Raw genomic sequence first — 57671 nt, forward strand, 5'->3', positions numbered from 1 at the left:
GGTCGCCAGAAACGGCGACCGGCCACCGGCATCGGCTCAGCCGTTGATGAAGGCGAGCAGGTCGGGATTGATCACGTCGGCATGGGTGGTCAGCATGCCGTGCGGAAAGCCCGCATAGATCTTCAACGTGCCATTCTTCAGCAGTTTGACCTGCAGGAGGCTGGCGTCGGTGTAAGGCACGACCTGATCGTCATCACCCTGGGTGACCAAGGTGGGGACGGTGATCGCCTTGAGATCTTCGGTTTGGTCGGTTTCGGAGAACGCCTTGATGCCTTCGTAATGGGCTTTGGCGCTGCCGATCATGCCTTGGCGCCACCAATTGTCGATCACGCCCTGCGAGACCTTCGCGCCGGGGCGGTTGAAGCCGTAGAACGGGCCGGCGGCGACGTCGATATAGAACTGGGCGCGGTTGGCTGCGAGCGCAGAGCGGAAGCCGTCGAACACCTCGATGGGCGTTCCGCCCGGGTTGCCCTCGGTCTTGAGCATCAGCGGGGGAACGGAGCTGACCAGCACCGCCTTGGCGACACGGCCCTGCGGCTGGCCATATTTGGCCACATAGCGCGCGACCTCGCCCCCGCCCGTGGAGTGGCCGATATGGACCGCATTCTGCAGGTCCAGATGCTCGACCACGGCCGCGGCGTCGGCCGCATAATGATCCATGTCGTGGCCCTCGCTCACCTGGCTCGAACGCCCGTGGCCACGCCGATCACTTGCGACGACGCGGAAGCCCTTTCCAAGGAAATAGAGCATCTGGGCATCCCAGTCGTCGGAGCTCAACGGCCAGCCGTGATGGAAGACGATGGGTTGAGCATCCTTCGGACCCCAGTCCTTGTAGAAGATTTCGACACCATCTTTGGTCTTTACGAAAGCCATGACTTGATCCTTTTGCTGGGTCATCACGCGAGTGCAGCGTGGAGATGTGATGCGAACCACTGGAAGAGCCGAGGGAAGCCTCGAAGTATGAGACCTCGCCGCTCAGGCCGATCGGAGTGTGATCCAGACCGACAACAGCGCCCCCGGTTCTTGCGATCAGAGTCCGAGGCCCGCCTCTGCTCGTTAAATATTACCTCAACAGTGATGAAGTCATTCATCTTCAATTGAGGACAATAATCGTCGAACTTGCCGCGCCTCACGCCCGCTCATCGCTCATCACATTTGATAGTGACGTCGAACAACACATCCAATTAGCCGATCGTTTTGCGAGCGACTACCAACGTATTCGAAACTCATATCAACGTATGAGGCGCTCGACCTCTGGCGACGCCCCCATCCACGACCACCCGAGCAGCGCGTACGCCGGCTCAACCGCGCGCATTCCGATCCGGCGAACACGGATCAGGATCACGGGCGCGGGATGCCCTTGCCACTGGAAGATCTCGCGCGGACGGGCGATGCATTCCCAATGGAGATGCCGCGACATCGACCCGTTCATCCGACCCGGATCAAGCGGCGCCCATACATACGCAGGTATGATCCCGCTAGCCATTCAGCTGGTTGCCCCCTCCGGCGCAGCACCATAGGCTGGTCGCCACTGGAGATGTTTCAAGATCGAAACCCACGCGCGACACACGCATCAACCGCTCCCGGTTTGGGAGCGCTGGGCAAGACGACCGATCCCATGAGTGGTATCGCTCGATATGTGCGGCTCGCCGCCTTTGCAAAGGAGCGCCACGAAAAAGCAAAGACGCTCGAAACCCACCCTTACGCCGCCCCCATTGCCGTCGCGCCAAAATGAGGGAAGCCTGGGTCGACGCGATGGCCAAGGACCGTGCGAATGCGGAAGACATCGCTCGGCACCCGCGGCATTCCAAAGCGAGAGTCGCCTGCCCCGCCCCAGAGCGTTTTCCAGCGAAATGGCTACCGGTTTGCGTGAAGGAACCCGATTAAAACAGATTGAGAGAGAATTTCTTCGATTCAAAGAAGCGGGGAAATACTCCAGCTCCGTGGCACGCGGTTTCCAAGTCCGCCGGTGCGTCATGTGCGACGCCCGCGGGTGCGACGCCAGCGAGCGGGAGGGGGACGCGCAAGGGGCGCCGACCCAGGAGATCGGGCATTTCAGACCTTTGCCTCAGTCAGGCCTTTGCCTCATGCGGACGATCCCGAGTGCGTCCATGGCTTTCCGTTGGGATTGCGGTCCGGTCCGGCTCAATGAGCGGCCTGGATTGGGCGCCGGACCTGCTCGGCTTTGTGCGACCCTGCCCCATTTGCCACGCGCCCATCTGTCACCTTTGCCCACGTCGAGGGGCCGACCGCGGTTGGACGGGTCACTGCATTGTTCATGTGAACCGCTAACTATCTTGCATGGACGGCGCCTTTTTCCTTCCCTTGAGAGTGCGACATAAAAGAAACAGCGACCGGGATAGCGAGTGCGTGATCGAAAATGATGGAATTAATGGGAAATGCTCCTGCGAACACCGGGACTTTACGCTTGGATATCGATTGGTTCAATCGATGCACTCGGGAGCTTCTTCACGCCGAGCATGACATTTCGCATCACCGTTTAGTCGACCCCTCCACGTCGAAGACATGGCTGGCGGCGAGCGCTCGCTGGAAGTCCGTCGATGCCTGCCGGCGACTTGAAAATGAGCACACGCTGGGGCAGGAGCTGGACGCCAGTTGGGCGCACACGCCAGTCGCCATGATCCGCGGCAACACCGATCTCATTCTGATTTTCGAGGACAGGGGCGGCGTTTCACTCCAGTCGGCCGCAAGCGCCGCGCCCATGGACATCGCCCGCTTCATGTCGGTCGCGGTGGAAGCCACAGCCGCACTCGCCCGGACGCATGCCTGTAAGGTCCTTCATCGTTACATCCGAGCCGCGAGCCTCCTGGACGACGGTAACGGACGCGTGCGCCTGGCGTCCTTTGGATATGGCGTCCTGACGGGAGGAGACGCCATATGGTCGGACCTGCCGCTAGATCCGGATGCTCTGGCCCACATGGCGCCGGAGCAGGCCCGTCGGGATCTTCCCTATGGGGACGAGAGAAGCGACCTCTACTCCCTGGGCGTGACCTTCTATGAGCTTCTGACGGGCCAATATCCGCTGAAAGCCGACTCGCCGGCGGGCTGGCTGCATGCCCACGTCGCCGTGCAGCCGGCGCGCCCGAGCATCCTGCGCGAAGAGATACCCGAGACCCTCGGCGCGATCATCCTCAAGCTGATCGCGAAGGACCCGGCCCACCGCTACCAAAGTGCCACCGCGCTGCAAGCGGACCTCGTGCGCTGCCAGATGGACTGGCGCGCCATGGGGCGCATTGAGCCCTTCGATCTGGGAAGCGCGGAGCCCCAGACCTTGTTTCGGGGATTGCAAAACCTGTTCGGCCGCGCGGCCGAGACCCAGACACTCGCCGATGCCTTTCGCCGGGTTGTCGACAGCGGGCAAAGCGAGATTGCCTTCCTGTCCGGCGCTGCGGGCGCGGGCAAATCCAAGCTCGTGGAGGGTGTGGCTCGAATTATCGGTTCAGCCGAGGCCCAGTTTGCCGCCGGGAAAAGCGATCAGATGCAACGGGACATTCCCTATGCACCGATTGCACAGGCCATCAGATCCCTTGCCGCGCGGCTGCTTGCCGGCGACCCGGCAGAACTGAACGCGGCGCGCGAGGGCATGCTCGCCCGGCTTGCCGGCCAAGGCGAGATGATTGCGGAGCTCGTGCCTGAGATGGAGCTCATCATCGGCCGCTCGGCGCCGCTCGCCGACGGGCCCATGCAGCAGGCGCAGACGCGCGTCCATCGGGCGATCCAGCAGACCATCTCCGCTTTCGTGGATGAAGGCACGCCGCTGATCCTGTTCCTCGACGACCTGCAGTGGGCCGACGATTCTACGATCGCGTTCCTGAAGACCTTCGCCGCTGATCCCCCCCGCAATGTCCTGCTGGTGGCGGCCTATCGTGACCAGGAAGCCGGACACCTCGTCGGGCCAGGAGGGGTACTGCCCGCGCTTCGGCGCAGCGCCCTGGACGTGACGGACATTGAGGTGGGCGCCCTCTCCGTGAGTGATGTCGCGCAGATGATCGCACGCGGCATGAATGACGAGGAAGCGAACGTCGCGCCGCTGGCGCGCGCGGTTTATGAGAAGACGGCGGGCAATCCGTTCTTCGTCAATCAGCTGCTGCGCACACTGGTGGATGACAATGTCATCCTCTATGCGGCGGACCGTCGGAGCTGGACCTGGGACGGGGCCGAGGTTGCCCGCTACGATCATGCGGACAACGTCATCGACCTCATGGTCCGCCGTCTCGAGCGGCTGCCCGAGGACGGCCGCGACATCCTGCGCCATTTGGCCTGCATCGGCCCCCGCTGTGATGAGGCGCTGCTGTCACTGGTGACCGGTATCGGCCCGGACCAGATCCGCCGCAAGGCGCAGCCCCTGTTCGAGGCCGGACTGTTGCTGCGCGATGGCGCGGGCTACATCTTCTCACATGACCGGATCCTGGAAGCTGCCTATGCGTTGACCGCTCCGGCCGAGCGCCCCCATGCCCACGCCCGCATCGCCCGGATCATGGCCGACATCTGGCAGGATCAGGTTTACGACTTTGCATTTGAGATCGCCAACCAGATCGAGCGTGCCGCCAAGACCGAGTTGACGCCCAGCGTGCGCGTGTCCTTCGTCATGGCCCTGATCACCGCCGCGCGGCGGGCCAAGAACTCGGCTGCGATCGATCAGGCGTCGAACTATCTGGTGATCGCCCGCGGCCTGTCGGATGAAAGCTGGTGGTCCGATCATTACGCGGTGGCCTATGCGCTCAAGAAGCTCCAGTGCGAATGTCTGATCGCGCAAGCGCAACTGGGCGATGCCAGCCGAGAGACCGATCTCCTGCTCACCCATGCCACGTCCAATATCGACAAGGCCGCAGCCTACCGACTAAAGGCCACGCTGCACACGCTGCGTTCGGACTATGAAGGCGCCATCATCGCCGCGCTCGCGGGTCTCGATCTCCTTGGCATTCACCTCGGCAGAGAGCCTTCGCGCGCCCAGTTGGACCAGGCCTACGAGGCCGTGAGAGCCGCCCTTGCCGGCCGGACCATTTCGGAGCTGGGGCAACTGGCGACCACCGACAATACCGAGGCCGAAGCGGCGATGGCGCTGTTGAGCACGCTGATCGCCTCGTTTTTCCTCAATGACGGGCTGAGCTTCCTGCATCTGGCCAAGATCGTCGAGCTCACGCTGCAGCATGGGTCCACGCCTGCCTCTGCCTACGGCCTGGCATGGTTCGGCGTTTTCATCGCCAGCCTGTACAGCGCCTATGAGGACGGGTTTGCCTATGGACAGGCGGCGCTGAAACTGGTCGAGCGGCATCGGTATCAGGCGGAGCGCACCGCCGCACTTGTGGCCATGGACCAGGTCAGTCCATGGACGCAGCCTTTGTCCTACGCGCTCACCCATGCGCGCGAGGCGGTGGCCGCGGGCTATGTGATGGGCGACCTCGGGATGGCCTGCTACGCCTGCAACCATATCGTGTCCGATCTCCTCGTGATGGGCGTGCCTCTCGGCCTTGTGGAACAGGAGATCGAGCACGGATTGGCGCTAACCCGGCAGATTCAATATAAAGATATTGAAATCATTATCGACTCTCAAAAGCAACATGTTCGAAGCCTGATCGAAGCCTATACGAAACATGATTATCGCCGAAACTACCACAGGGTAACGAAGGATAATCAAATCCATGTTGAGAGCGATTCATCGCCGACCATATTTTGGACCCATCTCTACGCGGGCATGACGGCAACTTTCTATCGGGACTTTGACGATGCCTCACTCCGTCTGATGACCGCATATGAGCTGTCGTGGTCGACGCCGGCGCACATCAATGTCTGCGATTGCTACTTGTTCTCTGTCCTGGCCTCGGCTCACGATTCCGACGCCTCGACCAATGCCCTTGGCGCCATCGACAAGATTTCCGCCAGGCGGGAGAAAATCGCGGAGTGGTCGGCGCTCAATCCCGCAACCTTTCGCAACAAGCTGTTGTTTGTGGATGCCGAACTGGCGCGCTTGCGGGGCAACGGCTTGCTCGCACTGAAATGCTACGAGCAGTCCGCGAGTGCGGCCGCAACGGGTGGTTTCATCCACGAACAGGCCCTGGCGCACGAGTTCGCCGGCATGCTGTGCGAGGCCAATGGCCTTCAACTGTCGGGACAGCAGCATTTCCGATCCGCGCACGATTGCTACCGGCGGTGGGGGGCCACCGGAAAGGTCCGCCATCTGGAGGCACTGCACCCCTTCCTGACCAGCGAACCCGTTCAGGACACCGCCACGTCCGCCAACGGGGGACAGATCGCGCTCGATATGGAAATCGGGATGAAGACGGCCCAGGCGCTCTCGGAGGAGACCACCCTGGACCGCCTCCTGGAAACCTTGATGAGCAACATGATTGTTCATGCCGGCGCCCAATACGGGCTCCTGCTGCTGATGCGGGAGGGCAAGCCGGTCATCGAAGCCGTTGGCCGGATTGTCGGGTCCGACGTGATCGTGGACATTGCCCAATCCGCCCCCACTGCCCGCTCCATTCCCATCTCGGTTTTGAACAGTGTCGTGAAATCCAAACAGCCTCTGTCGCTGGCGGATGCGCAAACCGATGCGCCGGAGATCCACAGGGCAGGACTGGCCGAACGCTCGGTGCGCTCGCTGCTCTGCCTGCCGCTCATGCGCCATGGGGTCTTGATCGGGATCCTCTATCTGGAGAACAATCTGGCACCGGGCGTGTTCAGCGCCAGCCGGATCTCGATGATCGAGATCCTCGCGCCGCAAGCGGCGATTTCGATCGAGACCGCGCGGCTCTATTCCGAGCTGGTGGCGGAGAATGCGCGCCGGGCACAGACGGAGACCGCTCTTCGCAACGCGCGCGCGGATCTCGCTCGGACCTCGAACTTGACGATCATGGGCACGTTAGCGGCGTCGATCGCCCATGAGATCAATCAGCCGCTCGCCAGCATGGTGTCCCACGCCGGGGCCGGATTGCGATGGCTCAAGCGGGAGACGCCGGACATCTCCGAGGCGATCCAGGGACTGGAGAGCATCCAGAAGGTCGGGCTCGGCGCCGCGGAGATCGTCCGGGCGCTTCGCGCGCTGGCCAAACAGGCGCCGGCGGAACTCCAACCAACGTTGATGGACAAACTGATCAGCAATGTTCTTCGCCTCACCGAGGCGGAGATCCTGGAGCACGAAGTGCGGGTCACCACGGACCTGGCGGTCGATCCGACGCCGGTGTTTGCCGATCCGGTTCAACTGCAACAGGTCATCCTGAACCTCGTGACGAATGCCGTCGACGCCATGACCCTCGTACCGGTGGAGCGGCGGGAGTTGACGATCACATCGCGTCTTGAAGACATGAACATCGTCGTCTCCGTCCGAGACAACGGCAGCGGGATCACGCCGGATGCGCAGAAGCGGATCTTCGAGGCCTTCTATACGACGAAGTCGAAGGGCATGGGCATGGGTCTGGCGATCTGCCGCTCGATCATGCAAGCCCATAGCGGCTCGCTGGACGTGTCCTCGGCAGAGGGTGGCGGGACCACATTCGTCTTCAAGCTGCCCATTGACGCCGGAGAGTAGGCCCTGGGCGACCGCGCCAGGACGCGCACCGGAGGGCAAATGGACGGTCGGAGTCCCCGGCCGTCCATTTTGATCAGATGCTCACTCAACGTCGGGATCGAATGCCGGACCCCAATGCGGATCCGCGGGGGCGATCAGCGCGCCCTGGTCGGCATTGTGATTCTGGCGCAGCTGCGCGGGCTGCGTCTGGGGTTGACCGAACAGGAACGGGGTATCCTGGGCCGAGACCGCGTATTCCTGGGCGTTCTCGGGGCCGATGGAGGGGCCGGCAAACGCCGCGGTGGCGCTGCCCATGATGAAGAAAGCGGCTCCAAGGACGATGATGTTACGCTTGATGTTCATGTCGCTCACTCCGTTTTGAGTGAGTGAAAGCTAACAAGTTCGCGCGCCGGTGCGTATTCTACGGTGGTGTGCGATGCTAATACTGCAGCCTACCCCGTCGAAACATTCGTATGGCCGCTCGCTCCGGGGGGCCGCCTTTCGGCGGACGTGCGGAGATCGGTGAGCACCTGAGCTCCACCGGCCAAGGCGCTGTCCCATGCCCGCGCACTGGCGTGGCCTGGACGGCGCGTCGCCCTTAGCAAATCCGCGGGTGTGACGGGCGTGCGGCGCCCCCCTGGATGTCCGCCCGTTGAGCGTGCGTATCGCGCCAACCGACGTGTCTTGGGGAAATACAGGCGTGCAATGCTGGTCCAGCATGCGCATGGGTGGGCGTTGGCGTGGCTCGGAAATGAATGACATCGACGTTGTCTTGGTGATGCTGCTCGGCGTGGTTGCCAGCCATTGGCTGGCGCGGGCCCTTGGCGATCGCATCGCCATGCCCTTGGTCCAGATTGCCACCGGCGCGGCGATTGGCTTGGCCACGGGAGTCGGCCGCCAATTGCATCCAGACCTGTTCTTCCTCCTGTTTCTACCACCCCTGCTGTTCCTCGACGGATGGCGGGTGTCCCGGGAGGACCTGCGCGAGAACATGACCACCATCCTGTCGCTCGCGGTGGGACTGGTGTTCTTCACCGTTCTCGGGGTCGGGCTGCTGCTTCATGCGATGATCCCGAGCCTGCCGCTGTCGGTCTCGTTCGCCCTTGCGGCGGTGCTCTCGCCGACGGACGTGGTCGCCGCGACCGCGATGATGCAGAATGTGGCCATTCCCACGCGCCTGCTCCGCATCCTTCAGGGCGAGGCCTTGTTCAACGATGCCTCGGGGCTCGTGTGCCTGCGGTTCGCCGTATCCGCCACCCTCACCGGAGCATTCTCTCTCTGGGACTCCATCGCGGCCTTTGCGTGGATCGCCGTCGCGGGTATCGCCATCGGCCTTGCCACCACCTGGGTGGTCACCACGCTGAAGATCAAGGTGGCGGACCGCTGGGGCGAGAACACCTCGTCGCAGATCCTCATCAGCCTCCTGACGCCCTTTGGCGCCTATCTCCTGGCGGAGCACCTCGGCTGTTCCGGCGTGCTGTCCGCGGTCGCGGCCGGAATGATGATGAGCGAGATGGAGATCAATGGGCGGACGCTCGCCATCACGCGGGTCCGCCGCAGTACCATCTGGGACACGGTGCAGTTCACCTTGAATGGCGTGATCTTTCTCCTGCTTGGGGCGCAAGTGCCGCACATCGTCACGAAGGCGTTTTCGGGAACTGTGGAGAGCGGCCATGTCCAGCCCTGGTGGCTGGCCGTTTACACGCTGGTGATCACCGTCGCCCTGTTTGCCCTTCGCTTCGTGTGGGTGTGGATCACCGTGACGCTGCCGCTGGTCCTCAGGCGCGTGCCTGGGCATGCCCTTCAGCGGCCGAGCTGGCGGCTGGTGGCGGCCATGTCGGCCGCCGGCGTGCGCGGCACCATTACGCTCGCCGGCGCCCTCAGCCTGCCTTTGACCTTGGGGGACGGATCGCCCTTCCCCGCCCGCGATCTCGTGATTTTTCTGGCTGGCAGCGCGATCATCGCATCGCTGTTGCTTTCCAACCTGTTGCTGCCCGTCCTGTTGCGAAATGTTCGCTTGCCCGCCGAACCCAATGACGACGCAGCCGAGGGCCGGGCGCGCAAAGCTGCAGCAGACGCGGCGCTTGCGGCCATCACCGCAACCAATGCCCAGGGCCAGCCCGCTGAAAATGCCATTGAAGCTGCGGCATGCGTTGCGGACTTCTATCAGCGCCGCCTGCGGCGCCTTCGGCCCACCGTGCCGAGCGCACCGGCGCGCGGCCAGGACCGGCGGGCCGAGGGGCATTTGCATGTGGCCGCCCTCAAGGCTGAACGACAAGTCATCGTGCAGATGGTTCATAATCACGAGATCCGCAGCGATCTCGCACAGAAACTGTTGCGCGAACTCGATCTGCGCGAAGCGCAATACGAGGTCTGACCGCGCTTTGGAGCGTGCAGCACCTCCCGCGCGAAGCAGAATTCAGCGGATGGCGCACTTTGCGATCACGGCCACCAGCGCGAGCAATAAGAGCGCAAGCAGCAGCGCGTCGCGCAGGCTGACCGAGGTGATGACCAACGCGCCGCCGACGACGCCCGCCACGAAAGCAAGCCAGCATGCCAACTGCACGATGGCCGCCGCCGCACGACCTTTTCGACACACGTAATGGGCAAGGGCCTGACCAATGCCAAACAAGGTCCCGGTCAGGAAACTCTTGCCCAGGTCCGCGCCGGAGACCGTATGGTGCAGCACATTCTGCAGACCCATGGCCGCAGCCACCGGCAGCAGAGCGGCAAAGCCGACCTGCGCCTGCGTCAATAGCAAGGCGATCGCGACCAGGCCAAATTCGGCGGCAAGGATCGGCGCCGGCGACGGCCGATCGAATTGGCTGGCGATGACAGTGCCGGCAAATGCCCCGAGAACGAAGACGGCGATCACGCATCCGCTTTGGAAAACAACCGCCATATTTCCCTGCGCCAGGTCCACGCCGAGACGGGTGCTGTTGCCGCTCATGAATGACACATAGAGGCCGGACAGCTGCATATAGCCGATGGCGTCGAGGAAGCCGGCAAACGCCGTCGTCGTCACCGCAAACAGAAACGGCATGTCTGGAAAGCGTGACGCGGCCTGCTGCGCTTCTTCCGTCTGATCCAGCATTTCGGTTTCCTTGAAGCCCGAGCACGCCGCCGCGCGCGGAGGAGCGCGCCATGTGGGGCTTGCCACAGTCTCGGACCCGCCGTCGTCGCGTCTATCGCGTTCCTGGGCCTGATTTCCCGTTCGCACGGGCCGGCCCGGCCGTCGGCCCACAGTGATGCGCCATGGGCCGAGGGCGGCGACCGCCACGCGCAGCGATTCCAGATTCGCACGATTATCCGGCCGTCGCCGGCTTCCAGTGATGCGCCGCTCACCTATAACTGTGGCTTACCTGCGCCATCCTGGCTTCGGCAGGCGGAAACTTCCGTTGCGTCATAACGGAGACTGTAGTGACGAAGCCTGACGCCAGCGACCTGAAGATGCAGTTTGACCAATTCGGGTTTTCGTTGATCGGCACGCGCGACTTTGCCCTATATCGCGGCATGGCGGACGGCACTCCCGTTCTGCTCAAGGTCTCCGCCCGCTCCGACCAGGCGGCCGACCATGCCGCGCAACTTGCACGAGAATCACAGATCGCATCGCAGGTGCACGGCGACTGGGCTGTCGCCCCCTTGGAGTTGACCTACGCCCAGGGGCGCACGGCTCTGCTGCTGAAAGACCCGGGCGGCGTTCCGCTCTATGCAATCGATGCCACTGCCTTCAGTCTGGCCGATCGCCTCCGTCTCGCGCTCGGCATCGCACAAGCGGTGCGGGGAATGCATGCGGAGAATATCCTCCATCGGGAGATCCGGCCGGAGAACATCCTGGCGGATATGGTCAGCGGCCGAGCCTGGCTGATGGGGATCAGCCAGGCTCGGCCGGTCTCCTTGCCGCCCCAAGCCGAGTCCGGCGAGTGGCCCGCCGGCCTTGCCTACGTGGCTCCCGAGCAGACCGGGCGCACGGCCGCCGTGCCTGACGCCCGATCGGACCTGTATGCGGTCGGAATGGTCCTTTACGAACTGCTCTCGGGCCGGCTGCCGTTCCAGGCGCGTACGCCCATGGAGTGGATCCACTGCCATCTGGCACGAGAGCCGCGGCTGCTGCACGAGCAGGACCCTGCCATCCCGGTACAAGTCGGCCTGATCGTATCGAAGCTGTTGCGCAAATCTCCGGACGAACGCTACCAATCCGCGAAGGGCCTGGAAGCGGATCTGCTGCGTTGCGTGAGCGCTGGGCAAAGCGGAACAGGCGAGATCTTTCCCCTGGGACGGTTCGACCCCGCATCCATGCTGCGCCATAGCGGCTCCGTCATCGGCCGAAATCCCCAATTGGATGCACTTTTCGAGGCTTTCGAGGTGGTCGCCTCCACGGGACGCTCGGCCGCCGTGCTGGTCTCCGGGGATGCCGGCGTTGGCAAGACCGCGCTGGTGGAACAGCTTCGGCGCCTCCTGGAGCCCGCGCGCGTTGTCTTCGCAACGGGTAAGTCCGATCCGGTCAACACCGACGTGCCGTACTCGGCGCTCCGGAGCGCGCTCCGTGCGCTCATCGTCCGGCTTCTCGGCGAAGATCATGCCAGTCACGAGGTGACGAAAGCCCACCTGCGGCGGGTGCTGGGAGACAATGGCGCGCTGTTGGCATCGCTGGTGCCGGAGGTCGAGACCATCATTGGGAAGACCCAGCCGGAGGTGGTCTCTCAGGAGCATGCAAGCCGGCGTATCATCGCGGCGATCCGGCAGTTGCTGACTTACTTCACGTCCAATGGGCGGGTGCTGGTTCTGTTCATGGACGACCTGCAGTGGGCCGACGCCGGCACCATCGAGCTGCTGTGTCATCTCACCGAACGGAGCGACAGCGATCGCATCGTCGTCATCGGCGCTCTGCGTCCCGCCACGGCCGAGACGGCAGTGAATGCGCCACGGGAACGGCAGCTCTCGCGCCTTGGCCAGACCGCGCGGCACATCCGCCTGGCGCCGCTCGAGCCATGCGCCGTGCAGGAACTCGTCGCCAACCTCATCCAGGTTGATGCGGATCATGTCAGCGCGCTTGCGGCCCTGGTGGGGGCGAAGACCGGCGGCAATCCGTTTTCGATCGGCCAATTCCTTTTCAGCCTCGCCGATGATGGGCTTCTGACCTACGACTCCGCTCTGGCGCGATGGACCTGGGACGAGCCGGAGATCGCCAAGCGGACCCTGACTGATGACGTCGCGCTCCTTCTGTTGACCACCCTGAGGAAGCTCTCGCCCGCGGGGCTCAGAGCCCTTGAATGGTTGTCCTGCCTCGGCTCCGACGTGCGCGATACGCTCGTTGACGGCGCCGCGCCCGCCGATGCGCCGGCCCTGCGCGCGGCCTTGATGGAGGCGATCCAGTCCGGCTTCCTTCTCCGGCACGAGAATGGCTATCGCTTCCCGCACGACCGCATCCGGGACGAAGCCTATGGGCAAATGGCCCCGCGGGTCCGCGCCGCCCATCATGCCCGGATCGCAGCGGCGCTCCTGGAGCAGTTCAACGACGGCGCCGCTGACATCTCGATTTATGACGTCGCCGCGCATTTCAATCTGGCTCACCCCATCGCCCCCGCGCTGGTTGATCCCGTTCTGGGTGCGTCGTTGAACCTGGTCGCCGCGCGGCAAGCCAAGGCATCCAATAATTACCCATCGGCCCTGAGCTATTGCCGGCACGGCACCCGCATGCTGCCGGGAGCCCCATCGTCCGCTGCCCCCAAGCTGATGCTTGGGCTCAACATGCTGGCGGCGGAATGCGAAATCCTCACGGGCGAACGCGAGGCGGCGGATGCACGCCTGTCGGCGATGGCCGATCAGACCGCCGACCTGCTGGAGCTCGGTGCCATCACGCGGCTGCGCGTGTCTCTGTTCACGGCAATGGATCGCTCCGACGAAGCGGTGAGCATCGGCCTTGCCTATCTTGAGCGCCTCGGCCCCACGTGGTCGCCGCAGCGGGGAACGCCAATCGGCGCTGAGTATGCCGACCTCATGGCGCGGCTCGGCGGACGTCCCATCGAAAGTCTGGTGGATTGCCCACGAATGTCCGACCCGGTGTTCGAGGAGGCGGTCGACGTGCTCGCGGAAGTGATGTCGCCGGCCTCCTTCATCGATCGCGACCTCCACGGTCTGATCCCGCTGCGAATGGCCAACCTCAGCCTTGAGCATGGCCTGGCGGAAGCCTCCTGCTTCGCCTTCGTGCATCTGGCCATGGTGATCGGCCCCGCCTTTGGCGATTACGAGGTCGCCTTCCGCTTCGGGCAGCTTGGGCTTGAGCTGACGTCCCGCTCCGGGTTCGCGCGCTTCAAGCCGAAAGTGCTGATGTGTTTCGGCAATCTGGTCCTGCCCTGGAGCCGACCGGCGCGGGAGGGGCGGCCGCTGATCCGTGCGGCGTTCGATATGGCGAAGACCAGCGGCGACGTGAATTTCGCCGCCTATAGCTGCAACAATCTCGTTTCCAACATGCTTCTGGCCGGGGATCCGCTGCCCCATGTGGAGGCGGAGATCCAATGGGGCCTTGCCTATGCCGAGAAGGTCGGGCTGGGACGCGTGAGCCTCATATTGAAGTCCCACAGGATGCTGGTGCGGGCGCTGCGCGACGGCGCTGCAACGCCGGTGACAGCCGCCATGGAGGAAGCGGAGGTGGAAGCATCATTCGCCGGCGATCCGCGCCTTGCGGTGGCCGAATATTGCTATTGGGTTCGCACGCTTCAGGCACGTGTGCTGGACGGACGATATGAACAGGCGCAGGACGCCGCGACCCGCGCGCATGCGCTCATGTGGACCTCTCCCTACTTTCTGGAGACGGCGGGGTTTCATCTTTACGCCGGGCTTGCCCTCACGCTCCCGGAACGGGGCGCGGCGCCGTCATCGGCGGCCACGTTGCAGAAGGTCACCTTTCACCGCGATCAGGCCGCGGTGTGGAACCGCTCGTGCCAGGCGAATTTCGGGACACCCTTCTTCCTGCTCGACGCGGAACTGGCCCGTATTGAGGGTCGTCGCGCCGATGCGGCCGACCTCTACGAACAGGCGATCGCGTGTGCCCGTCGCTTTGAGCAACCCCATCTCGAGGCGCTCGCCAGCGAATGCGCCGGCGCCTTCTGCCATCAGTTCAATCTCGCCATCGCCGCCGAAGGCTATATGCGGAATGCCGCCGAGAGATATGACAAATGGGGTGCCACCCGGAAGGCGCGGCAGGTGTGGCCGCAGGGCGTGCCCGATCGCGCGCCCATGGCGGAGCGGGTCTTCGGATCGCTCGGGGACAGCTTCGACATCGGGACGGTCCTGCGCTGCTCCCAGGCCCTGTCCGAGGAGATCGTCCTCGAGCAGCTGATCAAGAGGCTGCTGCAGCTGGCGCTGGAGAATGCCGGCGCCGACCGGGGTGCCCTCTTGCTGCTGAAGGAGCAGCACCTGCAGGTCATCGGCACTGCGGAAGCGCGCGACACCAGCGTGGTCATTCATGTACCGGCCCTCCCCTCGGCCGCGCAGGCGCTACCGACCGCACTGATCAACCGAGTGGCGCGCACCCGGCGCAGCGTCATCCTCGACACGGCCCGGAATCCGTCGGAACCGGACGGCGACCAATCGCCGACTGGCGCGGCCCGCTCCATTCTTTGTGTGCCGCTGCTGAAGCGCGGGGACCTGATCGGCGTCCTCTATATGGAGAACCAGCTATCCCCCAACGTCTTCTCCACGGAGCGCCTCAGCATCCTCGAAATGGTCGGCATTCAGGCGGCCATCTCCATCGAGAATGCACGGCTCTATGAGGAGCTGCAGCAGGATGTCGCCCGGCGAATTGAGGTCGAGGAGGACCTGCGGCGCAATCGGGCCTTCCTGGCCGCTGCCCAGCAGGTGAGCGGTGTGGGAAGCTGGTATTGGGACGAGAGCGCCCACACCGTCGTGTGGTCCGACGAACTGTTCCGGCTGCTCGGCTTTGATCCGGCGGTGAGCGCGGCTTCGTTCGAGCATCTCTGGACACGCATTCATCCCGATGATCTCGACGGCGCCCGCAAGACCATAGATGCGGGCTTGCAGGCCCAGAGCCGATGCGCTGCGACCTTCCGCGTCGTGCTCCAGGACGGCACCGTGCGCCACATCGAGAGCATCTGCACACCCGTTCCGCGGCCGACGCAACGACGCTTCGACTTTGTCGGCACCTTGATGGATGTGACCGAGCGTCGGCAGGCGGAGGAGAGCTTGCAGATTGCGGAGGCGGAACTGGCGCGCGTGTCCCGCCTGACCACCATGGGGCAGCTCATGGCCTCCATTGCCCATGAGGTCAACCAGCCGTTGGCGGCCATCGTCACCAATGCGAGCGCGGGCGTGCGTTGGCTCGACCGCACCCCACCCGAGGTGGACGAGGCGAAGGCACTCCTGGCCCGGATCGCGGAACAGGGAAAGCGCGCCGGCGACATCATCCGCGGCTTGCGGGGGCTTGCCAACAAGTCGAGCACTGAGATGGCGGTGTTCCAGCTCAAGGACGCGCTGGACGAGGTACTCGCCCTGACCGGAGCGGAGATCCGCCGGCACCGCGTTACCCCGGTGGTGAACCTCACGCCGCCACATCCCCTCGTCTACGGAGACCGGGTCCAGATCCAGCAGGTGCTGATCAATCTGGTGATGAATGCGGTGGAGGCGATGATGTCCAGCGCGAGGCCCCGCGTGCTGTCCATCACATCGGAACCGATGGAAAATGAGCGCCTGCGCATCGAGATCACCGACACGGGCATGGGACTGAGCTCGGGAGATGCCGAGCGCATCTTCGAGGCCTTCTACACCACGAAAGCAACGGGCATGGGCATGGGCCTTTCCATCTGCCGATCCATCGTGGAGGCGCACGGCGGGCGCCTCACCGCGGCGCGCCGAAAGGCTGGGACGGTGTTCTGCTTCTCCCTGGCAACCCGCGCCGGCGAAGCCGAGTGATCAGATGCCGGGAGACACCGGGCGGTGTTGACGCGTCCGTTTCCAGCCCTGCGGCGTGAGGATGTGGGAAATATCCCCCGGCCGACCGCGCCGTCGCTTTGTGGGCTCGTGCGGGCAGTGCCGAAGGGAGCTGCGATACGCGATCGTGCACACCGCAGCCAATGGAAGGGGGGCGCATCTGAGGGGGACATCGCGCGTGGGGCGCCTCGCGATCGGCTCGTGGGAGGCGTTGAGAGCTGGATGATCCAAGCCGCGCGGCACTTCAGGCGATCCGGCGGCGTCTCCATGCCCGTCGCAATGGACGGCCAGATTGCTCGGCCGTCCATTCTTGCGATCTCGCCCTCACTCGACGTCGGGATCGAAGGCCGGACCCCAATGCGGATCGGCCGCACCGATCAGCGAACCGATGCCGTTCTGCGCGCTCACCTTGGGCGCGGCGTAGCTCTGCTTCGCCACCTTCACCTGCGGCATGAAGAACAGCGGGCGCAGGGTCTCCTGGGCCGAAACGGCGTACTGCTGGCGATTGATGGGGCCGAAATTGTCGGCGAAGGCCGTCGTGGACAGACCCATGAGTGCAATGGCAGCGCCAGCGGCGAGAATTTTCCGGTTGATGTTCATGTCTCTCACTCCATTTGTGTGACTACAAACTAGCGATCGAGCAGACGTTCTGGAATTCTACGTCGGTTTGACGAAAACACATGACAGGATGTCTCGTTCATACGATCGTATAGCCTATCCTCCAGTTTTGACCTCGACTGTCTCACCGCGTCGTGCGCCATGGACACGCATCGACAGAAAGCAAAGAGTTGCTGACCTCCGGTGCATGTATCGGATTGGATTGCGATCGCCATCGACGGCATGAATGCCTCGGGCCCGTCTGAGTGCCGGGAGAAGCAATGGGGGCACCCACAGGCCATCCAGGGCGATAGCGATGTCTGGAGCAGCCCTCAGGCGAACCGTATCAGCCCGGCACCTTGCCTGACGGACGATCCCAGGCGGACGTGGCTACCTGTGCGGTGGCATCCAGGGGCGGGAAGCGAGCCGGACATGGCCCCACGGCAAGCCGGGCGCGCAACGCATTTCGCCGCGTCTTCAAACCGTGCAACTTCTAAATCTTGTTCTATCGCGCTTTCTGCACCGAAGCCGGTATCCACTCTGCGCGAAAGCGCTAGTGAGCCAGCGCCGATTGCTGCAGGGCGACATCCAAGTGCTCGATGATCGCCTGGCCGTCAAACGGTTTGCCGAGGAAGCCCACCGCGCCTGCTGCCTTCGCCCGTCGTCGCACCGCGTCCTCGGGAAAGGCGGTGATGAAGATCACCGGTATGCCCGCATCGCGATCGAGCAAGACCTTCTGAAGGTCAAGGCCGCTCATGCCGGGCATTTGAATATCCGAGATCACGCAAGCTGTTTCCTGCAACATGGACGACGCGAGAAACGCCTCCGCCGATGCAAACGTCAATGCCCGCAATCCCAGTGAGCGCACGAGGCTGCTGATGGCCACACGCACGGATTCGTCGTCATCGACAATGGAGATGATAGGGGGAATCGACAAAGACACATCCTCGGACGCGGAGCGCCCATACGATAGTTTCGGCGCGACCCGAACACGACAATGCCCGAGTGGAGCGCTATTAAAAATTATACGGAAGTTTGTCGCGTTTAGCGCTTCGGTCTGTCCTCGCAAAGCAACTCGGCAAAACGCAGCAGATCGGCGAGTGAACGCGACGGCATCTTCTGCATCACGTCACCACGATGAATTTTGACGGTGATCTCGCTGAGCCCAAGTTCGGCTGCACTCTGCTTAATCATCGGCCCTGATGTCACCAGAGCCATGACCTCATGCTTCCTCAGGGTGAGGGAGGCGCTCAGGGCCTGGAGTGCCACCATGGCCTCCGCGCCATCGCGCGCCGTGCGGCCCCGGTCGATGGCGAGCAGGACCGCGTCCGGCATATCCTGAACGCGGAATGGCGTGATCACGAAGTCGACCGCACCCGCCTTCATCGCGGGGACGGACAGGGGGATGCTGGCTTGGCCGGTCATGGAGATGAGGACATGGGCCGATCCGCACGCCCCGCGGTGAGCCGGTGGGTCTGACCGAGCAGGAGCTCTGCTCAAGAGCGCAATGATGGGCCGCTGGGGAGTGGGCAGATCTAAGCAGACGGCAAGTCATCACCCCGCCGCACGCCGTCCGCGCCATACCTAGGTATGACGCTCCGTGCCGAAGTGATGATCGTGCATGACCAGCGTTCAATATTCGGCGATAACGCAGAGGCGTAGTCTTCAGTCAACAAATGGAGTGAAGACCATGCTCACGCTGACCAAATTGATCATCCTTGGCATCGCGATCTCCATCGCGACCCCTTTCACCCACGCCTTCGCCGCGCCCTTGATAGATACGCAGGATCCGCACCCCTATGCGGTCTGCGTGATCGACGACGAAGTGCCCCAGCCCTCCGCGCTGATGGCTGCGACGGCCACCTGCTATTCCGGCTCCAGTACCGCCGCGGCGCAGAAGGCCGGCCTCCTCAATCCGCCGCCACGGGCAGACCATCGGCGGGGATGAACTTGGCGAAGCTGGCGACCACTTCGTCTCACGTTATCTGAGATCGGAAGAGCTGCTCAGCAGGGTCAAGTCCATCGGTGTCCTGCGCAACGATCGTGGATATACGCAAATGACTGCCACCTTGAAAGTCTTCCTCGTCTCCGGCTCGCTGTTGATCCTTGGGATTGGCGGCGTACTCACATCCACTCTGGATGCACCCGCACGCGTTTCCATGAGCGCTCCGGCATTGAGCGTGGGGTGACGCGGGACGCAACCGTCGGAGAAGGATGTGCCAATGGCCCCCGCCCCCATGCCACGCGCCCGAGCCCCGCGGGTTGAGCACCATGTGCAGTTCTGGTCCGCGAGCGTCCTGCTCGTCGCGGCCATGGGGTTGGTTGTGATGCCGCGCCCTGCGCTTGCACAGGCCCGCCCGCCCGTGCCGGTGACCATCTCCGCGCCGGTAGCAGCCGATGTCCCGATCTATCAGAGCGGCATCGGCACGGTGCAGGCCTTCAATACGGTGAAGATACAGTCCCAGGTGGATGGGCAGTTGCAGAAGATCGCCTTCGTGGAGGGGCAGAAGGTCAAGGCCGGGGATCTGCTGGCGGTGGTTGACCCCAGCCTGTTTCAGGCGGCGCTCGACCAGGCGATCGGCAAGACGCAGCAGGACCAGGCGTCGCTGGCCAATGCGGAGACCATGCTCAATCGCGACCAGCAGCTCGGCGCGCGCGATTTCGCCAGCCAGCAGACCGTCGATACGCAATACAGCACCGTCCAGCAACTCAAAGCACAGATCCTGCAGGACAATGCTGCCGTCAGCAGAGCGCGAAGCCAGCTGGCCTACACCCAAATTACCTCGCCCATCGACGGGCGCACCGGCTTCCGCCTGGTGGACGTGGGCAACATCGTCCATCCCTCGGATGTCTCCGGCATCGTGGTGGTGACGCAGACACAGCCGATCTCGGTCATTTCCACGTTGGCGGAGGAGGCCCTGCCCGCGGTGCGCGCGGCGCAGAAGGCCGGCCCCGTGCCGGTGATCGCCTTGGACAAGGCCGGACAGAAGCTCGCCGATGGCACGCTCGCGCTGGTGGACAATGAGATCTCCGCGCAAAGCGGGACCATCCAGCTGAAATCGACCTTCGCCAATGCCGACGAGGCGCTCTGGCCCGGCCAGTATGTGCAGATCCAGGTGCTCACCGACACCATCCGCACGGCGTTGACCGTCCCCTCCACCGCCCTTCAGCGGGGGCCGGATGGGATGTTCGTCTATGTCATCGACGCGGGAGAGGTGGCTGCGAGCCGCCCGGTCCGGGCGGGCCAGATCTCCGGCGGCACGGCGGTGATCGAAGCGGGCCTTGCGGCCGGCGAGCGGGTCGTGACCTCAGGGCAATATCGCTTGGCGCCGGGGCTCAAGGTCGAGACCACCAGCGCTGCCGCTGGGGGCGGCGGTGCCAGCACGCCTCCGGCGGAGTAGGGCCATGTCCATCTCAGCATGGTTCGTGCGCCACCCCATCGGCACGTCACTCGTCATGGCCGGCATCCTCGCGGTCGGGGCAGCGGCATTCCCGCTCCTGCCCGTGGCGCCCATGCCGCAGATCGACTTTCCCACCATCCAGGTGACGACGCAGTTGCCGGGCGGCAATCCACAGACCATGGCGTCGTCGGTCACGCAGCCGCTGGAACGGCAATTCGGCGAGATTCCCGGTGTGGCCCAGATGACCTCCATCAGCACGCTCGGGGCCAGTTCGATCACCTTGCAGTTCGATCTCAGCCGCAACATCGACGGCGCCGCGCAGGACGTGCAGACCGCGATCAATGCCGCCGCGGCCCAGCTCCCCAGTACGCTCCCGGCGCCGCCCACCTATCGCAAGGTGAATCCCGCCGATCCGCCGATCCTGGTGCTGGCCATGAGTTCGGACACCTTGCCGATCACCCAGGTGGACGACTACGCCGAAAACGTCATGGAGCAGCGCATCAGCCAGGTTTCCGGCGTGGCGCTGGTGACCGTGCTGGGCCAGCAGAAGCCCTCGATCCGCGTGCAGGTGGACCCGGGCAAGATCGCCGCGCTCGGCCTGTCGCTGGAGGACCTGCGCACAACCATGCTGGACACCACCACCAACGAGGCGAAGGGCACCATCCAGGGCGGCGTTCACACCTTCACGCTCTACGACAACGACCAGATCCTCGATGCCGCGCCCTGGAACGAGCAGATCATCGCCTATCGCAACGGCGGCCCGGTACGGGTGCGCGACATTGGCGGGGCGGTGGACGCGCCGGAGAACACGCAACTGGCCGCCTGGGCCAATGGCAAGCCCGCCATTCTGCTCGCCGTGTTCAAGCTGCCGGGGGCGAACGTCATCGACACCGTGAACCAGATCAAGGCCGAGATGCCGCGCCTGCAGGCGGCGGCACCGCCGGCGATCCGGTTCTCGATCCTCAGCGACCGCACCCAGACCATCCGGGCGGCCGTCGGCGACGTGGAGTTCACCCTGGTGCTCACCATCGCTCTGGTGGTGATGGTGATCTTCATCTTCCTGCGCAGCCTCTGGGCCACCGTCATCCCCAGCATCACGGTGCCGCTGGCGCTGGTGGGCACGTTCGCCCTCATGTACCTGCTGGGCTTCAGCCTGGATAACCTGTCCTTGATGGGCCTGAGCATCGCCGTGGGCTTCGTCGTGGACGATGCCATCGTGATGCTGGAGAACATCCACCGCCATCTGGAAATGGGCAAGACGCCGCTCCAGGCCGCTCTCGATGGCGCTGGCGAGATCGGATTCACCATCCTGTCCATCAGCCTGTCCCTCGTGGCGGTATTCATTCCGCTGCTGCTCATGAGCGGCATCGTGGGGCGGTTGCTGCGCGAGTTCGCCATCACCGTCACCATGACCATCGCGGTCTCGGCGTTCGTGTCCCTGACGCTGACCCCCATGATGTGCGCCCTGTTCCTGCGGCCCGAGGCGGGGCAACGCCACGGCCGCCTCTACATGGCCTCGGAACGGGCCTTCGAGGCCCTGCTGGCCGGCTATCGCATCACGCTCGATGGCGCGCTGCGCCATCACCGGGCGACCTTCTGCGTCTTCCTCGGCACTTTGGTCGCCACCGGCTATCTGTTCATCCACATCCCCAAGGGCTTTTTCCCGATCCAGGACACCGGCCTGATCCTCGGCATTTCGGAGGCAGACCAGGGCATCTCCTTTGCCGACATGGCCCGGCACCAGCGCGCATTGGGGGAACTGGTGGCACAGGATCCCGATGTGGCCACCGTGGGCATGAATATCGGCGCCCTGCCGGGCCAGACCATGAACAACGGCAAGATGTTCATCACCCTGAAGCCACGGGATCACCGCGAAGCATCGGCCACCGACATCATCCGGCGGCTGAACGCCCGGCTGGCGGGCGTCGAGGGCGCGGCGCTGTTCATGCAGCCGGCCCAGGATATCAATGTGGGCGGCCGCCTGGCGCGCACCCAATTCCAGTACACGCTGCAGGATGGGAATTTCGACGAACTGAGCCTGTGGGCGCCGAAGATGCTGGCCAAGCTGCGCACGCTCGCGCCCCTCGCCGATGTGGCCACCGACCAGCAGAACGGCGGCCTCACCGAAACCTTGACCATCGACCGCGCCCAGGCAGCACGCTACGGCATCACCCCGAGCCTGATCGACAATACGCTCTACGATGCCTTCGGCCAGCGGCAGGTCACCCAGTATTTCACCCAGTTGAACAGCTATCACGTGATCCTGGAACTGGCCCCGGATGCCCAGCGCTCCCCCGATGCGCTGAACCATCTCCAGATCCGCTCTCCGCTTACGGGCGAGCAGGTGCCGCTGAACCAATTGGTGCAGTTCACCAGCGCGCCGACAGGCTATCTGTCCATCAATCACCAGAGCCAGTTTCCATCGGTGACCCTGTCGTTCAATCTCGCGCCCGGCCATGCGTTGAGCGAGGCGGTGGCAGCGATCCAGACCGCCGAGCGGGACCTTGCCATGCCGGCGACGGTGATCGGCACGTTCCAGGGCAATGCCCAGGCGTTCCAGAATTCGTTGGCGAGCGAGCCCATCCTGGTGGGCGCGGCGCTGGTGGTGATCTACATCATCCTGGGCGTGCTCTATGAGAGCTACGTCCACCCCCTGACCATCCTCTCCACTTTGCCGTCAGCGGGCCTCGGCGCGCTCGCGACGCTGTGGCTGTTCGGTTTCGATTTCAGCGTGATCGCACTGATCGGCGTGATCTTGCTCATCGGCATCGTCAAGAAGAACGGGATCATGATGGTGGACTTCGCCATCGCCGGTGAGCGCGAGCAGGGCCTCACGCCGGAAGCGGCGATCCGGCGGGCCTGCCTGCTGCGCTTCCGCCCGATCATGATGACCACCCTGGCGGCGCTGCTGGGCGGCGTCCCGCTGATGCTCGGGCATGGCACCGGCTCGGAACTGCGCCAGCCGCTGGGATACGCCATCGTCGGCGGACTGATCGTCAGCCAAGCGCTCACCCTCTACACTACGCCGGTCATCTATCTCTATCTCGACCAGGTCAACCGCCGGGTCTCCCGGCGCCGACCGAGTGCAGACCCGCATCTGCCGGCAGCCCCCGCGCCAGCAGAGGCTACGCCCCCATAGGGCCGGCGTCCCATCGACGCGCACCATCCGGCTTACGCAAATCCCTTGAGCTGCAATTCAGACCCAGCAGGCGCTGCAACGCGCACGGATCGCAGCGTTGGACGCCCAGCGGATCGCGTTCGGTGCGGTGGCAACGCAAAGCAGGGAGGAACGGGATCGCCAGCGCTCGCGGGTCCAGGGGAGATCGCAGGCACCACACCTCCAGCAGGCCACCGCCAGTGCCCCGTGTCCCTGCGGGAAGTCACAGATGGAAATGCTCGTGATCGCACCGCTCGCTATGGCACGGCGGCGCGAGCGCGCGGCAGCCGGCAGCAATCCCTAGCGTTCTCTCTGTGCGCAGATATAGCCAACGAAACACGCGGAATTGTCCCTCGTGGCGATCCATTCGGGGCGGAGCATGTTCTCGACGTAGCAGTAACGGGAATCGGAAACATAGCGCTGATACGTGGATGGTGAATCCTCCATCACCACCGCGCCGCGCTGGCTCACCAGCGCTGCGGCCGCTGAGCATGTCAATTTATAGGCCGCAGGTAGCGCATGGGCTTCTGCCGTTGCGGTGAGAATGAGCAGGACTGAGAGTAACGGTATTCTCATATTGCACCTTGCTACAGATCTATTTGGAATGGGATCGAATAACAGTGCTATGCTCGTACATTTCCGGTACTCGTTGAGTACGCACAACGAGCCAAGCATGCGGATTCGGCGCATATGCATGCGGAGATTTTCCGCTGGCGCCCATGTCGGTCGGCGAACGGCGCCCCCCCCCCAACAAATAGCAACACCCTGAAGGGCAGGCCCAAATCTACAGACGATCCGGCCGCGCAATTCTGGGCAGCATTGTCAGCGTCAGGCCTGGGAGAGCCTGATGGGCCTAAAGGGATCTCTCGCCACACATCACGCCGCATAGCGGGCATGGCCGCGGCAGCGACCCTGGGCGTGCTGCGGACACGGCTTTCCCGCCGGCATGGGCGGGAAAGCGCGCGTTGCGGTCCTATGCGTGCGGGTGCGTTTCACACGGGTGAAAGACCACGCACGGGTGGATGCCGATCAGCCCTTCACGAACGCCAGCAGGTCCGGATTGATGACGTCAGCGTGGGTCGTCAACATGCCGTGCGGATAGCCGGGGTAGATCTTGAGCTTGTTGTTCCGGAGCAACTTGGCCTGGAGCAGAGAAGCGTCCTCATATGGGACCACCTGGTCATCGCTGCCCTGCAAGATCAGGGTGGGCACCGTGATGGCCTTCAGGTCGTCGGTCTGGTCGGTTTCCGAGAAGGCCTTGATGCCCTGATATTGCGCCAGCGCCCCACCCATCATTCCCTGGCGCCACCAATTGTCGATGATGCCCTGGGAGATCTTCGCGCCAGGCCGGTTGAAGCCGTAGAACGGACCGGACGCCACATCGAGATAGAACTGGGCGCGGTTGGCTGCGAGCGCGGTGCGAAACCCATTGAACACCTCGATGGGCGTACCACCGGGATTGGCTGCGGTCTTGAGCATGATCGGAGGGACGGAGCTGACCAGCACCGCCTTCGCGACGCGACCCTGCGGCTGGCCATACCGCGCCACGTAGCGGGCGACTTCGCCGCCGCCGGTGGAGTGACCGATATGGACCGCATTCCTCAGGTCGAGATGCTCAACCACGGCCGAGGCATCGGCTGCATAGTGGTCCATATCGTTGCCCTTCGACACCTGCGTCGAGCGACCATGGCCGCGCCGATCATGCGCGACGACGCGATACCCATTTGCGACGAAGAACAGGAGCTGGGCATCCCAGTCGTCGGACGACAGCGGCCAACCATGGTGAAACACGATGGGCTGAGCATCCTTCGGGCCCCAGTCCTTATAGTAGATCTGCGTTCCGTCCCGGGTGGTCAGATACGCACTTCCCTCGTCGCGCTCCCGGCTTGAGCGACCGCTCGCATCCTGAGCCGACGCTGCGCGCGAGAACAGGGGTATTGCCCCCAGCAGAGCGGCTGCGCCGAACATCGCCCGACGGTTCGGCTTGAATGCGGGCGGGGATACTTGCTGGTCCATGTTCAATGCCTCCATTTGTGAAGTAATGGATGAACATTACACATGCGCTTATTTTCAAGACATCCACCATTCGGTCTGTTCTGTAATACATAGGTATGAAATGGATGAATGATGAAGGCGCGCCAAAGGCAGACCGTTCCTGCGTGCGCAGGAGAAATCGCGGCATGGAGGCGCCGGACCCAGGAGGGATCGGCTCCGGATGACGGGCGCGTGCCGGCTCCCTGTCGCCGTGCCCACGGGAGGTGCGAACCGGAGGGGCAGCGCTGGATCCCGGGCTGTCGCGGGTCATTCGCATCGGGGCTGCTCTCATGGCCCCCCTTGCCACCCGGAGCGCGAGGTCTTGGCGATACGGTTCGCGCGCATGACGCGCGCCGCCTCTATACGCCCAGACTCCTCGTTCCCGCGCTGAGAGCGCTCGGCAACATGTAGCCGAGACTGACGGCGAGGAGACAAAGCACGACGGACAGCACGACATTCACCATCGCGCGGCCCGCCTCGCCTGAATGAAGCAATACCAGCGTCTGAAGGCTGAAAGACGAGAATGTGGTGAAGCCGCCGCACAGGCCGACGAGCACAAGTTGGCGATATTCGAGCGGAATCTCCAGCCGCGTATTGCTCGCGAAAAAAGCCGCAAACAGCCCGATCGCAAACGACCCACTTACGTTGATGACAATCGTTCCCCACGGGAATGCATCGCCAAGAAATGATGAGAGCCAGCGATTGAGGCCGAAGCGCATCATGGAGCCGATTGCGCCACCGATGGCGACATATCCGTATGTGAGCATAGTTCCACCTCTCCGCTGACGTCCGCGCGAGTTCGTAGGCGTGCGGCACGGTGCGAAATTCGCACGCGAGGCAGGGGGGTGAAATTCTACGTAGAGCTTTCAGTCTTGAACGAAGGTATGGGGCATATTAGAACATCGATAGCAACGCCGAGAAAAACGCGTCGATGCCCTCCACATCACCAGCGGTCCGGGTGCGGATGGTCCAGAGGTCCGCAGTGCCTCATTCAGCGCGCGCATGGGCAGCGCTTCAACTGTCCGGGCCGGAGGTGGCAGGCTGGCTTGTGCTTCGAGCCGTGATCGTCCGATGTCAGCCGACGGTGCGGATCACATCGCATTGCATCAGCTGCGACCGTCACCGGATGTGGACTGGGAGATGGAGCGGACGCCACCACCAGGGGCGGGAATGGGCTTTCGGCCTGCTCGTGGGGAATGCGCGCGCGAGGGCAATATTGGTGTCCGCAACGGGCGGCGCGCGGCGCTTCGCACTGGCCGATCGCAGGCGTTGCACTCTCGAGGCATGCCGCCTTCGACACGCGATGCCGACGGATCGTCGGCATCGCACCGGTTGGTCCCGACGTGAGACCGACATGGGACCGACAGCCCCGACCGCCCACCGAAATGGGACAGTCGGGGCGATCAGTGGGGATCAGGCCCGATCGAAGCGATCGAGGTTGGTCACCTTGGTCCAGGCGGCGACGAAGTCCTTCACGAACTTCTCGCCTGCGTCGGCGCTGGCATAGACCTCGGCCAGGGCGCGCAGGATCGAGTTCGAGCCGAACACGAGATCCACGCGGGTGCCGGTCCACTTGAGAGCGCCGGTCTTGCGATCCAGGCCCTCATAGATGTCCTTGGCGTCGGAAACCGCCTTCCACTGCGTGTCCATGTCCAGCAGGTTGAGGAAGAAGTCGTTGGTCAGCGCGCCGGGCTTGTCGGTGAGGATACCGTGGGTGGCACCGCCGACATTGATATTGATGGCGCGCAGGCCACCGATCAGGACGGTGGTCTCCGGCGCGGTCAGGGTCAGCAACTGCGCCTTGTCGATCAGGGCCACCTCGGCCGGCACCGCATGGCCGGCCTTCTGGTAGTTGCGGAAGCCGTCCGCGGCCGGTTCCAGCCAGGCGAAGGAGGCGACGTCCGTCTCCGCCTGGGAGGCGTCGGTGCGGCCCGGGGTGAACGGCACCGCCACATCATGGCCGCCGGCCTTGGCCGCCTGCTCCACGCCGGCATTTCCGGCCAGCACGATCAGATCGGCCAGCGAGACCTTCTTGCCGTCGGTGGCGCCAAGATTGAACTCGCCCTGGATACGCTCCAGCGCCTTGAGCACCTTGTCCAGTTGCGCGGGCTGGTTGGCCTCCCAGTCCTTCTGCGGGGCGAGGCGGATGCGGGCGCCATTGGCGCCGCCGCGCTTGTCGCCGCCGCGGAAGGTGGAGGCCGAGGCCCAGGCGGTTCCGACCAGCTCGGAGACGGTCAGGCCCGTGGCCAGGATCTTGGCCTTGAGGGCGGCGGCGTCGGTATCATCGATCAGCGGATGATCGATGGCCGGCACCGGATCCTGCCAGATCAGCACTTCCCGGGGCACTTCCGGCCCCAGATAGCGCGAGCGCGGGCCAAGATCGCGGTGGGTGAGCTTGAACCAGGCGCGGGCGAACGCTTCGGCGAAGGCCTGCGGGTTCTCCAGGAACCGGCGCGAGATCGGCTCATAGATCGGATCAAAGCGCAGCGACAGGTCGGTGGTGAGCATGGTGGGGCGGTGCTTCTTGCCCGGCACATGGGCGTCGGGGATCACGTCGCCGGCGTCCTTGGCCACCCACTGATGCGCGCCGGCCGGAGACTTCTCCAGCTCCCATTCGAACTTGAACAGGTTCTCGAAGAAGAAGTTGCTCCATTGCGCCGGGGTCTGGGTCCAGGTGACCTCGAGGCCGCTGGTGATGGTATCGCCGCCCTTGCCGGTGCCGAAGCTGCTGCGCCAGCCGAGGCCCTGCGCTTCCAGTCCGTCGCCTTCCGGGTCGGCGCCGACATTGTCGGCCGGGCCGGCGCCGTGGGTCTTGCCGAAGGTGTGGCCGCCGGCGATCAAGGCGACCGTCTCCTCGTCATCCATCGCCATGCGGGCGAAGGTGTCGCGGATGTCGAAGGCGGCGAGCAGCGGGTCCGGATTGCCGTCCGGGCCTTCCGGATTGACGTAGATGAGGCCCATCTGCACGGCGGCGAGCGGTTTCTCCAAATTGCGCGAATGCACCTTGCCGTCGGCATCGTCATCGGCCGAGAGCACGGCTTCGCCGGACGGCTTCGTCACGCCCTCGGAGCCGTGGGCATAGCGCAGGTCGCCGCCCAGCCAGGTGGTCTCGCGACCCCAGTAGACGTCCTGATCGGGCTCCCAGGTATCGGCGCGGCCGGCGGCGAAGCCGAAGGTGCGGAAACCCATGGTCTCCAGCGCCACATTGCCGGTGAGGATCATCAGGTCGGCCCAGGAAATCTTCTGGCCGTACTTCTTCTTGATCGGCCACAGCAGGCGGCGGGCCTTGTCGAGGCTGACGTTGTCCGGCCAGCTGTTGAGCGGGGCGAAGCGCTGCTGGCCACGGCCGCCGCCGCCGCGGCCATCGGCCAGGCGATAGGTGCCCGCGCTGTGCCAGGCCATGCGGATGAACAGCGGGCCGTAATGGCCGAAGTCCGCCGGCCACCACTCCTGCGAATCGGTCATCAGATGGCGCAGGTCGTTCTTCAGCGCCTGGTAGTCGAGCTTCTTGAATTCCTCGCGATAGTCGAACGCCGGGTCCAGCGGATCGGACTTCGCCGAATGCTGGTTGAGAAGGTCGACACGGAGCTGGCTGGGCCACCAGTCACGGTTCTGGGTGCCGCCGGTGCCGTGGGCCACCGGGCATTTTCCCGTGCTCACGTCAGTTGTCTCGTTCATGCTTCCCTCCGGTTCAGGCTGCGGAAAGATGGTGACAATCTACCAATCTCGGGCTCCGCCTTCAGGGGTCTTAGCAAATCTCTTTCATTAGATTAATTCCGATTTACTGATCGCGATGATAAGCTGAGGTTATGAAAAATCTCACCCTCCGTCAGCTGCGCTATTTCGAGGCGTTGGCGCGCCATCGGCACTTCCGGCATGCGGCGGAAGCCTGCGGCATCTCCCAGCCGGCCTTGTCCATGCAGATCAAGGAGTTGGAGCAAGAGGTCGGCACCGACCTGTTCGAGCGCAGTGCGCGCCAGGTCCGGCTGACGCAATTCGGCGAGGAATTTTCGCTGCGCATCCGCGACATTCTGCGCGCCATCGACGAACTGGGAGATCTGGCGCGGGCCTCCGGCGACAAGCTGATGGGGCGGCTGCGCATCGGCGTGATCCCCACCGTCGCGCCCTATCTGTTGCCCACCCTGCTCGGCAATCTCGCCCGCCAATACAGCGGTCTCGACATTCACGTGCGCGAGACCCAGACGCCGCGGCTGATTCAGGAATTGCAGGAGGGGCGGCTCGACACCGCCATCGTCGCCTTGCCGGTCTCCGAACCGGCCCTGACCGAGACCCCGCTGTTCACCGAGAGCTTCGTGCTGGTCCGGCCGGCGGCGGATGCGGACAAGCCGGTGCCGGCCGCCGAAGCGCTGCGCGAAATGCGGTTGCTGCTGCTGGAGGAAGGCCACTGCTTTCGCGATCAGGCCCTGTCGTTCTGCAATGTGGACATGCGCGCCACGCCGCTGCGCGACTTTCTGGAGGCCAGTTCCCTCTCCACCCTGGTGCAGATGGTCGATGCCGGCATCGGCGTGACGCTGATCCCGGAAATGGCCCTGGCGGTGGAAACACGCTCGGCCTCCGTCTGTGTGGCGCGTTTCAGCGATCCCCAGCCGTCGCGTACCATCGGCATGGTCTGGCGCAAGACCAGTCCGCTGGCGAAGCAGCTGCTGCAGATGTCGGAGGTCATCCGCCACGCGACCGGCACCCTGCACGGTCAGCACGGCGCGAATCCGCCGGCCGCCCCCGGTCCGACCTGACGCCCCCGAACCGGGGGACGACGGTCGTGGCTTCGGGGCCTCCAGCTCGCCCCGCTGCCGCGCGCGGCGCGGCTGCCGCCGGGGGCGTTTAAACCGAGGCAAGGCTCCCTTAGGGCAAGAGACCTTCCAATTGGCCCGGCCAGCCGAAGTCCGCCGCGTGCCAGGGATCATCCTGGCGGACGAGATTGGTCCACATCCGGCAATCGGTCAGCACCCATCCGCTCGCGGGCGGGACCGAGAATGGCAAGGCGGGGCATCGGCCCGATCGGGCGAAGTGCGCGGCCTGCTGCTCCATCTCCGGGTTCAAGCTGCGCCCGCGCTGCTCCCACCGCTCCCAGCGATACATCCCCAGGCCCTTGCCGAAGAAGAAGCGTTCGAGATGGTCGGCGCTCGGAATCGTGTCGCGGCCGAAATGCTCCGAGACGATGGTGGAAACGCGCACCGTCATGGGCTGGCGCTTGCCGTCGCGCACCGCGAACAGGGGAACTTCGATCGGCTCCAGCCGATAGCGCGTCAAGGATTTCGCAAACCCGGGCGAACATCCCGCGGCCGAACGGGCCATTGCCAGTTCCGCGATCCGTTGCCGCCACGCGCCGGCGGGGACATCTGCGGCGAAGAACAGCCAGCTCTTGAACCGCTCCAGTCCGCCGGCGGGGCCGCGACAGGCCGGACCAATGAACCATTGGTACCCGGCCCCGCCATCCTCGGTCATGATGCCATAAGCGGCGGCGTCGATGATCTGCACCACCTGGCCGCCGTCGCCCTTCCCCGCATCGAACCGGCGGAACTGGCGTGCGGTGTCGCCAAAGTCGGCAATATGGGCGATCAGGGGGTTGGGGCCGGAACTGAGAACCACCGCATCATTGGCCAGATAGCCGATGGGAAACGAGCGCGGGTCATCCTGGCCCGGCCAGTCGAATTTGCGCCAGGACATGGGCTCGGTTGCGGTCAGTTCATGGGCGCGGCAGAGATCGCGGGCCTGGTCGCCAAAGCGCGGCAAGCCGTCCGGCCCCGTCTCGATGCATTGGGCGAGAAACCCGACCATGGCGTCCCGGGACAGCGGCGGCGGGAGGTTGCTCGCGCGCGCCGAACTCCAGCTTGTGGCGAGCGCAACGATCGAAAGCGCCACGCCCAGGGCCAGCAGACGCATCGGGCGAGGACCGAGCGCACGACGCCAAGGATTTGGATGGGTTTGCATTTTCAAATGATCTCTCATCGAGCGGTCCGGCCGCGCACGAAGGCGCGACGGGAAGGATGCTCCCGGAACAGCACATAGCCCCTAACGACCGATCGGCGAAGAAAGACGCAACGCACCCTCGACATTGCCGGGGGACGCCCGCCCATGTCCGCCACGATGCGGCACGGCCTCGAAGGGGCGGGTGCAAATGGCTTGCATGACGCGGACAGTGAAGGAAATCCGATGCCGGGCGCGTGGGCCCCCAGCGCGTTCGGGGCGGGACATCCGCGATCCGCTCTGTCCCTGGGCCGGTTTGGCGGTGGTGATGTTGACGCCACAAGGATTTTTGCCCATATCCCCGGCGAGGGGCATGAAATGCTGACCAAAAAGGGCAAGTATGGCCTGAAGGCTGCGGTACATCTGGCGCGTCTGGCGCCGGGGGAGACCAATCAGGTCGCCGAAATCGCCGACGCCAATCAGATCCCCAAGAAGTTCCTCGACGTGATCCTGGGCGAATTGCGCAATGCCGGCTTCCTCACCTCCAAGAAGGGCAAGAGCGGCGGCTACAAGCTCGCCCGCCCGCCGGAGGAGATCATCGTCGGCGACCTGATCCGGGCGCTCGACGGCCCGCTCGCCCCCCTCCCCTGCGCCAGCCGCAACGCCTTCGTGCCGTGCGAGGACTGCAATCTGGCCGCCTGCGAAGTGCGCCGGCTGATGGTGAAGGTGCGCGATGCCATGGGCACCGTGCTGGACACCTATACCCTCACCCAGATGCGCGACCTGCGGCAGGATCCGCTCGCCGCCTTCGTCGACTATATTTGAGGTCGGGCGCCCTGGGGGACGGGACCGGGGCAAGACGCGGTCACGCGACCGGGACCGATCCGGCTCCCGCTGGGCCGGTGCGACCGCCGGCCGGTGCACGCCACCGGCAGTCGCCGACATCCGGCTTTTTGCCGGCCTTTTGCGGCCGGGCCCGACGGTATCGAGCTGGGGCCACCGGATTTAGGGGCTCCGGTGGCCCCAGCGAACGCGCGCCGTTTTACGCCGCCCCGCCCCCCGGCCCAGCCCCCGCACAGGCAGCACCGGGTGCGCTTCAACGACCGCACGTATTCAAAGCCGTGGCGTTCTTCATCTCGCCAGGAGGGGAAATCGCCCCTCCTGGTGCGTGCCGCGGACCCGGAGGGGATCGTCTCCCGCCGGCCTCTGTGCCCAAGGTGCCGGGCGCTGACAAGCCTTGACGGCGCGGCTGAAACAACCATTTTTGGGTCTGTCTGGGGGCATCACACTGAGACCGCGATCAATACCACCACCGGGTGCAGCCGAGGCGCAGTACCATCACCAGGCCGGCGTCCCATCGCCCCCTGGCATCGCGCCCCCGGAATAAACCCGCTATTGATCGCGTCCCGCCAACCTGCCACCCGCCGCAGCAACCGCACCGGCGATGAAAGTGACCGTGCCGCACCTGTCCCCCACGCCCGCGGAGATTCTTGCCAGCGGCCACCTGCGGGCCGCGCTGCGCACGCTGGCCGCGGGCTTCCTGTCCCTGCACACCGACATGCCACGGCTGTCCTCGATCTTCGCCGCGCAGCAGCGCTACATGATGGGGCAGGTGTTCCTGTCGCTCGCCTTCCAGAGCGCCGACGGCACCGTTCTTTTGAGCGAATTTCTCCATCACATCGGCCGCCACACCATCGCCAGCCGCAACACCGCCGATGCCTTCGTCAAGGAGATGATCCGCTACGACATCGCCGCCGACGGGCCCCCGCGCCAGGATCGCCGCTGCCGGCCCATCGTCCTCTCCGATCTCGCTTATGAGGCGATCGCCCGGTGGTTTGGACTCCATCTTGCGACCTTGGACCATCTGGACGGCGGCCATCGCGCCGAGGCCTTCAACCGCGATCCCACCCTGTTGGCGCGCACCCATCCCCGCATTGTCTCTGCCCTGCTGCAATCCAATTTCTGCGCCCCGCCCTCCGGCACGTTCTCCCTGCTCACCTGGCTGAATGAAGGCGGGCTGTTGATGGATCGGCTGATGGGCACGCTGCCGGATATCCCGCCCGGCGCGACCCAGGTTCCCACCGGCTTCAGCGCCTATGGCGAGCTCCAGTCGACGCTGCGGATCTCGCGCACCCATCTCGTGCGCAACCTGCGGCAGGCCGAGGACATGGGCAGCCTGGGGTGGACCGGCAAGCGCGGCCAGTCGGTGCTGTGGGTGTCGCCGGGCTTTGTCGCCGAATATGACGCCTATCAGGCGGAGAAGCTGGCGGTGATCGGGCACTGCTTCCACGCGGCCTGCGCCGCCCTGCCCTGACATCGGATCGCTGAGGGGGTCACGCGCCGGAACCGGCTTCGGCCCCGAACGAGGCGCGGCGGCGGCAAGATTATTGCCCGCAGGGCATCAATGTGATGCCGTTTCTTGCCATAGAAGCGCAAAGCGCCGCGGCGTATACAGTATGCAAGTCAACCAAATAAGGCCCGAAACCGGGTCGGAGGAAAACGCCATGGCTCGCATGCGTGCTGTCGATGCTGCCGTTCGTGTCCTGGAGAAGGAAGGCATTTCGTGCGCCTTCGGCGTTCCCGGCGCGGCGATCAATCCGTTCTATTCCGCCATGAAGGCGCGCGGCTCCATCCGCCACGTGCTGGCGCGCCATGTGGAAGGCGCTTCCCACATGGCCGAGGGCTACACCCGCGCGGTGGCCGGCAATATCGGTGTGTGCATCGGTACCTCCGGCCCCGCCGGCACCGACATGATCACCGGCCTGTATTCCGCCCAGGCGGATTCGATCCCGATCCTGTGCATCACCGGCCAGGCCCCCCGCGCCCGCCTCTACAAGGAAGATTTCCAGGCGGTGGATATCGAGTCCATCTCCAAGCCGGTCACCAAATGGTCGGTCACCGTGCGCGAGCCCGCGCTGGTGCCGATGGTGTTCCAGCAGGCGTTCCACGTCATGCGCTCGGGCCGTCCCGGCCCGGTGCTGATCGATCTGCCCATCGACGTGCAGATGGCCGAGATCGAGTTCGACGAAGACACCTACCAGCCTTTGCCGGTCTACCAGCCCAAGGCCAGCCGCGCCCAGGCGGAGAAGGCCATCGCCATGCTGGCGGCCACTGAGCGCCCGCTCATCGTCTCCGGTGGCGGCATCATCAATGCGGACGCCGCCGATCTCTTGGTGGAATTCGCCGAACTGACCGGCGTTCCGGTCATCCCCACCCTGATGGGCTGGGGCACCATTCCCGACGACCATCCCTTGATGGCCGGCATGTGCGGGCTCCAGACCTCGCATCGCTATGGCAATGCCACCATGCTGGCGTCCGACTTCGTGCTCGGCATCGGCAACCGCTGGGCCAACCGGCACACCGGCTCGGTGGAGGTCTATACCAAGGGCCGCACATTCGTGCATGTGGACATCGAGCCGACCCAGATCGGCCGGGTGTTCGGGCCGGACTTCGGCATCGTCTCGGACGCCGGCGCGGCGCTGGAATTGTTCATCGCGGTCGCCCGCGAATGGAAGGCCGCCGGCAAGCTGCCGGACTGGTCGAAGTGGGCCGACGAATGCCTCGGGCGCAAGCAGACCATGCAGCGCAAGTCGCATTTCGACAATGTGCCGCTGAAGCCGCAGCGGGTCTATGAGGAGATGAACGAGGCGCTGGGCCGCGACGTCACCTATGTCACCACCATCGGCCTGTCGCAGATCGCCGGCGCCCAGTTCCTGAAGGTCTATGAGCCGCGCAACTGGATCAATTGCGGCCAGGCCGGCCCGCTGGGCTGGACCTTGCCGGCGGCGCTCGGCGTGCGCGCCGCCCGCCCCGATGCCAAGATCGTGGCGCTCTCGGGCGATTACGACTTCCAGTTCATGGTGGAAGAACTGGCGGTGGGCGCCCAGCACAAATTGCCCTACCTCCATGTGGTGGTGAACAATTCCTACCTCGGCCTGATCCGTCAGGCGCAGCGCGGCTTCGAGATGGATTTCGAGGTGTCGCTGGCCTTCGACAACATCAATTCCGACGAGGTCGGCGGCTATGGCGTCGATCATGTGGCGGTGGCCGAGGGCCTGGGCTGCAAGGCGATCCGGGTGCGCACCCCCAACGAGTTCAAGGACGCCTTTGCCCGGGCTGAAAAGCTGATGGCCGAGCATCAGGTGCCGGTGGTGATCGAGTTCATCCTGGAGCGGGTCACCAACATCGCCATGGGCGTGGAAATCGACAAGGTGAACGAGTTCGAGGAGATCCTCGACCTGCCGCCGCAGAAGGTGGTCCAGCTGGAGCCGGCCGAATAGGCGCGCCCCCCAGCGCCTGCGCGGATCCCCCTGCCCGCACCATTCCCGCACGCCCCGGAGCGCTTATGGCGCTACCGGGGCGGCGGACTGATTGCGGCAGACGGCGCGTCCGGCCAAGATGCCGCCCGGCGGACCCGATCCTGGGGACGCCGCGCCGCCATCGCTCCCATCCCCAACACCCCATCACCAGGCCAAAACCAAAGGCCGATACACCACGGCTCAGCCAACGGAGAGGTGAATGCCCAAGTTCGCAGCCAACCTGACCATGCTCTGGAACGAGCATGAGTTTCTCGACCGCTTCGCCAAGGCCGCCGATGCCGGCTTCAAGGGCGTGGAATATCTGTTCCCGTACGACTATCCCAAGGAAGAACTGGCCGAGCGCCTGCACAAGCATGGCCTGACCCAGGTGCTGCACAATCTGCCCGCCGGCAAATGGGCCAATGGCGAGCGCGGCATCGCCACCCTGCCGGACCGGGTTGGCGAGTTCCAGGACAGCGTGGGCACCGCCATCGACTATGCCAAGGCGCTTGGCACCCAGACGCTGAATGTGCTGGTGGGCCTCACCCCCAAGGACGTGCCGGCGGAAAAGGTGCACGAGACCCTGGTGTCGAACCTCAAGTTCGCCGCCGCCGAGATGAAGAAGGCCGGCATTCCGCTGGTGGCCGAAGCCATCAACACCCGCGACATCCCCGGCTTCCACCTCAACACTTCCAAGCAGGCCATGGCGCTGCTGGACGAGGTGGGCGCGGACGATCTGTTCTTCCAGTACGATATCTACCACATGCAGATCATGGAGGGGGATCTGGCGCCCACGCTGCGCGCCCTCATGCCCCGCATCAAGCATATCCAGCTGGCGGACAATCCCGGCCGCGGCGAGCCGGGCACCGGCGAGATCAATTATCCCTTCATCTACAAAGTCATCGACGAGGCCGGCTACCAGGGCTGGATCGGCGCCGAATACAAGCCCAAGGCCGGCACCGACGACGGCATGGGCTGGTTCGCCCCCTACAAGGGCTGACGCCGGCACAACGCCGCCATTGCTGAACCAAATCATCGCTGAAGAACAATTCGGGAGCATCGCGCAATGAATGTGGGTTTCATCGGCCTCGGCATCATGGGCACCCCCATGGCCGGCCATCTCATCGACGCCGGCCATCAGCTGTTCGTCTATGACGTGTTCAAGATCCCTGAGGCGCTGACCGCCAAGGGCGCCACCGCCGTCGCCTCCTCCACCGAGGTGGCCAAGCACGCCGACATCATCATCCTCATGGTGCCCGATACCCCCCATGTGGACGAGGCGCTGTTCGGCGCCGGCGGCGTCGCCGCGGGCCTGACGCCCGGCAAGATCGTGGTGGACATGAGCTCCATCTCGCCGGTGGAGACCAAGAAGTTCGCCGAGAAGATCAATGCGCTCGGCTGCGACTATCTGGATGCCCCGGTGTCCGGCGGCGATGTGGGGGCGAAGGCCGCCTCGCTCACCATCATGGTCGGCGGCCCGGAAGCGGCGTTCGAAAAGGTGAAGCCGCTGTTCGAGAAGATGGGCAAGAACATCACGCTGGTGGGCGGGAACGGTGACGGCCAGACCACCAAGGTCGCCAACCAGATCATCGTCGCCTTGACCATCGAAGCGGTGGGCGAGGCACTGCTGTTCGCCTCCAAGGCCGGGGCCGATCCGGCCAAGGTGCGACAGGCGCTCATGGGCGGCTTTGCCGCCTCGCGCATCCTGGAAGTGCATGGCGAGCGCATGGTGAAGCGCAATTTCGATCCGGGCTTCCGCATCGAGTTGCACCAGAAGGACCTCAACCTGGCGCTGTCGTCCGCCCGCGCGTTGCAGGTGGCCTTGCCCAACACCGCCACCGCCCAGGAATTGTTCAATGCGGTAGCCGCCCGCGGCGGCTCCAAGCTGGACCATTCCGCCATGGTGCAGGCGCTGGAACTGCTGGCCGATCACAAGATCGCCTGAGCGCTCGCTCATTTAAGACCGCCCCGCCAAGGGCGTCTGCGCGCCGGGCTCACCGGCGCGCCATCACCCTGTCATTGCGGGGTGATCTGCTACGGGAGGACGCCGCGCGGTGGTGGTCTTCATCCAGGCCGTCCCGCGCGCGGACACGCCCGCACCGGGCCGATCTGATACAGTCCGCGCAAAATAAGACGCACCGTCCCCATGGCGGTCGCATCGGGAGGGACGCCACATGCCGCAGAAGCGCAACCGCGCCACCAAGATCATCGCCACCGTCGGCCCGGCCTCCAACAGCCCGGAGAAGCTCAAGGAGCTGTTCCTGGCCGGGGTTGATGTGTTCCGGCTCAATTTCAGCCACGGCACCCAGGAAAACCACGGCGAGGTGCTCGCCCGCATTCGCGCCCTGGAGCAGGACGTGGGCCGCCCCATCGGCGTGATCGCCGACCTGCAAGGCCCCAAGCTACGCGTCGGCCGCTTCGCCGACGGCGCCATCACCTTCGGCCCCGGCAAGGTGCTGCGCTTCGATGCGGATGTCGCCACCCCCGGCGACGAGAACCGGGTGCCGATTCCCCATCCCGACATCATCGAAGCATTGGTCATCGGCTCCACCGTGCTGTGCGACGACGGCAAGGTGCGCCTGAAGGTCATCGCCAAAGGGCCGGGCTGGCTGGATGCGCAGGTGGTCAGCGGCACCCGCCTGTCCAACAACAAGGGCTTCAACATCCCCGACGTGGTGCTGCCGCTCTCCCCGCTCACCGACAAGGACCGCTCGGACCTGGATTTCGCGGTCAATCTCGGGGTGGAGTGGATCGCCCTGTCCTTCGTGCAGCGCCCCGAGGACATTCACGAGGCCCGCGCCCTCATCCAGGGCCGCGCCGCCATCATGCTGAAGATGGAAAAGCCCTCCGCCGTGGAGCATCTGGTGGAGCTGGTGGAGCTGTCCGACGCCATCATGGTGGCGCGCGGCGATCTCGGCGTGGAACTGTCGCTGCCCGAGTTGCCGGCGCTGCAGAAGCGGATGATCGACGAATCCCGCCGCCAGGGCCGCCCGGTCATCGTCGCCACCCAGATGCTGGAGAGCATGATCTCCTCCCCCGTGCCCACCCGCGCCGAAGTCTCGGACGTGGCCACCGCCGTCTATGAAGGCGCCGATTGCGTCATGCTGTCGGCGGAAAGCGCTGCCGGGCAGTATCCGGTGGAGGCGGTGGCGTTCATGGACGACATCATCCGCCACGTGGAGCGCGATCCCGGCTATCGCAAGATCCTCGACGCCAGCCAGGCGCAATGGGGCAAGACCATCGGCGATGCGGTGACCAAGGCCACCTATCAGGCGGCGCTGGCCGTGGATGCCGCCGCCATCGTCGCTTACACCTTGTCCGGCACCACCGGCCTGCGCGCCGCCCGCGAGCGCCCGCCGATCCCGATCCTCGGCATCACCACCCGCCTGGAGACCGCCCGGCGCCTGGCCTTGTCCTATGGCGTGCATGCGGTGCATGTGGCGGACGACATCCACTCCTTCGGTGAGATGGTGGACACCGCCGTGCGCATCGCCGTGGAGCAGGGTCTGGGCGGGGCCGGCGACCGGCTGGCGATCACCGCCGGCGTGCCGTTCGCCAAGCCCGGCACCACCAACATGCTGCGCGTGACCACCATCGGCGACACCGATCCGCCCAGCAAGCATGACGGCGAAGCGGTGGAGACGCCGGCCCCGGCATCGGTCATCTGAAGCCAAAGCCCCCATCCTGCCTGTCCCGGCGGCCAGGATGGGGGCTTTCCGCCGCACCTTCCCCTAAGGCATACTGGCGCTGCACCGCGAGATAGGACAAGATCGCTCGCAATCATCAAGCAGAGCGAGCGGCCCCATGGCAGTGGAAGTGGAACGAAAGTTCCTCGTGGCCTCGGACGCATGGCGCCCGGGTGCCACCGGCAGCCGCTTCAGCCAGGGCTATCTGGCCATTGGCGACGACTCAACCGTGCGCATCCGCCTGGCGGGCGACAAGGCCTTCATCACCGTCAAAGGCCCCACCACCGGCATGAGCCGGCCGGAATTCGAATATGCCATTCCGGTGGACGATGCCCGCACCATGCTGCGCGACCTGTGCGTCCAGCCCTTGATCGAGAAGACCCGCTACGATGTGCCGTTCGGCGGCAAATTGTGGAGCGTGGACGAGTTCGACGGCGAGAATGCCGGCCTGGTGGTGGCGGAGGTGGAACTGGCCCATCCCGAGGAACAGGTGCCGCTGCCCCCCTGGGTGGGCGAAGAGGTCACCGACGATCCGCGCTATCGCAATTCCGCTCTGGTCTCCGCCCCCATGCTGAACGGCATCGCCGAAACCTGACCGGGCATTTGCCCCACCCTGCCCCGCCGTACCGCCCCGCAGCCCGGCCCTGCCGCGCCCGCTGACCCGCGGCCGCCCGCACCGCCCCCTGAAAATACCGTCGCCCCGCAGGCAACTTTTGCCCGTGCCCGGTGTTTCAGAACCGGCGCGGCACCGGCGCCGTCTGCGGCGAGGCCCCCATGAAACTGTTTCAGTGCCAGAATTGCGGCAATGCCGTGCATTTCGACAATACCGCCTGCGTCAGCTGCGGCATGCGCCTGGGCTATCTGCCCGAGAGCGGCCAACTCTCCGCGCTGACACCGGACGAAGCCGGCGGCTGGCGCCCGCTGGCGGATCCCGACACACGCTATCTGTCCTGCGACAACGCCGCCTATGACGCCTGCAACTGGCTGGTGCGGGCGGATGACGGGCGCACGGTCTGCGCCGCCTGCCGCCACAACCACATGGTGCCGGACCTGACCGTGCCGCACAATCTGGCCGGCTGGCGCAAGCTGGAAGGGGCCAAGCACCATCTGTTCTATTCGCTGCTGCGCTGGCATTTGCCCGCCCCCGACCGGGCGGAAGATCCGGCCCATGGGCTGGCGTTCGATTTCCTGGCGGACAGCACCGCCCCCACCGGCGGTCCCCAGGCGGTGCTCACCGGCCATGACGAGGGGCTGATCACCATCAATATCGCCGAGGCGGACGATGCCGAGCGCGAGAAGCGGCGCACCGCCATGGGCGAGCCCTACCGCACCCTGCTGGGCCATTTCCGCCATGAGGTGGGGCATTATTATTGGGACGTGCTGGTGCGCGACGGCGGCCGGCTGGAGGCGTTCCGCGCCGTGTTCGGCGACGAAACCGCGGATTATGGCGCCGCCTTGCAGGCCCATTATGAGAACGGCCCCCCGGCCGGCTGGCAGGAGGCCTACATCTCCACTTATGCCACCTCCCACCCCTGGGAGGATTTCGCCGAGACCTGGGCCCATTATCTGCACATGGTGGATGCGCTGGAAACCGCCGGCAGCTTCGGCCTCACGGTGCAGCCGCGCATCGCCAATGGCGGCGAATTGCAGGCGGAGGTGACCTTCCAGCCCTACAAGGCGCCCGATGCCGCGGCGCTGATCACCGCCTTCGTTCCGCTCACCGTGGCGATCAACGCCATCAACCGCTCCATGGGCCAGCCGGATCTCTACCCATTCGTTTTGAGCGCCCCAGTCATGCAGAAGCTGCAATTCATTCATGACATCGTATCTGGTCATTGAATTCGGTGGTTACATGCCGGAAACCACCACAACCCCAGCACCTGTGAATAGTTAAACGCGTCGATCCAGCGCATTCCCCGCTAAAATTGTTACAAACTCTCGAACACGCATGCGTGATGCTGAAGTCACGTTTCCGTAAGGCGACTGCGCACACGTTCGTTACTTGTTTCGCCGACGAACATCCCTAAGTTCCCCCTCAACGAAGCGACGCCGCACAGCCGGCTTCGCTTCGCCACAGAGGCGTTCCTTCCGGTCATTCCCCCGACCGGCCCCGCCTTTCAAGAACAGCCGGCAGCCGCTGACTGCCCTTCCCGCCCCCGCGGGAGGAAACGGGCGCGCGCCGGCAGAGTGAGACCTAGGAGATTTCCAAATGCGTACATTCAATGCTTCGAAGATGCTTGCCGCCTCGCTGGTCGTCGCCGGCCTCGTGGGCGCCACCTCGTCGGCTTTCGCCGATGAGTACATCTCTCAGGCGAACAAGGAGCAGTATGCGGTGTCCGCCGGCGAGAGCACCGCGCAGCGCCTTCTGCCCCGTGAGGCCGCGCCCATGAGCAATGTGCGTGGCGAAACGCTCGCCCCCGTGGCCGCGCCGTCCTACGGCCCGTTCTCGGACCAGGATCCCCATTCTGGCCCGTCCCAGAACGGCTGATCCTGAAGGTCCCCGGCGCCCGCACGCCGGGGGCCTTTCCCCTCGGCGCCCCGAACGGGGACGTCGGTCGGGAAAGGCCACGGCGGGCGCACGGGTGACATGATGAAAGCCTATTTGCCCGGCCTCGGCCGGGCATTTTCGTTTGAGCGCTTAACCCGGTGCCGGCTTCGCGCCGGGCTGTAGCATGGCCTCGATGGCCAGCAGATCCCGCCACGCATAGCGCTTGCCCAGCGGGGTGCGCAGCAGATAGGCGGGATGGAAGGTGGCAATGGCCTTGATGGTGCGGCTGCCGGTGTCATAGGGCAGCACCCGGCCACGCATCTTGGTGATGCCCTCGCTGGCATCCAGCAGCGCCTGCGCGGACGGGCCACCCAGGCACACCAGAATATCGGGATCGGCCAGTTCCACCTGCCGCTTGATGAACGGCAGGCAGATGGCGGTCTCCTGCGGGGTCGGGGTGCGATTGCCCGGCGGGCGCCAGGGAATCACATTGGCGATATAAGCCGAGGTGCGATCCAGGCCGATGGACGCCAGCATCAGATCCAGCAACTTGCCCGAGCGGCCGACGAACGGCAGCCCCTGCACATCCTCATCGCGCCCCGGCGCCTCGCCCACGAACATCACTTTCGCCGCCGGATTGCCATCGGCGAACACCAATTGGGTGGCGGTGCGCTTCAGCGGGCAACCGTCGAACGCCTCCAGCAAGGCGCGCAATTCGTCGAGCGACACGGCGGTGCGGGCAGCATCGCGGGCGGCCATGACCGCCACGTCTGGCGCGTGCGCGGCGACCTGCGGCCCGGATCCGGCCGACACATGCCCCTGCGGCGTATGCACCGCAGGCAGATGCGGCGCCGGCGCGCCCCCGCCCGGCGCGGCCGTGGCGCGGTCCGGTGGCGTCGCACGCGAATCGCCGCGCGCGGCCGCCCGGCGCGCCTGTTCGGCGGCGCTCTCGGCAAAACGGTCCACCGCCACCTCGCCCAGCGCCACGTCCACGCCGGCTTCCAGATGGAAGGCGAGGATGTCGGCCCAGTCGTCGCGTGCGGGGGAATCCATTGTGATCCTATAAGTCAGCGGCTGATCCTATACGAAAGGCGATCCGCGCTGAAGGCGCGGAGCGTCTTTTGCGATACCCGCCATAAGCGCAAAGCGAATTGTCATCGCGCACCAACCGTGGAAGAACTCCAACTTCCGTGCCGGCACAAGTCCGGCGCGTGGTGTCACACCAGAAGAGGGAACGGCCATGAGCGAGGCGGAACTGCCGGAACGGGAAGGCATGGACTACGACGTGGTGGTCGTAGGCGCCGGACCCGCGGGGCTCGCCACGGCCATTCGCCTGAAGCAGATCGCGCAGGAACGCGGCGCCGACATCTCCGTGGTGGTGGTGGAAAAGGGCTCGGAAGCCGGCGCCCACATCCTCTCCGGCGCGGTGGTGGACCCCACCGGCCTCGACGCTTTGCTGCCCGGCTGGAGCGAAGAGAGCGACGCGCCTTTGACCACCAAGGTCACTGACGACCATTTCTATCTGCTTGGCCCCGCCGGCGGCGTGCGCCTGCCCAATTTCGCCATGCCGCCCTTGATGAACAATCACGGCAACTACATCGGCTCGCTGGGCAATCTGGTGCGCTGGCTGGCGCAGAAGGCGGAAGCCATCGGGGTGGAGATCTACCCCGGCTTTGCCGCCGACGAACTGCTCTATGACGACAAGGGCGCCGTGCGCGGCATCGCCACCGGCGACATGGGCGTGGACAAGGACGGCACCCCCAAGGGCGAATTCACCCGCGGCATGGAATTGCGCGGCCGCTACACCGTGTTCGCCGAGGGCGCCCGCGGCCATCTCACCAAGCGCCTGATCGCCAAGTTCGGGCTGGACGCCCACAGCGAGCCGCCGAAATTCGGCATCGGCCTGAAAGAATTGTGGAAGGTCGACCCGGCCAAGCACCGGCCCGGCCTGGTGCAGCACGCCTTCGGCTGGCCGCTCGACCCCAAGACCGGCGGCGGCGCGTTCCTCTATCACATGGAAGACCACCAGGTGATGGTGGGCTTCGTGCTGCATCTGAACTACCAGAATCCCTATATCTCGCCGTTCGAGGAGTTCCAGCGCTTCAAGACCCACCCCATGTTCCGCGACACCTTCGCGGGGGGCAAGCGCATCTCCTATGGCGCCCGCGCCATCACCGAGGGCGGGTTCCAGAGCGTGCCGCGCCTCACCTTCCCCGGTGGCGTGCTGGTGGGCTGCGCCGCCGGCTTCGTGAACGTGCCGCGCATCAAGGGCAGCCACAATGCGGTGCTCTCCGGAATGCAGGCGGCCGAGCATCTGGCCGACGCGCTGGACGCCGGGCGCTCCCATGACGAAGTGGCGAGCTACGAGCAGAGCTGGCGCCGCTCCGCCGTGGGCCGCGACCTGCACAAGGTGCGCAACGTGAAGCCGCTGTGGTCGAGGTTCGGCACCTATGTGGGCATCCCGCTGGGCGCGCTGGACATGTGGACCAATACGCTGGGCTTCTCCTTCTTCGGCACGCTGAAGCATGGCAAGACCGACGCCGCCAGCCTGAAGCCCGCCGCCGGCTTCAAGCCCATCGCCTATCCCAAGCCGGATGGGGTGCTCACCTTCGACAAATTATCCTCGGTGTTCATTTCCAACACCAATCACGAGGAAAACCAGCAGGTCCATCTCAAGGTGCGGGATCTGGAGCTACAGAAGCGCTCCGAGCACGACATCTATGCCGGCCCCTCCAACCGCTATTGCCCGGCGGGGGTCTATGAGTGGGTGGAGGAGACCAGCGGTCCGCGGTTCCAGATCAACGCCCAGAACTGCGTCCACTGCAAAACCTGCGACATCAAGGACCCCAACCAGAATATCGACTGGACCGCGCCCGAAGGCGGCGGCGGGCCGAACTACCCCAATATGTGAGCCCCATCGGGCCTCTCAGACGCAAACGGGCGGCCTTGGGCCGCCCGTTCTGGTTTTGGGGGTGAAACGGCAGCAACTGGGCGAGCGGCCCGCGCCGCGCCAGACCATGCAAGCGACAACGCCCCCTCGCCCGCGCCGCGCCCCGGCGCCCGTCATCCGCTGACCTTAGTGGCCCTCGAACGCCATCAGCGTGCGCACCGGCACGCCCATGGCGCGCAATTTCTCCGCCCCGCCCAGATCCGGCAGATCGACGATGAAGCAGGCGGCGATCACCTCGGCGCCGATCTGGCGCAGCAGCTTCACGGCGCCCTCGGCGGTGCCGCCGGTGGCGATGAGATCGTCCACCAGGATCACCCGCTCGCCGGGCTCCACCGCATCCACATGGATCTCCATCTCGTCCTCGCCGTATTCCAGCGCATAGGCCATGCGCACGGTCTGGTGCGGCAGCTTGCCCTTCTTGCGGATCGGCACGAAGCCGGCGGAGAGCTGGTGCGCCACCGCGCCGCCGACGATGAAGCCGCGCGCCTCGATGCCCGCCACCTTGTCGATCTTGGCCCCCGCCCAGGGCTGCACCAATTCATCCACCGTGCGGCGGAAGGCGCGGGCATTGCCCAGAAGGGTGGTAATGTCGCGAAACATCACCCCGGGCTTGGGATAGTCCGGGATGGAGCGTACAACGGAAGCAAGATCGAGCATAAGCGGCGTCATGGCTGAGGTCTCGGGCCTGGAGTCTCGGGAAGGGGCCGTGCGGCACCGCGGATCTGTCCCAGCCGCCTCGGGAACCGACGTCCCGGGATCCGGGAACCGCATGTCGGGACGTCGGCTCCCAAAGCCTTGATCTGGTAGACGAATTTGTCACGGCATCTGGGAGCCAGATGCCAGGGTTCATCCACTAGCATCGTTTCGGCTGGCGCACAAAGGGCGCCGTGCAACCGTCACCCAAGCCTCTTATGATCGGTTGAGTGATACCCCTCATTGCGGGGTGCTGCGCCATGCCAATTCGGTTCGTAAAACGGACGTTTGCGATGCCATTTCTCACTCGTCGCCGCTTCGTGGCCCTGTCCCTCGGTACGGCTGCCGCCGCCGCCACGCGCCCGGCCCACGCCGCGACCATCGAGCCCTACACCGCGGTGGCATTCGAGGCCGCCAACAAGCTGGATGCCCCGGTCTATCTCCACGTCTATGCGCCGTGGTGCCTGCAGTGCTTCACCCAGGACACGATCCTGCAGAAGCTGCTGGCCGAGCCCAAGTTCGCCGCCGCCACCTTCCTGCGCGTCTCCTATGACGACCAGGAGAACGTGGTGGCCGCCCTCAATGTGCCCCGCGCCACGCTGATCGCCTATCGCCGCGGCCGGGAAACCGGGCGCCTGTCCTGGAGCGTGGCCCCGGACGAGATCCAGAAGGTGCTGCTGTCTGCGCTCCCAGTGGTCCCGCAACGCCCGGGCTGATGCCGGGAGCGTGCGCGGTGGGAGATGATCCGGCGCGATCCGGCGGGCGTAAGGATGTTCGATCCTTGAGGGCGCCGCCGTGGCGCCCGGTTTTGCAATGGTGCGCCATGCTCCTGACCCGCCGACACGTCGCGCTGCTTGCGCTGTCTCTGCCGCTGGCCGCCGCCGCCGCCCCCGCCAGCGCCGCCGTCTTCCAGCCCTATACGTCCGCCGCCTTTGCCGCCGCGGTGAAGGCGGGCGGTCCGGTCTATGTGCATGTCTATGCGCCCTGGTGCCTGCAATGCCGGGCGCAAGAGGGCATTCTGAATGGCATTTTGACCGCGCCGGCCTATGCGAACGCCACCTTCCTGCGGGTGACCTATGACGCGCAGAAGGACGTGGTGGCCGAGCTGGGCGTGCCGCGCTCCACCCTCATCGCCTATCGCGGCGGCAAGGAGACCGGGCGCATGTCCTGGGGCGTGACCCAGGATGCGGTGGAAAAAGTCCTGAACTCGGCCCGGTGAAAGGAACTGCCCCGGCCCCGCGGCCGCGCGGCGGACACATGTCATGATCTATGCGCTGAGCTTCCTCGCCGGCCTTCTGACCATCCTCAATCCCTGCGTCCTGCCCTTGGTGCCGGTGGTGGTGGCGGGTGCCGCCGCCTCCGGTCGCCTCGGGCCGCTGGCCCTGGCGCTGGGGCTGGCCACCAGTTTTGCGGTCAGCGGGGCGATCCTCGCCTCGCTGGGGATCGAGTTCGGCGAATCCCGCGGCTTGCGGGTGGCGGCGGCGCTGCTGCTGCTGCTGGCCGGCCTCGCGCTGCTGCTGCCGGCGCTGGGCGCGCGCCTCGGGGCCGGACTGGCGCCGCTCTCCGCTCTAGCGGGGCGGCTGGCGGGGGGCGTGTCGTCCGGGCTGGTGGGGAATTTCGCCACCGGCGCGCTGCTGGGCTTGGCCTGGGCGCCGTGCGTGGGGCCGACCTTGGGTGCCGCCTTCGCTCTGGCGGCATCCGGCGGTTCCAAGCTGGAGGCCGCGAGCGCCATGGCGGTGTTCGCTTTGGGGGCAGCGCTGTCGCTGCTGCTGGCCGGCACCGGCATCGGCTATCTGGCTAGCCGCGCCCGCGGGCGCCTCGCCGGGGCGGCGGCGCTCAGCCGCCGGATCTTCGGCGGGGCGCTGATGGTGGTGGCGGTGCTGATCCTCACCGGCCTGGACAAGGCCCTGGAAGGCATCGTGGTGCAGGCGCTGCCGGACTGGTTCGTGACCCTCGCCACCCGGTTCTGAGCCGTCGGCTTAGATCGTCCTGCCCGGGACTGCCGAGCGGGTGCCCGGCGCCGCCGGGTGCCTGCCGCCTTCCGCGGATCGCCCGGTCAGCCATACGGCACCGCGGCACGGCCCGATGCCATCCCCCAAAACAAAACGGGCGCCCGAGGGCGCCCGCTTGATCGATGCCTGCGCACCGGACCTTCGAAAGTCCATCGCCTCAGTGGGCGACGTTCTTCCACACCTTCTTCTTGGTGAAGTAGAGCAGGCCGGCCAGCACGAACAGGAACACGAACACCTGGAAGCCCATGCGCTTGCGGGCGTCCAGATGCGGCTCGGCGGCCCACATCAGGAAGGCCGAGACGTCGCGGGAATACTGGTCCACGGTGGCCGGGCTGCCGTCGGTATATTCCACCTGGCCATCGCTCAAAGGCTTGGGCATGGCGATCTGCTTGCCGGGGAAATACTTGTTGTAGTGCAGGCCGGACTGCACCTTCACGCCTTCCGGCGGATCCACATATCCGTTCAGCAGCGCATGGATATAGTCCACGCCGCCTTCCTGATACTGGGTGAAGGCATCGGTGATGAAGCCGGGGAAGCCCACGTGGGAGCCACGGGCCTTGGCGATCACCGACAGATCCGGCGGCAGCGCGCCGCCATTGGCCACGCGGGCGGCGGGATCATTGGGGAACGGCGAGGGCCACGGGTCCGACAGGCGGCCGGGGCGTTGGAACATCTCGCCCTGGTCGTTGGGTCCATCGGTGATCTGGTATTCCGACGCCACCGCCTTGGCCTGGCCTTCGCTGAAGCCCGGGCCACCCTCTTGGGCGAGGTTGCGGAAATACAGGAAATGGGCCGAGTGACAGGAGGCGCAGACCTCCCTGAACACCTTGAACCCGCGCTGCAACTGCGCGGGGTCGTAGGTGCCGAAGGGGCCGGCGAACGACCAGGATTCCCGGTGGGGAATGTCGTCATGGCCGCCTTCAGCCGCCCGCGCCGGGGCGCTGAACACGAGTGCCGCCGCGACGGCACCGAAGAGAATGGTCTTTTTCATCATCTTTCTCTCCACCTGCCCGCTCAGCCCTTGGTCTGCGGGGCGGATGCCCCGGCAATGACCGTCGCGCCACCTTTGGCCAAAACCGCGTCGGCGATCGAGGCCGGGAGGGGCTTCGGGCGCTCGATCAGGCCGAGCACCGGCAGGATGATGATGAAGTGGGCAAAGTAATAGACCGTCAGGATGCGGGAGGCGATCACATAGCCGCCTTCAGCCGGCTGGGAACCGAGGTAGCCCAGGCCCACCGCCACCACCGCGAAGATCCAGAAGAACTGGCGGTACAGGGGACGATAGCGGGCCGAGCGGACCTTGGAGGTGTCCAGCCAGGGCAGGAAGGCGAGCACCACGATGGCGCCGAACATGCAGATCACGCCGCCGAGCTTGTCCGGAATGGAGCGCAAGATGGCGTAGAACGGCAGGAAGTACCATTCGGGCACGATGTGCGCCGGGGTCGAGAGCGGGTTGGCCGGAATGTAGTTGTCCGGATGGCCCATATAGTTCGGCGTGTAGAAGATGAACCACGCGAAGAACAGCAGGAACACCACCATGGCGAAGGTGTCCTTGATGGTGGCGTAGGGCGTGAAGGGCACGGTGTCCTTCGCGATATTCTTCACGTCGATGCCGTCGGGATTGTTCTGGCCCACATGGTGCAGCGCCCAGATATGGAGCCCGACCACGCCGGCAATCATGAACGGCAGCAGATAATGCAGCGAGAAGAAGCGGTTCAGCGTGGGGTCACCCACCGAATAGCCGCCCCACAGCCACTGGACGACCACTTCGCCAATGCCCGGGATCGCCGAGAACAGATTGGTGATGACGGTGGCGCCCCAATAGGACATCTGGCCCCAGGGCAGCACGTAGCCCATGAAGGCGGTGGCCATCATCAGCACATAGATGATCACGCCGAGGATCCACAGCACTTCGCGGGGCGCCTTGTAGGAGCCGTAATAGAGGCCGCGGAAGATGTGGATATAGACGGCGATGAAGAACATCGAGGCGCCGTTGGCGTGGATGTAGCGGATCATCCAGCCGTAATCCACGTCGCGCATGATGTGCTCGACGCGGGCGAACGCGATCGGCGCATAGGCCGCATAGTGCATCGCCAGCACCACACCGGACAGGATCTGCACCACCAGCATCATGGTGAGGATCGCGCCGAAGGTCCAAAAGTAGTTCAGATTCTTGGGGACCGGATAGGCGATGGCGCTGGAATGCACCAGACCCACAAGCGGCAACCGGCTCTCGAACCAGCGCGCCAGCTTGTTCTTGGGCTGGTAGGTGGAGTGTCCTTCCATGGGGCCAACCTTTTATTGAACTGGCGACGCGCGCGTCAGCCGATCGTGATCTTGCTGTCGGAAACGAAGGTGTAAGGCGGCACCGCCAGATTAAGCGGTGCCGGGCCGACGCGGACGCGGCCCGAAGAATCATATTGCGAGCCGTGGCAGGGGCAGAACCAGCCGTCGTAATTGCCCTGATGGCCGATGGGCACGCAGCCGAGATGGGTGCAGATGCCGATGACCACGAGCCAGTTGTCATGGCCCTTCTTGACCCGGTCCTGGTCGGCCTGAGGATCGATCAGGCTGTTCAGCGGCACCGCGCGGGCCAGTTCCACGTCCTTGGGGGCGCGGTTGAATACGAAGATCGGCTTGCCACGCCACTGCGTGGTGATGATCTGGCCTTCCTGGATCGGCGACAAATCCACCTCGGTGGTGGACAAAGCGAGCACCGACTTGTCCGGCTGGAGCTGGGCGACGAAGGGCCAGACCATCCCGGCGACGCCAACGGCGCCAACGGCACCGGTCGCGATGTACAGGAAGTCCCGGCGGGTCGTCTGGGTCGTCTCCGTATGTGCCACGGCGCTTTTCCTCAATCGTCAGTCCGGTCAGACCGTCGCGGCGCGCAGTTTCTGCGGGAAGGGCCCGCGCGGGTTGCCCCGTTGTCCGCGCGCGGCGCGAGGTCGAATGTGGCAGGCCTCCCCAGAAATGGAGAAGATGCACCTTCGAGCGCCTCTAATTGCACCCTCTCAAGCCCTTGTCCAGATCGCCGCCATGCGGCACGCGGTCCTGCCATCGCCATATTTACGCCCGATCTGCGCCCAAACCGGAAACCGGCCCCATGATCCTTGCTTTGTACTGCCCCGACATCGCCCAGAATGCCGGCACCTGCCTGCGCACCGGGGCCTGTCTGGGGGTGCCCGTCCACCTCATCGAGCCCGCCGGTTTTCCGGTCAGCGGGGCCGCTTTTCGCCGGGCCGGCATGGATTATCTCGATGCCGCCGACTGGCATCGCCATGCCTCCTTCGCCGCGTTCGAGGCCTGGCGCACGGCCGCCGGGCACCGCCTCGTTCTGTTCACCACCAAGGGGGCGGCGCCCCTGCACAGCTTTTCATTCCAAAGTGACGATGTGCTGCTGTTTGGCCGCGAGAGCGCCGGCGTGCCGCAGGAGGTGCACGAGCGCGCCGATGCCCGCCTGCTGATCCCGCTGCGCCCCGGCATGCGCTCCTTGAATGTGGCGGTGTCCGCCGCCATGGCGCTGGGCGAGGCCCTGCGCCAGACCGACGGCTTTCCGGCGATGGCCTGATCCGGCACGGCGCCGACGACGCTGCGCGATTCGCGCCAGCCGCCGTTTCGGCCCTGCCCTTCCGCCTGGGGCGGGCTCGGGCTAGAACGCCCCTCCCCATTGCAGCGGAGCCCCGCCATGATCGCAGCCCATATCGAGGCCCATAAAAGCGAAGCCCGGGCCTGGTTCGAGGCCCTGCAAGGGCGCATCATCGAGGCCTTCGAGACGCTGGAGGACGAAGCCTCCGAGGCGCTCTATCCCGGCGCGCCGGGCCGGTTCGAGCGCTCGCCCTGGAACCGCACCGACCATAGCGGCGCCCCGGGCGGCGGCGGCGCCATGGCCTTGATGCGCGGGCGGCTGTTCGAAAAGGTGGGGGTGCACACCTCCACCGTGTTCGGCGAGTTCGCCCCCGAATTCCGCGACCAGATCCCCGGCGCTTCCGAAGACCCGCGCTTCTGGGCCTCGGGCATTTCGCTCATCGCCCATATGCACAGCCCGCATGTGCCGGCGGTGCATATGAACACGCGGTTCGTGGTCACCACCAAGAGCTGGTTCGGCGGCGGCGCCGACCTCACCCCGGTGCTGGACGCCCGCCGCACCCAGGACGATCCCGACACATTGGCCTTCCACGCCGCCATGCAGGGCGCCTGTGCGCCCCACGCCGTGGCGGACTATCCGCGCTTCAAGACCTGGTGCGAGGAGTATTTCTTCCTCAAGCACCGCAATGAGCAGCGGGGCATCGGCGGCATCTTCTATGACTGGCTGAACAGCGGCGATTTCGCCGCCGATTTCGCCTTCACCCGCGATGTGGGCACCGCCTTCCTGGACATCTATCCCCATCTGGTGCGCGCCAACATGGCCAAGCCCTGGACCGAAGCCGAGCGCGAGGAGCAATTGATTCGCCGCGGGCGATACGTGGAATTCAACCTGCTGTATGATCGCGGCACCATCTTCGGCCTGAAGACCGGGGGGAACGTCGCGTCGATCCTCTCCTCCATGCCGCCGGTGGTGAAATGGCCTTAAAGCCGGCAACCGACGTTGTCGTGGCGGCGCCTTGTAATGCCGCTGTCACGCAACACCGCTAGGCCGACGTGCCGTCCATCAGGAGATACGCCATGGCCTTCGCACCGGGTGACATTGTTCAGCTCAAATCCGGCAGCCCCGCCCTCACCGTGATCTCCGAGACCGGAGAGACCGTTGAAGTGGTGTGGTATTCCGACGAAGTCGGTGAATTCCGCACCAACTCTCTCCCCGCCATCACCCTTGAAGCCCTCGAAGTCGTCGACTTCGAAGAGGACGAGGATGAAGAGGAAGAAGACGACGAGGCCTGAGCGCCGCGCCCGGCTTGCGTCGGGCGACTGAGAATTCTTTCGGCCGGCCCGCGCCCACCCGCGCGGCGCCGGCCGTTCGCTTTTTTGGCAGCGGCGTTGGGGGACGCTCGACGTCGCGATTACGCGCTGTCCGGCGGTTCTGAATCCTGGAGTGTGCGCGCGCGGGATGGTGCGTTGGGCGGTGGACAGCCAGCCACCCGGCCCTGAGCGTTTCACCCCCCGCCCTGCCCTCCCCCGCACGGGGGGAGGGTTCACCGATCGCAGGCGGCCGCATCCGCCAGCGCTGCGATCTGCGCCGCATCGGTGGGAAAATCCGCGGCGATCCAGGCCGCTTTGGCCTGCGCCAGCGCGGCGCCCAGCGCCGGCCCCGGCCGCAGGCCGCGCGCCATGAAGTCGGTCGCGGTGAAGGGACTGTCCGGCGGCACCCATGCCATCGCCATCTGCGCCAAGGCGGAGGGGTCACCCCCGCGCCGGGCGCAGGCGATCAGCAGCCGATCGAGAAACGCCGGCGCACCGATCCCATAGATCAGCGCCCGCGCCACCCGCGCATCGAGATCGGCGCGCACGGCGGGCGCCCCGCTGAGCGCCTCCAGCCGGGCAAATTCCGCATTGGACAGGCGCAGGCGCGCCCGCAGCCGCTCGGCATCCTCGCCGATGCGCACCGCGAGCACGCCGAGGCGCCGCATGGGGTCGGGCGTGAGATCGAGGGCCTGCTCCAGCTCCACCAGCCGGGCAAAGCCGCGCCCGTCGGCCACCCCGCCCAGGATGCGGCCCAGCAGCCCGGCCTCGCTCATGGTCACCAGGGTCGCCGCCGCGCCGGGCGCCACCAGCAGCTTCACCAGTTCCGCCCGGATCCGCTCCCGCGACAGACGGTCGAGCCCGGCCCGCAGCCGGATGGCGGCGGCCAGCGCGGGCGGGTCCAGCGGGCCGGAGCCGTAGGCGGCGTGAAAGCGGAACAGCCGCAGGATGCGCAGATGATCCTCGCGAATGCGGGTGTCCGGATCGCCGATGAACCGCACCTGGCGCGCCCGCAGATCCGGCAGGCCGCCCACCGGGTCGAACACCTGGCCGTGGGCGTCCGCATAGAGGGCGTTGAAGGTGAAGTCGCGCCGGGCGGCATCGCGCGCCCAGTCGGTGCCGAACCGCACCACCGCGTGGCGCCCGTCGGTCTCCACGTCCTCGCGCAAACTGGTGACCTCGAACGGCACCCCGGCGCTGAGCACGGTCACCGTGCCATGGGCGATGCCGGTGGGCACGGTCTTCAGCCCGGCGGCAGCGGCGCGGCGCACCACCTCGTCGGGGACGGCGGTGGTGGCCAGATCAATCTCGCCCACTGGGAGGCCCATCAGGGCATTGCGCACCGCCCCGCCCACCAGCCGGGTCTCGATGCCATCGCCATTGAGCGCTGCCAGCACCGCTTGCAGCGCCGGGGCCTGGAACCAGGGGGCTCCGGCCAGCGACGGCAGGGCGTCGGTGCTCATGTGGGGATGCTCACTTGTAATAGCCGGGCTGGAACACCCCGTCCTTCATCTGCGCCGGCACATAAACGCTGCCGGGGGGCGCGCTGTTTTCCATTTCGAACACATAGAGGCCGACGGCCACCAGCAGCACCGCGGCCACGGAACAGGCCACCAGCGCGCGCGGCGACCAGTGCTCGGGCACCATGGAGCCGCGCAGCGCCAGCAGCACCAGGGCGTAGGCGACGAACGGCGACAGGAACAGCGCCGTCTCCACCAGGATGGTGCGGATCATCAGGCATATACTCGCATATAGAGGTTGCGCAGCAATCCGGCGGTGACCCCCCAGATGAAGCGCTCCTCATAGGGTATGGCATAGAAGTAGCGCCGCACCCCGTCCCGTTCGCGCGATTGGCGCTGATGGTTGGCCGGGGTCATCAGGAAGGCCAAGGGCACCTCGAACGCCTCCTGCACCTCGGCGGGATTGAGGGTGAGGGCATAATTGGGCGCCACCAGCCCCACCACCGGCACGATCCAGAAATTGGTGCCGGAGAGATAGCCATCCAGAAACCCCAGCGGCCGCACCAGATGGCTGGCCAGCCCCACCTCCTCGCGCGCCTCGCGCAGAGCGGCATCCACCTCATCCTTGTCGCCCGGATCCACCCGCCCGCCGGGAAAGGCGATCTGGCCGGCATGGGTGGACAGGGTGGTGGCGCGCAAGGTCAGCAGCACGGTGGGTTCCGGCCGCGCCACCACCGCCACCAGCACCGCCGCATGGCGCGGCGCCTGGCTGGGCGGGGGGCGATGGTCGGAAATGGCGTGGTCGCCGTTCACGCTGGCATAGGCGCCGTGATCATAGTCCGGCGGCGGGACCGGCGACAGGCGGGTGCGGGCCCGCGCCAGGAAATCCGCCAAAGGCGAGGCCTCCGGCGCGCTGGGGTCCGGTTCGGCGGGATCAGGGTCGGATTGCAGGGTCACGGGCGGAACAGACCTTCCGGCTTTGGCGGGCACTGAGAGGACACATCAGACGCTGACGAGATCAAGGCCTGCGGCGGGCATCATGGGGTAGAAGGCCGCCCCCGAGGCCACGCCGAACATAGGCACGCCGTCGCAGCTTCGCACCTCGCCCCGCTCCACCAGATCCAGATAGACCGCGCGGGTGAGCCGCGCCTCCAGGCCGAACCGCACATGCACATAGGGCCGCAATTCGCCCGGCTCGGCACCGGGCGCGAAGCGCAGCTCATGGCCCGGCCCGGCGCGCACCAGATCGTCCATATTGGTGCGGAACACCAGCACCGGGCCGGCGTCGGCATCCTCCACCGCCAGGTCCACCGCCAAGAACGGGGCGTCCTCCACCTGGATGCCGATCTTTTCCACCGGCGTTTTCAGCACAAAACGCTCGCCCTCGCGGGTGAGCACCGAGGCGAACAGCTTTGTGAGCGCCACCCGGCCGATGGGCGTGCCGCCATAGAACCAGGTGCCATCGGCGGCGATGCGCATGTCCATGTCGCCGCAATCGGGCGGGTTCCACGTGTCCACCGGCGCGGGGCCGCGGCCGCCAGCGGCCTTCACCGCCGCCATCAGCGCCCCCAGCCGGCCCGAAGCCGCGCCGGCGCTGGCATCGGCCGTCGCGGGCGTGGGAACATCCCGGTCAGTCTGGTCCATGATGGCCTCATACCTCGCGATGACGTGACGGGAGCATCCGCTGCGGCGCAAACGGATGGCTCGACGCGGCGCCAACATATCGTAAGCTGGTCGTTCCGGCAGGTGCGACCGCAGCGGGACAACCCCGCGGACGCCCGGTCGGGTCCGGGTCCGGCCCGAAATGCCGTCATCGTGCGGCTTCGGGCCTGCTCTCGCCGTCTTTCGCGGCGAGGGTACCGGCCAAGCGGAGACTTTAGGCATGTCGGCACCGAGCGAGACCTTCGACCTGGACCAGATGATCATCCGCAATGCGGAAGCCGCCGCCGCCAGCGTGCGCACCGCCCGCAGCGCCATCGCCTCGGTGATCTTCGGCCAGGAGACGGTGATCGACCAGGCGCTGATTACCATATTGGCCGGCGGCCATGCGCTGCTGGTGGGCGTGCCGGGCCTCGCCAAGACCAAATTGGTGGAGACCATGGGCACCGTGCTGGGCCTTGATGCCCGCCGGGTGCAGTTCACGCCGGACCTGATGCCCTCGGACATTCTCGGCTCGGAAGTGCTGGAGGAAAGTGCCGGCGGCAAGCGGGCGTTCCGCTTCATCCGCGGCCCGGTGTTCGCGCAATTGCTGATGGCGGACGAGATCAACCGCGCCTCGCCCCGCACCCAGTCGGCGCTGCTGCAATCCATGCAGGAATATCATGTGACCGTGGCCGGCGAGCGCCATGATCTGCCGAAGCCCTTCCATGTGCTGGCGACCCAGAATCCGCTGGAGCAGGAAGGCACCTATCCGCTGCCCGAAGCCCAGCTCGACCGCTTCCTGATGGAAATCGACGTGGATTATCCCGACCGCGATGCGGAGCGGCGCATCCTGTTCGACACCACCGGCGCCGAAGACACCAAGCCCCGCGCCGCCATGAGCGTGGAAGACCTGATGGCCGCCCAGCGGCTGGTGCGCCGCCTGCCGGTGGGCGAATCGGTGGTGGAAGCGATCCTCACCTTGGTGCGCTCTGCCCGCCCCGGCACCGCCGAGGGCGACGAGCAGCGCCTGATCTCCTGGGGCCCCGGCCCGCGCGCTTCCCAGGCCCTCATGCTGGCGGTGCGCGCCCGCGCCTTGCTGGACGGGCGCTATGCTCCCTCCCTGGATGACGTGGTGGCCTTGGCCGAGCCGGTGCTGAAGCACCGCATGGCGCTCTCCTTCGCCGCCCGCGCGGAAGGGGAAACCGTGCAGCGGGTGATCCGCCGCCTCGCCGCGAAGCTGGGCTGAGCCCCGCGTGGCCGAACGCCCGAACGCCCCGTCCCCGGCCCCCGATGGCGCGCCGGCCATGGCGCGCCTGTCCCATGATGCAGCCCAACTGGCGGCGGCCATGCCGCGTCTGGTGCTGGAGGCGCGGCGCATCGCCGCCTCGGTGCAGCACGGCGTCCATGGCCGGCGCCGCTCCGGCTCGGGCGAGAATTTCTGGCAGTACCGGCGCTTCAGCGACGGCGAGCCGGCCAATCGGGTGGATTGGCGCCGCTCCGCCCGCGACGACCATTTGTATGTGCGCGAGCGCGAATGGGAAGCCGCCCATACGGTGTGGATCTGGCCGGACCTGTCCGCCTCCATGGACTATGCCTCGGCCAAGCTCGCCCCCAAGCGCGAACGGGCGCTGGTGGTGGCGCTGGCGCTCGCCGACCTTTTGGTGAAGGGCGGCGAGCGGGTGGGCATTCCCGACATCATGCGCCCCACCGCCAGCCGGCGGATCATGGAGCGCATGGCGGAAGCCCTGCTGCTGTCCCCGGCTTTGCCCGCCAGCCTGCCGCCGGCCTTTCATCCCTCGCCTCTGTCGGAAGTGGTGCTGCTGGGTGATTTCTGGAGCCCCACCGTGGAAGTGGCCGCCGCCATCGAGCGCCTCGCCCATGGCGGCGCCCATGGGCATGTGATCCAGGTGGTTGACCCCTCCGAGGAAACCTTCCCTTTCACCGGCCGCA

Annotated in this window: 45 protein-coding genes (1 of these 45 running past the window's edge); 26 read left to right on the top strand and 19 right to left on the bottom strand. The window is 65.7% G+C overall.

Going from position 1 to position 57671, the window contains the following annotated elements:
- Positions 1 to 36: 36 nt before the first annotated feature.
- Positions 37 to 873, bottom strand: a complete 837-nt coding sequence (locus AAG816_RS17020; protein ID WP_341990853.1) for an alpha/beta hydrolase — start codon at positions 871 to 873, stop codon at positions 37 to 39.
- Between the two features lie 1555 nt (positions 874 to 2428).
- Here AAG816_RS17020 and AAG816_RS17025 point away from each other — a divergent pair.
- Positions 2429 to 7549, top strand: a complete 5121-nt coding sequence (locus AAG816_RS17025; RefSeq protein WP_341990854.1) for an AAA family ATPase — start codon at positions 2429 to 2431, stop codon at positions 7547 to 7549.
- A gap of 81 nt (positions 7550 to 7630) precedes the next feature.
- On the opposite strand, the gene AAG816_RS17030 is transcribed toward AAG816_RS17025, so the two are convergent.
- Positions 7631 to 7891: a hypothetical protein gene (locus AAG816_RS17030; protein WP_341990855.1), complete on the bottom strand. Its 261-nt coding sequence runs from the start codon at positions 7889 to 7891 to the stop codon at positions 7631 to 7633.
- Positions 7892 to 8279: 388 nt separating this feature from the next.
- Between AAG816_RS17030 and AAG816_RS17035 the strand changes: the two genes are divergently transcribed.
- Positions 8280 to 9905 (top strand): Na+/H+ antiporter, encoded by a 1626-nt coding sequence (locus AAG816_RS17035; RefSeq protein WP_341990856.1) that lies wholly within the window; start codon positions 8280 to 8282, stop codon positions 9903 to 9905.
- Positions 9906 to 9947: 42 nt separating this feature from the next.
- On the opposite strand, the gene AAG816_RS17040 is transcribed toward AAG816_RS17035, so the two are convergent.
- A complete protein-coding gene (locus AAG816_RS17040; RefSeq protein ID WP_341990857.1) occupies positions 9948 to 10622 on the bottom strand; it encodes a YoaK family protein in 675 nt (224 codons plus the stop codon).
- Positions 10623 to 10948: 326 nt separating this feature from the next.
- Between AAG816_RS17040 and AAG816_RS17045 the strand changes: the two genes are divergently transcribed.
- Complete coding sequence (locus AAG816_RS17045) at positions 10949 to 16459, top strand: AAA family ATPase (protein ID WP_341990858.1); 5511 nt, start codon at positions 10949 to 10951, stop codon at positions 16457 to 16459.
- 342 nt (positions 16460 to 16801) lie between these two features.
- Here AAG816_RS17045 and AAG816_RS17050 read toward each other — a convergent pair whose 3' ends face one another.
- The 3 genes from AAG816_RS17050 to AAG816_RS17060 form a co-directional block, all read right to left on the bottom strand.
- On the bottom strand, positions 16802 to 17077 hold the full coding sequence (locus AAG816_RS17050; RefSeq protein ID WP_341990859.1) for a hypothetical protein: 276 nt from the start codon (positions 17075 to 17077) through the stop codon (positions 16802 to 16804).
- Positions 17078 to 17627: 550 nt separating this feature from the next.
- The gene (locus AAG816_RS17055; protein WP_341990860.1) at positions 17628 to 18011 is read right to left on the bottom strand and encodes a response regulator; all 384 of its coding nucleotides are present in this window, start codon (positions 18009 to 18011) and stop codon (positions 17628 to 17630) included.
- Positions 18012 to 18118: 107 nt separating this feature from the next.
- A complete protein-coding gene (locus AAG816_RS17060) occupies positions 18119 to 18499 on the bottom strand; it encodes a LuxR C-terminal-related transcriptional regulator (RefSeq protein WP_341990861.1) in 381 nt (126 codons plus the stop codon).
- A 265-nt stretch (positions 18500 to 18764) separates the two neighbouring features.
- Here AAG816_RS17060 and AAG816_RS17065 point away from each other — a divergent pair, with 265 nt between their 5' ends.
- From AAG816_RS17065 to AAG816_RS17080, 4 genes are all read left to right on the top strand, one after another.
- Complete coding sequence (locus AAG816_RS17065) at positions 18765 to 19022, top strand: hypothetical protein (protein ID WP_341990862.1); 258 nt, start codon at positions 18765 to 18767, stop codon at positions 19020 to 19022.
- A gap of 109 nt (positions 19023 to 19131) precedes the next feature.
- On the top strand, positions 19132 to 19263 hold the full coding sequence (locus AAG816_RS17070; RefSeq protein WP_341990863.1) for a hypothetical protein: 132 nt from the start codon (positions 19132 to 19134) through the stop codon (positions 19261 to 19263).
- Between the two features lie 33 nt (positions 19264 to 19296).
- Positions 19297 to 20475: an efflux RND transporter periplasmic adaptor subunit gene (locus AAG816_RS17075; RefSeq protein WP_341990864.1), complete on the top strand. Its 1179-nt coding sequence runs from the start codon at positions 19297 to 19299 to the stop codon at positions 20473 to 20475.
- A 4-nt stretch (positions 20476 to 20479) separates the two neighbouring features.
- Entirely contained in the window at positions 20480 to 23614 is a 3135-nt protein-coding gene (locus tag AAG816_RS17080) for an efflux RND transporter permease subunit (protein ID WP_341990865.1), read from the top strand.
- A gap of 1047 nt (positions 23615 to 24661) precedes the next feature.
- Here the strand turns inward: AAG816_RS17080 and AAG816_RS17085 are convergent.
- The 3 genes from AAG816_RS17085 to katG form a co-directional block, all read right to left on the bottom strand.
- Positions 24662 to 25648 carry an alpha/beta hydrolase gene (locus AAG816_RS17085; protein WP_341990866.1) on the bottom strand — a complete coding sequence of 329 codons (987 nt, stop codon included), beginning with the start codon at positions 25646 to 25648 and terminating at the stop codon, positions 24662 to 24664.
- Positions 25649 to 26025: 377 nt separating this feature from the next.
- The gene (gene crcB / locus AAG816_RS17090; RefSeq protein ID WP_341990867.1) at positions 26026 to 26433 is read right to left on the bottom strand and encodes a fluoride efflux transporter CrcB; all 408 of its coding nucleotides are present in this window, start codon (positions 26431 to 26433) and stop codon (positions 26026 to 26028) included.
- Between the two features lie 646 nt (positions 26434 to 27079).
- Positions 27080 to 29344 carry a catalase/peroxidase HPI gene (katG, locus tag AAG816_RS17095; protein ID WP_341990868.1) on the bottom strand — a complete coding sequence of 755 codons (2265 nt, stop codon included), beginning with the start codon at positions 29342 to 29344 and terminating at the stop codon, positions 27080 to 27082.
- 131 nt (positions 29345 to 29475) lie between these two features.
- On the opposite strand from katG, the gene AAG816_RS17100 reads away from it, so the two are divergent.
- Positions 29476 to 30420, top strand: coding sequence for a LysR substrate-binding domain-containing protein (locus tag AAG816_RS17100; RefSeq protein ID WP_341990869.1), 945 nt, complete (start codon positions 29476 to 29478; stop codon positions 30418 to 30420).
- A gap of 109 nt (positions 30421 to 30529) precedes the next feature.
- On the opposite strand, the gene AAG816_RS17105 is transcribed toward AAG816_RS17100, so the two are convergent.
- On the bottom strand, positions 30530 to 31570 hold the full coding sequence (locus tag AAG816_RS17105) for a hypothetical protein (RefSeq protein ID WP_341990870.1): 1041 nt from the start codon (positions 31568 to 31570) through the stop codon (positions 30530 to 30532).
- A 402-nt stretch (positions 31571 to 31972) separates the two neighbouring features.
- Here AAG816_RS17105 and AAG816_RS17110 point away from each other — a divergent pair, with 402 nt between their 5' ends.
- The 9 genes from AAG816_RS17110 to AAG816_RS17150 all read left to right on the top strand — a co-directional run bounded on the left by AAG816_RS17110 (position 31973) and on the right by AAG816_RS17150 (position 42066).
- Positions 31973 to 32419 (top strand): Rrf2 family transcriptional regulator, encoded by a 447-nt coding sequence (locus AAG816_RS17110; protein ID WP_341990871.1) that lies wholly within the window; start codon positions 31973 to 31975, stop codon positions 32417 to 32419.
- A gap of 625 nt (positions 32420 to 33044) precedes the next feature.
- On the top strand, positions 33045 to 33908 hold the full coding sequence (locus AAG816_RS17115) for a hypothetical protein (RefSeq protein ID WP_341990872.1): 864 nt from the start codon (positions 33045 to 33047) through the stop codon (positions 33906 to 33908).
- Between the two features lie 190 nt (positions 33909 to 34098).
- Entirely contained in the window at positions 34099 to 35874 is a 1776-nt protein-coding gene (gcl, locus tag AAG816_RS17120) for a glyoxylate carboligase (protein ID WP_341990873.1), read from the top strand.
- Positions 35875 to 36112: 238 nt separating this feature from the next.
- Complete coding sequence (otnI, locus tag AAG816_RS17125; RefSeq protein WP_341990874.1) at positions 36113 to 36892, top strand: 2-oxo-tetronate isomerase; 780 nt, start codon at positions 36113 to 36115, stop codon at positions 36890 to 36892.
- Positions 36893 to 36940: 48 nt separating this feature from the next.
- Positions 36941 to 37837: a 2-hydroxy-3-oxopropionate reductase gene (gene glxR, locus AAG816_RS17130; protein ID WP_341990907.1), complete on the top strand. Its 897-nt coding sequence runs from the start codon at positions 36941 to 36943 to the stop codon at positions 37835 to 37837.
- Between the two features lie 229 nt (positions 37838 to 38066).
- A complete protein-coding gene (pyk, locus tag AAG816_RS17135) occupies positions 38067 to 39560 on the top strand; it encodes a pyruvate kinase (protein WP_341990875.1) in 1494 nt (497 codons plus the stop codon).
- Positions 39561 to 39696: 136 nt separating this feature from the next.
- Entirely contained in the window at positions 39697 to 40173 is a 477-nt protein-coding gene (locus AAG816_RS17140) for a CYTH domain-containing protein (RefSeq protein WP_341990876.1), read from the top strand.
- Positions 40174 to 40352: 179 nt separating this feature from the next.
- Positions 40353 to 41417 carry a putative zinc-binding peptidase gene (locus AAG816_RS17145; protein ID WP_341990877.1) on the top strand — a complete coding sequence of 355 codons (1065 nt, stop codon included), beginning with the start codon at positions 40353 to 40355 and terminating at the stop codon, positions 41415 to 41417.
- Between the two features lie 370 nt (positions 41418 to 41787).
- On the top strand, positions 41788 to 42066 hold the full coding sequence (locus tag AAG816_RS17150) for a hypothetical protein (RefSeq protein WP_341990878.1): 279 nt from the start codon (positions 41788 to 41790) through the stop codon (positions 42064 to 42066).
- A 150-nt stretch (positions 42067 to 42216) separates the two neighbouring features.
- Here the strand turns inward: AAG816_RS17150 and AAG816_RS17155 are convergent, their stop codons facing one another.
- On the bottom strand, positions 42217 to 43119 hold the full coding sequence (locus AAG816_RS17155; RefSeq protein WP_341990879.1) for a uracil-DNA glycosylase: 903 nt from the start codon (positions 43117 to 43119) through the stop codon (positions 42217 to 42219).
- A gap of 187 nt (positions 43120 to 43306) precedes the next feature.
- Between AAG816_RS17155 and AAG816_RS17160 the strand changes: the two genes are divergently transcribed.
- Entirely contained in the window at positions 43307 to 44977 is a 1671-nt protein-coding gene (locus tag AAG816_RS17160) for an electron transfer flavoprotein-ubiquinone oxidoreductase (RefSeq protein ID WP_341990880.1), read from the top strand.
- A gap of 165 nt (positions 44978 to 45142) precedes the next feature.
- Here AAG816_RS17160 and AAG816_RS17165 read toward each other — a convergent pair whose 3' ends face one another.
- Complete coding sequence (locus AAG816_RS17165; protein WP_341990881.1) at positions 45143 to 45685, bottom strand: adenine phosphoribosyltransferase; 543 nt, start codon at positions 45683 to 45685, stop codon at positions 45143 to 45145.
- Between the two features lie 317 nt (positions 45686 to 46002).
- Between AAG816_RS17165 and AAG816_RS17170 the strand changes: the two genes are divergently transcribed.
- The 3 genes from AAG816_RS17170 (at position 46003) to AAG816_RS17180 (ending at position 47679) form a co-directional block, all read left to right on the top strand.
- On the top strand, positions 46003 to 46425 hold the full coding sequence (locus tag AAG816_RS17170) for a thioredoxin family protein (RefSeq protein WP_341990882.1): 423 nt from the start codon (positions 46003 to 46005) through the stop codon (positions 46423 to 46425).
- 107 nt (positions 46426 to 46532) lie between these two features.
- Positions 46533 to 46928: a thioredoxin family protein gene (locus AAG816_RS17175; RefSeq protein ID WP_341990883.1), complete on the top strand. Its 396-nt coding sequence runs from the start codon at positions 46533 to 46535 to the stop codon at positions 46926 to 46928.
- Between the two features lie 43 nt (positions 46929 to 46971).
- Positions 46972 to 47679, top strand: a complete 708-nt coding sequence (locus AAG816_RS17180; RefSeq protein ID WP_341990884.1) for a cytochrome c biogenesis protein CcdA — start codon at positions 46972 to 46974, stop codon at positions 47677 to 47679.
- Between the two features lie 199 nt (positions 47680 to 47878).
- Here the strand turns inward: AAG816_RS17180 and AAG816_RS17185 are convergent, their stop codons facing one another.
- The 3 genes from AAG816_RS17185 to petA are packed head-to-tail and all read right to left on the bottom strand — an operon-like array spanning position 47879 to position 50567.
- Entirely contained in the window at positions 47879 to 48715 is an 837-nt protein-coding gene (locus tag AAG816_RS17185) for a cytochrome c1 (protein ID WP_341990885.1), read from the bottom strand.
- Positions 48716 to 48735: 20 nt separating this feature from the next.
- Complete coding sequence (locus AAG816_RS17190; protein ID WP_341990886.1) at positions 48736 to 50007, bottom strand: cytochrome b N-terminal domain-containing protein; 1272 nt, start codon at positions 50005 to 50007, stop codon at positions 48736 to 48738.
- Between the two features lie 35 nt (positions 50008 to 50042).
- Entirely contained in the window at positions 50043 to 50567 is a 525-nt protein-coding gene (petA, locus tag AAG816_RS17195) for a ubiquinol-cytochrome c reductase iron-sulfur subunit (RefSeq protein ID WP_341990887.1), read from the bottom strand.
- Positions 50568 to 50827: 260 nt separating this feature from the next.
- Between petA and AAG816_RS17200 the strand changes: the two genes are divergently transcribed.
- The 3 genes from AAG816_RS17200 to AAG816_RS17210 all read left to right on the top strand — a co-directional run bounded on the left by AAG816_RS17200 (position 50828) and on the right by AAG816_RS17210 (position 52602).
- Positions 50828 to 51292, top strand: a complete 465-nt coding sequence (locus AAG816_RS17200) for a tRNA (cytidine(34)-2'-O)-methyltransferase (protein ID WP_341990888.1) — start codon at positions 50828 to 50830, stop codon at positions 51290 to 51292.
- A gap of 117 nt (positions 51293 to 51409) precedes the next feature.
- Positions 51410 to 52294, top strand: a complete 885-nt coding sequence (gene hemF / locus AAG816_RS17205) for an oxygen-dependent coproporphyrinogen oxidase (RefSeq protein ID WP_341990889.1) — start codon at positions 51410 to 51412, stop codon at positions 52292 to 52294.
- Positions 52295 to 52386: 92 nt separating this feature from the next.
- Positions 52387 to 52602 carry a DUF2158 domain-containing protein gene (locus AAG816_RS17210; RefSeq protein ID WP_341990890.1) on the top strand — a complete coding sequence of 72 codons (216 nt, stop codon included), beginning with the start codon at positions 52387 to 52389 and terminating at the stop codon, positions 52600 to 52602.
- A gap of 251 nt (positions 52603 to 52853) precedes the next feature.
- On the opposite strand, the gene AAG816_RS17215 is transcribed toward AAG816_RS17210, so the two are convergent.
- The 4 genes from AAG816_RS17215 to AAG816_RS17230 are packed head-to-tail and all read right to left on the bottom strand — an operon-like array spanning position 52854 to position 55724.
- Positions 52854 to 54083 (bottom strand): CCA tRNA nucleotidyltransferase, encoded by a 1230-nt coding sequence (locus tag AAG816_RS17215; RefSeq protein WP_341990891.1) that lies wholly within the window; start codon positions 54081 to 54083, stop codon positions 52854 to 52856.
- Between the two features lie 10 nt (positions 54084 to 54093).
- Positions 54094 to 54354 carry a DUF6111 family protein gene (locus AAG816_RS17220; RefSeq protein WP_341990892.1) on the bottom strand — a complete coding sequence of 87 codons (261 nt, stop codon included), beginning with the start codon at positions 54352 to 54354 and terminating at the stop codon, positions 54094 to 54096.
- Positions 54354 to 55031, bottom strand: a complete 678-nt coding sequence (locus AAG816_RS17225) for a CoA pyrophosphatase (RefSeq protein WP_341990908.1) — start codon at positions 55029 to 55031, stop codon at positions 54354 to 54356. The genes AAG816_RS17220 and AAG816_RS17225 overlap by 1 nt, the downstream gene beginning before the upstream one ends.
- Positions 55032 to 55082: 51 nt before the next feature.
- The gene (locus AAG816_RS17230; RefSeq protein WP_341990893.1) at positions 55083 to 55724 is read right to left on the bottom strand and encodes a DUF1285 domain-containing protein; all 642 of its coding nucleotides are present in this window, start codon (positions 55722 to 55724) and stop codon (positions 55083 to 55085) included.
- A gap of 238 nt (positions 55725 to 55962) precedes the next feature.
- Between AAG816_RS17230 and AAG816_RS17235 the strand changes: the two genes are divergently transcribed.
- Together AAG816_RS17235 and AAG816_RS17240 are read left to right on the top strand one after the other, a co-directional pair.
- Positions 55963 to 56967 (top strand): MoxR family ATPase, encoded by a 1005-nt coding sequence (locus tag AAG816_RS17235; protein ID WP_341990894.1) that lies wholly within the window; start codon positions 55963 to 55965, stop codon positions 56965 to 56967.
- A gap of 58 nt (positions 56968 to 57025) precedes the next feature.
- Positions 57026 to 57671, top strand: partial view of a DUF58 domain-containing protein gene (locus AAG816_RS17240; RefSeq protein WP_341990909.1) — the 5' portion only. 275 nt of this gene lie beyond the right edge of the window; 646 of the gene's 921 nt are visible here — the first part of the coding sequence; the start codon lies at positions 57026 to 57028; its stop codon lies off the right edge, out of view.

It is taken from the genome of Azorhizobium sp. AG788 (genome assembly GCF_943371865.1).
GTDB lineage: Bacteria > Pseudomonadota > Alphaproteobacteria > Rhizobiales > Xanthobacteraceae > Azorhizobium.

Bases quoted from the DNA above. Each gene is read 5' to 3' on its own strand.
- AAG816_RS17020 (WP_341990853.1), bottom strand. From the start codon at position 873: ATGGCTTTCGTAAAGACCAAAGATGGTGTCGAAATCTTCTACAAGGAC.
- AAG816_RS17030 (WP_341990855.1), bottom strand. From the start codon at position 7,891: ATGAACATCAAGCGTAACATCATCGTCCTTGGAGCCGCTTTCTTCATC.
- AAG816_RS17035 (WP_341990856.1), top strand. From the start codon at position 8,280: ATGAATGACATCGACGTTGTCTTGGTGATGCTGCTCGGCGTGGTTGCC.
- AAG816_RS17040 (WP_341990857.1), bottom strand. From the start codon at position 10,622: ATGCTGGATCAGACGGAAGAAGCGCAGCAGGCCGCGTCACGCTTTCCA.
- AAG816_RS17050 (WP_341990859.1), bottom strand. From the start codon at position 17,077: ATGAACATCAACCGGAAAATTCTCGCCGCTGGCGCTGCCATTGCACTC.
- AAG816_RS17060 (WP_341990861.1), bottom strand. From the start codon at position 18,499: ATGACCGGCCAAGCCAGCATCCCCCTGTCCGTCCCCGCGATGAAGGCG.
- AAG816_RS17065 (WP_341990862.1), top strand. From the start codon at position 18,765: ATGCTCACGCTGACCAAATTGATCATCCTTGGCATCGCGATCTCCATC.
- AAG816_RS17070 (WP_341990863.1), top strand. From the start codon at position 19,132: ATGACTGCCACCTTGAAAGTCTTCCTCGTCTCCGGCTCGCTGTTGATC.
- AAG816_RS17075 (WP_341990864.1), top strand. From the start codon at position 19,297: ATGGCCCCCGCCCCCATGCCACGCGCCCGAGCCCCGCGGGTTGAGCAC.
- AAG816_RS17080 (WP_341990865.1), top strand. From the start codon at position 20,480: ATGTCCATCTCAGCATGGTTCGTGCGCCACCCCATCGGCACGTCACTC.
- AAG816_RS17085 (WP_341990866.1), bottom strand. From the start codon at position 25,648: ATGGACCAGCAAGTATCCCCGCCCGCATTCAAGCCGAACCGTCGGGCG.
- crcB (WP_341990867.1), bottom strand. From the start codon at position 26,433: ATGCTCACATACGGATATGTCGCCATCGGTGGCGCAATCGGCTCCATG.
- katG (WP_341990868.1), bottom strand. From the start codon at position 29,344: ATGAACGAGACAACTGACGTGAGCACGGGAAAATGCCCGGTGGCCCAC.
- AAG816_RS17100 (WP_341990869.1), top strand. From the start codon at position 29,476: ATGAAAAATCTCACCCTCCGTCAGCTGCGCTATTTCGAGGCGTTGGCG.
- AAG816_RS17105 (WP_341990870.1), bottom strand. From the start codon at position 31,570: ATGCGTCTGCTGGCCCTGGGCGTGGCGCTTTCGATCGTTGCGCTCGCC.
- AAG816_RS17110 (WP_341990871.1), top strand. From the start codon at position 31,973: ATGCTGACCAAAAAGGGCAAGTATGGCCTGAAGGCTGCGGTACATCTG.
- gcl (WP_341990873.1), top strand. From the start codon at position 34,099: ATGGCTCGCATGCGTGCTGTCGATGCTGCCGTTCGTGTCCTGGAGAAG.
- otnI (WP_341990874.1), top strand. From the start codon at position 36,113: ATGCCCAAGTTCGCAGCCAACCTGACCATGCTCTGGAACGAGCATGAG.
- pyk (WP_341990875.1), top strand. From the start codon at position 38,067: ATGCCGCAGAAGCGCAACCGCGCCACCAAGATCATCGCCACCGTCGGC.
- AAG816_RS17140 (WP_341990876.1), top strand. From the start codon at position 39,697: ATGGCAGTGGAAGTGGAACGAAAGTTCCTCGTGGCCTCGGACGCATGG.
- AAG816_RS17145 (WP_341990877.1), top strand. From the start codon at position 40,353: ATGAAACTGTTTCAGTGCCAGAATTGCGGCAATGCCGTGCATTTCGAC.
- AAG816_RS17150 (WP_341990878.1), top strand. From the start codon at position 41,788: ATGCGTACATTCAATGCTTCGAAGATGCTTGCCGCCTCGCTGGTCGTC.
- AAG816_RS17155 (WP_341990879.1), bottom strand. From the start codon at position 43,119: ATGGATTCCCCCGCACGCGACGACTGGGCCGACATCCTCGCCTTCCAT.
- AAG816_RS17160 (WP_341990880.1), top strand. From the start codon at position 43,307: ATGAGCGAGGCGGAACTGCCGGAACGGGAAGGCATGGACTACGACGTG.
- AAG816_RS17165 (WP_341990881.1), bottom strand. From the start codon at position 45,685: ATGACGCCGCTTATGCTCGATCTTGCTTCCGTTGTACGCTCCATCCCG.
- AAG816_RS17170 (WP_341990882.1), top strand. From the start codon at position 46,003: ATGCCATTTCTCACTCGTCGCCGCTTCGTGGCCCTGTCCCTCGGTACG.
- AAG816_RS17175 (WP_341990883.1), top strand. From the start codon at position 46,533: ATGCTCCTGACCCGCCGACACGTCGCGCTGCTTGCGCTGTCTCTGCCG.
- AAG816_RS17180 (WP_341990884.1), top strand. From the start codon at position 46,972: ATGATCTATGCGCTGAGCTTCCTCGCCGGCCTTCTGACCATCCTCAAT.
- AAG816_RS17185 (WP_341990885.1), bottom strand. From the start codon at position 48,715: ATGATGAAAAAGACCATTCTCTTCGGTGCCGTCGCGGCGGCACTCGTG.
- AAG816_RS17190 (WP_341990886.1), bottom strand. From the start codon at position 50,007: ATGGAAGGACACTCCACCTACCAGCCCAAGAACAAGCTGGCGCGCTGG.
- AAG816_RS17200 (WP_341990888.1), top strand. From the start codon at position 50,828: ATGATCCTTGCTTTGTACTGCCCCGACATCGCCCAGAATGCCGGCACC.
- hemF (WP_341990889.1), top strand. From the start codon at position 51,410: ATGATCGCAGCCCATATCGAGGCCCATAAAAGCGAAGCCCGGGCCTGG.
- AAG816_RS17210 (WP_341990890.1), top strand. From the start codon at position 52,387: ATGGCCTTCGCACCGGGTGACATTGTTCAGCTCAAATCCGGCAGCCCC.
- AAG816_RS17215 (WP_341990891.1), bottom strand. From the start codon at position 54,083: ATGAGCACCGACGCCCTGCCGTCGCTGGCCGGAGCCCCCTGGTTCCAG.
- AAG816_RS17220 (WP_341990892.1), bottom strand. From the start codon at position 54,354: ATGATCCGCACCATCCTGGTGGAGACGGCGCTGTTCCTGTCGCCGTTC.
- AAG816_RS17230 (WP_341990893.1), bottom strand. From the start codon at position 55,724: ATGGACCAGACTGACCGGGATGTTCCCACGCCCGCGACGGCCGATGCC.
- AAG816_RS17235 (WP_341990894.1), top strand. From the start codon at position 55,963: ATGTCGGCACCGAGCGAGACCTTCGACCTGGACCAGATGATCATCCGC.